Source organism: Litchfieldia sinesaloumensis (genome assembly GCF_900156865.1).
GTDB classification, from domain to species: domain Bacteria; phylum Bacillota; class Bacilli; order Bacillales; family Bacillaceae_L; genus Ferdinandcohnia; species Ferdinandcohnia sinesaloumensis.
Genome location: NZ_LT732529.1, coordinates 1,094,098 through 1,151,768 on the forward strand (window position 1 = coordinate 1,094,098; position 57,671 = coordinate 1,151,768).

Here is a 57,671-nt window from a genome sequence, read left to right on the forward strand (position 1 = left end):
GGACAAACAAAAGGTAAGCTAGGAACCAGTGAAGCACGATCTGCTGTTGATTCTGTTGTTTCTGAAAACTTAGCTTATTTTCTAGAGGAAAACCCAGATGTGAGTACTCTTCTTGTAAAAAAGGCAATTAAAGCTGCTCAAGCAAGAGAGGCTGCTCGAAAAGCGAGAGAAGAAGCGAGAAGTGGGAAAAAACGAAAGAAATCTGAGACATTATTGAGTGGTAAGCTAACCCCTGCTCAATCACGTAATCCTGAAAAAAATGAACTTTACTTAGTTGAGGGTGATTCTGCTGGAGGTTCAGCTAAACAAGGTCGTGACCGACGTTTCCAAGCTGTTCTTCCGTTAAGAGGAAAGGTCATTAATACAGAAAAAGCAAAGCTAAATGATATCTTTAAAAATGAAGAGATCAATACCATTATCCATACAATCGGTGGTGGTGTCGGAGCTGATTTTGCTTTAGAGGATATTAACTACGATAAAGTTGTAATCATGACAGATGCTGATACGGATGGAGCGCATATACAGGTCTTGCTTTTAACCTTCTTTTACCGCTATATGAAGCCATTAATTGAAGCGGGTAAGGTCTATATTGCCCTTCCACCACTTTACAAAGTTAGTAAAGGAACAGGCAAAAAGGAAGTCATCGAGTATGCTTGGGATGATAATGAGTTAAAGGGTGCAATCAGCAAAATTGGAAAAGGGTATATCATTCAACGCTACAAAGGTTTAGGCGAAATGAACGCAGATCAGCTTTGGGATACTACGATGAACCCCGACACGAGAACATTAATTCGAGTTCGAATCGATGATGTAGCAAGAGCCGAACGAAGAGTAACTACGCTAATGGGTGATAAGGTGGAACCACGACGTAAGTGGATTGAATCCAATGTTGCCTTTGGGCTAGATGATGATTCGAATATCTTGGACAATGAAAATTTATCGGTCGTAGAAGGGGAGTAACAATAAATGTCATTAACTGAGAAATACCGTGATTTGCCTCTTGAGGAAGTAATTGGAGATCGTTTCGGTAGATATAGTAAATATATTATTCAAGATCGTGCATTACCAGATGCAAGGGATGGTTTAAAACCCGTTCAAAGACGTATTCTTTACGCCATGCATGTCGAGGGAAATACAGCTGACAAAGGGTTCCGTAAATCAGCTAAAACAGTAGGTAACGTAATCGGTAACTATCATCCACATGGAGATACTTCAGTATACGATGCAATGGTCCGTCTAAGCCAAGACTGGAAAGTTCGTAATGTATTAATTGAAATGCATGGTAATAACGGTAGTAACGATGGAGACCCACCTGCCGCTATGCGTTATACAGAGGCACGTCTATCAAAACTTGCTTCTGAACTCTTACGTGATATTGAAAAGAATACGGTTGAATTCATACCAAACTTTGATGATACAAGTAACGAGCCACTCGTTTTACCAGCTAGTTTTCCAAATTTGCTCGTTAATGGTTCAACTGGGATCTCTGCAGGATATGCAACCGATATTCCGCCTCATCACCTTGGTGAGGTTATTGACGGAGTAATTAAGCGAATCGACCAACCTTATTCAACTGTCGATGATCTTATGCAAGTGATTAAAGGTCCTGATTTTCCAACAGGTGGAATCATTCAAGGGATTGAAGGCATTAAGAAAGCGTACGAAACTGGAAAAGGTAAAATAATTGTACGAGGAAAAGCGGAGATTGAAAATCTACGTGGTGGAAGACAACAGATTGTTGTTACAGAAATTCCATACGAAGTGAATAAAGCCAACATGGTTAAAAAGATTGACGAGATTCGTTTAGATCGAAAAGTAGAAGGGATTAGTGAAGTTCGTGATGAAACGGACCGTACTGGCTTAAGAATCGTCATCGAACTTAAGAAAGATGCCGATGCTAATGGGGTCTTACATTTCCTCTATAAAAATACTGATCTTCAAATAACCTATAACTTTAATATGGTTGCCATTTTAGACAGAAGACCAGTTTTGATGACTCTACCGAAAATCTTAGATGCATATATTAATCATCAAAAAGAAGTAATCACGAATCGCTCTCAATTTGAATTGGAAAAGGCTCGTGACCGACAGCATGTTGTTGAAGGGCTCATTAAGGCATTATCAATCTTGGATGAAGTAATCGCTACGATTCGTGCATCCAATGATAAGAAAGACGCAAAGAACAATTTAATCACAAAATTTGGTTTTACAGAACCACAGGCTGAAGCGATTGTTTCTTTACAATTATATCGCTTAACCAATACAGACATCACAGCACTACAGCAGGAATTCGATGAATTAAATCAGAAAATAAATGAACTAGTAGAAATTCTTCAAAATGAAAGCAAGCTTCTACAGGTCATAAAAACAGATTTAAAGCGTGTGAAAAAGACATATGCAGATAGTCGACGTTCAAAAATAGAGGATGAGATAGAAGAAATTAAGATTAATCTAGAGGTTATTATTCCGTCCGAGGATGTAATTGTTACAGTAACACAGGATGGATATGTAAAACGAACAAGCCCTCGCTCCTATGCCGCTTCAAATGGACTTGATTTCGGTATGAAGGACACGGATCGATTATTGAGAAAGTTTGAGATTAACACAACTGACACGTTATTGCTCTTTACAAACAAAGGGAACTATTTATATATTCCTGTGCATGAGCTACCAGACATCAGATGGAAAGATCTTGGTCAACACGTTGCCAATATTATCAGCATCGATCGTGATGAATCCATCATTGAGGCATACCCGGTTACGAATTTTGAGTTACCAGAATATCTCCTATTTGTAACGAAAAACGGTATGGTGAAAAAGTCTGAGCTTTCTTTATATAAAGCTCAACGATATTCAAAACCACTCGTCGCGATAAATCTGAAAAATGATGACGAGGTAGTTAATGTTCACATTACAAATGGAAATATGGATGTCTTTTTAGTTACTCATCTAGGATATGGGCTTTGGTTTGGAGAAGAAGAGGTAAATGTAGTAGGTGCGAGAGCAGCAGGGGTTAAAGGTATTAACCTTAAGGAAGGCGATCACGTTGCTGCTGGTTTTGTTGTTCCACCGTCGGAACCAGCGGAGTTCAGTATTGTTACACAACGTGGTGCAGTCAAGAAAATGAAGATTACAGAATTCGAAAAAGCAACAAGAGCTAAACGGGGATTGGTCATGCTTCGTGAGCTTAAGAATCATCCACATCGCATTGCAGGAGTCCATTTTGTTTCAGAATTAGATGAACTGTTCATAAAAACACAGAATGGAAAAGTCGAATCAATTGAAACAAAGTCGTTACGTCCAAATGATCGATACAGTAATGGTTCATTTGTGGTTGATACTGATGAAGCGGGTGAAGTCATCGATTCCTGGATTATCACAAATGAAGAAGCCAATAATCAACCAAAATAAAATGAAAAACAGCTACTTGTTGGTAGCTGTTTTTTTGTAATAAAAGTAATAATTGTCAACGTAAATGTCTTTATTTTGAAAAATATTTATATTTTAAATATGCCTACTTTCCTGTACAATAATTATATATATAATTGGATTTAGAAGAGAGTAGGTAATATATAGAAAATGGTAAAAAAATATATTAATAAAAGAAATATTCTCCTAGTTATTGCTGCAGGTGTTTTATTGTATTTATTACCAATGTCCATTTCGTTAATCTTAGCTTTTCTGACTGCTCTTTTATTAGAGCCAGTAGTTAATTTGTTAATTACAAAATACCGGTTTAAACGAATCTATTCAGTGACGGTTACATTTGTTGTTTTCATGGTTTTTGTGTTATTTTTGGCATATTTACTCATCAACGTGATAATCAATCAATTGATTACAATCGTTAAAAATATACCTTTCTACATATCAAGTATTGATACTGATCAAATCATGGAGACCTTCCAAAAATTCGAGACGTACTTCGAGGGATTACCAAAGGAAGTTATGGATTCGATCATGAATACCCTTTATTCCTTTCAGGACTTATTAATTGTTGCTGCAAGAAATATAACAGAAGGGACTTTTAGTTTTGTCTCGAGTCTTCCGGAGTTATTATTAGAGCTTATTGTGTACCTAGTAGCAGCCTTTCTTTTTATGAACGATTTTCCTGCTATTAAAAATAAGTTTAAAGCGATGCTACAGGATAGTTCTATTGAGAAGATGAAAATAGTAACCACTCAATTGAAAAAAATATTTGTTGGGTTTATTAAAGCTCAAATTGTTTTAAGTGGTGTGACTTTTGTAATTACGTATGTTGGGCTTTGGATATTAGATGTAAACTACCTGATAATAATATCGTTGCTCATTGTTCTTGTAGATTTACTACCTATTTTAGGTACAGGTTCATTTATCGTTCCTTGGGCCATTTTCGTATTAATTAATGGCAATACAAAGCTTGGAATAGGGTTACTGATACTATTTATACTAATTACCGTGATTCGTAAAATCATTGAACCAAAAGTGTATTCACAGAACTTTGGAATCAGTGCGCTTGCTGCATTAATCAGTATGTATTTAGGATTTAAGATTATAGGAATCATAGGCCTTTTACTCGGACCGCTACTTGTTATTCTTTATGACTCACTAACAAAAGCTGGTGTTATCAATTTGGGCCTTAAATCGAATAAAATATAAGAAAAAGCTACCTAACAAGGTAGCTTTTTCTTATAACGATTCTCTTACTGTTGTTTCTAAAAAATCTCTAAATGCTTCCATGTCTTTTGAGTTACTGAATGCTGCTTGAGCAGTAGTATTATTGCCTCCACCTTTGCCATTATAACTCTTTAATTCCTGTTTGAATAATTGACCACATTGTACTGGAAACGATCCACTATGTGAGATTAGAAGCTTATTCTCATGTGTCGTAGTAAAAATGACACATTGATTTGTTGCTTCGTGGATTTGTTTAGCGATTCCTTGAAGTTCTTTCAATGATTTATCCTCAAAAGATTTGCTAATAATGGATCCTTCATGTGTTTGAATAAGTTCCTGAGCAAGAAACTGATTAAGTTTCTCTTTTAACTCCTCAATTTCTTTCTGATAGTGTTTATTTTCAATTTCTATCTTTGCAATTTTTTCAGCGAGACCCTCACGGTTTGTGCTGTGTTGAGTTGCTAGGGATGTTAATATCGTATGTGTTGTTTGGTAATCCTTTAGAGCACGACCACCGAAGATAAAGGATACGCGTGTATTTCCTTTGCTTTTTTCCGTTTTCAATAGCTTCATTATCCCTAATTCACCTGTTCTTGATACGTGTGTACCAGCACATGCCGATGTATCAATCCCATCTATTTCAACAATTCTAATTTCATTCCCCTCAACTTCAGGCATTTTTCGCAAGGGAAGGGTTCCTGCTTGTTCTTTAGTAACAAAATATGTGTTGATGTCTCGGTTAGCAAATATTTCCTTATTTACCTGATTTTCGATATGTTTAAGCTGTTCGTCACTGAATTCTGGAACACTTAAATCAATAGTTACGTTATCCTTGCCTAAATGGAAGCTTGATGTATGTGCATCGTATTCATCAATACATATTGCCGATAGTAAGTGTTGCCCTGTATGTTGTTGCATATGATCATATCTTAGTTCCCAATCAATTTGACATTCTACCGTTTCTTTTTCTAGGGGATGAGGGAGTTTATGGTACACTTCTCCGTCCTTTTGAAAAACATCTAAAACCCGAATGGTATCAATTAATCCAGAATCCGAGGGTTGCCCGCCGCCTTCAGGATAAAAGGCTGTTTCTTTAAGCGTAACGAAGTAGAAGTTATCTTTTTCTATCGTTTTTGTAACCGTAGTTGTCCAATTTGTCAGGTATGGATTTTCATAATACAGCTTTTTTGTCATGTAGGTCTCGATCCTTTCGATATCTGATATTAAAAAACATACTAGAAAAGAAAGAAAGTTTCAATAAATATTACAGTCAGTGTAATAAATAGGAGGGAGGAGGAGCAATTTAATATTATGTAAGGAGGAAATTTTGATGGAAGAAAATAGATTAATCGTGGGAGAAATTGAAGAGGATTCATTTGTTTTAACGCAATTCAAGCATTTGAGTACACAGTCAGTAATCAGTAAGGAAAGCTTGAAGGAGATATGCAACTACCTAAATAAAGAAATCGAAAGTGGAGAGCAGGAGCATTATATAACCTTAAATGATCAGTTACCAGTCAGAGTTAGTCATGAAGAGTTAGAGGAGCTCTTGGGTGAATTAACGATAATTCATGAGTTATTAAAATAGGTCAGGATAAAACAAAAAACAAAAATGAAAGTTACCATAATTACATTATGTAAACTAGAGTGTAAAAAAAGAGGGAGGGCACATAGTAGAATTATTGATATTTTTTAATAATAAATTCCATGCCAATTTCAATTAATGTATTGGCGTGCGTATCGAGCTTACGAGCACGATCTTTTAGCAATTCGTATTGTGCATGACTAAATGTTGTACCCATTTGCATTCGATCCTTAGGTTTCACAGGGACTTTAAATTCTTTTGGTTTTTTAAAAGTTTCTAATACATAATCAATACCGTCAGCAATTAATTGATTAAATGGAACTTGCTTGTCATTTGCAATTTGTTTTATTTGTTGCAGCAAAGCGCGGCTAACTGTTGTGTTTTTTGTAACACGATCCGCATTATGTTGTCTAATTTTACTTTCATAAGGCATTATATATCAACTCCTGAACTAATTTTGCCGATACAACGCGTTCTGAAACTGATTCGTATGTATTGTGAAGTATGATGTTCTTGTTTAATTACGTATTCATTATAGCATATGTACGTTATAATTTTGCCATTTTAACTAAGTTCTGAGAATAGATATTATGTCTACTAGAAAATAAATGTAGACTCAATTAAGCGCTAACTAGTCCCACCACCTTTTCTTAGGCTAAAATATGTACTATATAAAAAACGCCAATTTGGCGTTTTTTTAGTGAGCTACTATTCAGGATTAATACCTTAGCTAAGTCGATTTGTTGATCACGAACAATATACTTTTACGATTAATCTGCTAATTGTTCAATTAATTTACTAAATTCATTATCAGTTTTCAGCCAATTCTGGTAGGTACTTTTTCTTATTCCGACTGCTTCACAAGCTTTATTTATAGATTTACTTGAGTCATATTCTTTTATAAAGGATAATTTTCTATTCCTAACAGCCTCTTTTGTATACTTTAATTTAGAATTTGTAAGGTTGTTAACGTTTTCATTTTTGTCTGGAAAATTATCATATTTTCTTTCTGAATATATATCAGCTTCCTTATATATCCAGTCGAAAAATTCTCTTATAGTTTTTCGGCCACTTATGTATAAGCGGTAGAAGCTTCCTTTAGTAATAACCCTGGGTTCGAAACCTTTAGCATCAAAAATCTCTTGTAAATCTTTCATGAAACTTAAAGAACCACCTACAAAACTTACAAGATATCCTCTAGTGTAAATATTCCCATCCCCATCAAAATAGCCCCTAACAAAATGATTTAGGTATTCATCTGGAACAAAGGGAAAATCTACCGTTAATGATTTGTTTTGTGTAATTCCGTGTATATTGATTAAATCTTCCTTTAAAATTTTGCTGTTGAGATTTAGAAGATATACCCCTGTCTTTTTATTTCGTTGTAATGGATAATTAGATCCTAGTTCAACTTTGATCTTTTCTAAAATCCCTGGTTCTTTTTGAGAAATTGTAACAGTTTGAGTTGCACCAGAAATACAACAATCCGCCAACATAAAACCTAGATATATGCCATATTATTCGACCATTCCTTAAAGTAATGTTCATTAAGGGAATATTGTCGTTTCCAACTACCAAATGGTCTCATGTCTACATTGTGTTCTGAAAGGATTTTACTTATGTATCTTGGTGTTACATTAGCAAGTTTTGCAATCTCAGAGGTTTCACAACCATTCTCATATAATTGAATAATCTCATGAAACTCTAAGGTTCTTTTTCTCTTTTCTCTCCTTTTATTCTCCTTCATTTTACCAACTCCTCCTGTAATCAGAACACTTGTTCCTTGCATTTATTATAAGAACAAGTGTTCCTTAAATCAATCAGGAAATTGTGAATGTTTCTTATCTTAATTCAGTCTCGATATTTTCACCAATAACTGAAAGTTCTTAAAAATTGACCGATAAATTAGTCGCTGTTATTATAAGGAAATACTACGTAGTGTACGGGTAGGATTTTTCTTATAACTGTACAGAAAGGCGCGAAAACTACATGAACAAACCTACAGGAACGAAACGTTTACAACTTGCATTGCTCTTAGGGTCACTTGGACTGCTAGGACCCTTCACAATTGATATGTATTTACCATCATTTCCTACAATTGTGGAGGATTATGGAACGACTGCATCACTCGTCCAAATCAGTTTAACGACATGTTTGCTAGGACTAGGAGTTGGGCAATTAATTATTGGCCCAATGAGTGATGTACTAGGTCGACGAAAGCCATTACTTATTTTTCTTATCATGTATTTGATTGCTTCCGTTATTTGCGCTTTTGCTCCATCTATTTATCTATTTATTACAGGTCGTTTTCTACAAGGATTTGCAGCAGCCGGTGGACTTGTAATTTCTAGAGCGATTGTTCGGGATCTATATAGCGGTAGGGAATTAACCAAGTTCTTTTCATTATTAATGTTGGTTGGTAACCTTGGCCCTATTGTCGCACCAATTGCTGGTGGCGGAGTACTTGCATTTACGGATTGGAAAGGTGTATTTATTGTTTTATCAGTTGTGGGCTTGCTACTGTTCCTTATCATTACCTTTAACCTTGAGGAAACATTGCCGGTTGAAAAACGCGTACCCAGTAATCTAGCACAAGTACTTAACAATTTTGGTTCTCTTTTTAAAGACCGAGAGTTCCTTGGTTATGCACTTACACAAGGTTTTATCGTTGCGGGTATTTTTGCATATGTATCTGGTATTCCTTTTGTCTATCAGAATATTTATGGGGTCTCACCTCAAGTATTTAGTTTGTTATTTGGAGTAAATGGTGTGGGTTTAATTATTGGTACGCAGTTAGTTGGCCGTTTAGCAGATATAATTCCAGAGAAGACCTTCTTGAAATTCGGATTATTTCTTTCCACTACAGCAGGAACTTGTTTATTAGTAGCTCTTTTGTTAAAGGCATCACTTATTGCTGTTGCGATTCCAATTTTCTTTTTAGTGTGTTCGATTAGTATTATCTCAACAACTTCCTTTGCATTAGCTATCGAAACGCAAGGTCATATTGCGGGAAGTGCTTCCGCGTTGTTAGGGCTACTACCATTTGTTCTAGGATCAATTACATCCCCCCTTGTTGGGGTGGCAGGAGAATATTCAGCCATACCGATGGGTGTTGTTATTTTATCGACTAGTTTACTAGCTCTCCTTTCCTACTTTGGATTAGTTCGAAGAGCATCTCTTCAAGTACCAACTGCGAAGAAGTATTCTGGTTGATTAATCATACCTCTCTTAGTACGAAAACCGCTTATGTTATAGAGCTCTCTCTATAGAACATAAGCGGTTTTTTATGTGCTTTTGGTATAGATATCCTTTAATTTATCACTCAAATTAAAGTCGGGAAATAATACAAGTATCACTAAATGCAGAAGTTATTCTGCAAAACTATATGTAACTATCGATATTTTTGTGATATAACATCGTCTTTTTCTACAATAACAAAGCATGAAATGCATTAATCCTAATGTATTTTTGATTCCTCTCCCCTTCCCTATAAAAGTAGAAAAAACCATAAAAAAGAACCCTACGCTTTGCGTAAGGTTCCAGTTTTGCCATTATTATTTATTTACCAAGTGAAGATAAGAATACATTTTGTGCGGCATTTACTCCTGCACCAGGTTCAAATCGGTAAGAAAAGTCTTGCAAGCCTGCTTCCATGAGTGAAACAGCTTGTAGGACGTCACTTGGGAAACAATAGCCCATATGACCAAATCTAAATATTTTCCCTTGCAGATTCCCTAGGCCACCGGCAAAATCAAGATGGTACTTCTTCTTAAGGTGTCCTAGATATTCTGCAAGATCCAAACCTTCCGGGGTACGGATTGCAGTTATAGTCGGTGAGGCGAATTCATCACTAGTTAATAGTTCAATAGAAAGGGCTCTCATGGATTCGCGAACCATGTTCTTCATTAGTTCATGTCGTTCTACCGTTTTTGCAAATCCCCCCTCCTCGTCAACTAAATCACATACAGCCGAAAGTCCCATTATAAGTGAAATAGCTGGGGTGTTTGGAGTCATTCCTTTTTCTGCCCACTCTCGATAACTTAATAGATTTAGATAATACGCACTAGAACGATTAGCCTCAATTATCATCCATGCTCTCTCACTAAGGGCTATAAGAGAAAGTCCTGGAGGAAGCATCATTGCTTTTTGTGAACCGGTTACTAATATATCAATTCCCCATTGGTCCATTTCAGCAGGTGCTCCGCCGATACAACTTACTCCATCGACAATAAAGAGAGCATCTGAATGGTTATGTACCACTTCTGCTAATTGCTCAATTGGATTTAATATTCCAGTAGATGTTTCATTATACGTAGCAAATACGGCTTTGATATTTGAAAGCGGCTTCAAAAATGCTTCTAAGTCTTCTTTCGTACACGCTTCGCCCCACTTTTTTTCAAGCTTATGTACTTGTAGGCCGTACTTTTCACAGATTGAAACGAAATAATCACCAAAAGCACCAACAGTGATGACGACTACTTCTTCTCCAGGAGCAACCGTATTAACCACAGCTGCTTCTAACGCTGCCGTCCCTCCTGATGGGAGAAGTAAAATATCTTGGTTTGTTCCGAAGAAAGGTTTTACACGTTCTGTAACGTCTCTGTACAGGTTTACAAATTCTTCTGTACGGTGGCTAAACATATCCTGGGACATAGCTAATTCCACTTTTTTAGGGATTGGAGTAGGTCCAGGATGTCTAAGAATAGTTGGATACATCATATTCCCTCGCTTTCGAATGGTTAACAAATTTTTTCAACATATCAATAATTTTTCTATCTTCCTCTTCCCTATCATATAATATGTAAGAGTTTTCAGCTAGTATTTGATGGTTTTTAGTCAACTTCCCTCCTTTTCTCGTAGAATTTATAAAAAGATCTCTATGTTAAATATTGTTAATCTATTATTATAGTAGTAAGATTCTTATTCACGGTTATCCATAAAAAAGAATGATTGTTATGACATATTAATTAGCTACTATTCCATTAACGAAATGAGGGTTTGTATGTATAAAATGTATTGCAGAAGCTATCAAGGTATCATGAGGATGTCTTCCCGATTTTTACCTTGGCGTGAGCCAGAATTAATAGAAGGTGAAAATAGTCTCTCTAAACTGCCTAAGGTAATCAAAAACCAAGGTGTTAATCGTACTTTAATTGTTACGGATAAGGGCATCATCGCAGTAGGACTAATGAATGACTTCCTTGAGAACTTACGCAGTGAAGAAATTGAGTTTGTGATCTACGATAAAACAGTTCCAAATCCTACGATAGATAATATTGATGAGGCTTTACAGCTCTATAAAACCAATGATTGTCAAGGTATTGTGGCCTTTGGTGGAGGATCACCGATTGATTGTGCTAAAGGTGTAGGCGCACGTCTGGCGAGACCGAAAAAAACCATTAACCAGATGAAAGGTGTATTGAAGGTTCTGAAAAAAATGCCGCCATTATTTGCGGTACCCACAACTGCTGGTACTGGTAGTGAAGCAACGCTTGCAGCAGTTATATCTGACAGCAGAACGCTTGAAAAATACGCAATTATGGATACATCACTTATCCCTCATTTTGCCGTTCTTGACCCTACTCTCACAGTTGGACTTCCGTCGCATATCACATCAACAACGGGAATCGATGCACTAACACATGCGGTTGAGTCGTATATTGGCAGAAGTAACACAAAAGAAACTAGACAATGGAGTGTTGATGCCGTTAAACTAATTTTCGATAACTTATATGAAGCTTATACAAACGGCGAAAATATGAATGCTCGTAAGAATATGCAAAAAGCAGCCTATTACGCGGGTATGGCTTTCACTCGTGCATATGTTGGATATGTACATGCAATCGCACATACATTGGGTGGTAGTTACGGTCTACCTCATGGACTCGCAAATGCTATTATATTACCTTATGTTCTTGAGTATTATGGGGAGTCTGTTCATAAACCTTTGGCAGAGTTAGCCGACGTAGTTGGCGTATGTGAACCATCTGATTCGACTAGTCAGAAGGCATCGAAGTTTATTAAAGCAATCAGGGATCTTAATGAACGAATGGAAATCCCTTCAAAGGTAAATTGTATTATTGAACGTGATATCCCATTATTAATTGAACGAGCTTTAAAAGAAGCGAATCCGCTCTACCCTGTTCCAAAGATTCTATATAAAGAGGATTTATTACATCTGATTAAAGCAATAAAGGCGTAATATGCAAGGGGGTTATACATTTGGAAAACTATCATTCACTTATCGAGAAACAAAAAGCGTTTTTTAGAACAGATAAGACGAAAAATATTGATTTTAGAATAGATGCTTTGCAGAAATTAAGAATGGCAATTATTAATCATGAAAAATTACTTGTGGAAGCATTACGTATTGATTTAAATAAAGCCGAGTTTGAAGCTTATACCGCTGAGATTGGATTTGTACTGGCGGAATTACGTTTTACCATTAGTCAATTGCGTTCATGGGCGAAACCCAAAAAAGTGAAAACGCCAATGACTCATATCGGTTCTACTAGTTATGTCTATTCAGAACCTTATGGGACAGCATTAATAATTGCTCCGTGGAATTATCCCTTTCAATTAGCAATCGCACCTTTAATAGGAGCCATTGCTGCCGGGAACTGTGCGGTAATTAAACCATCTGAATTGACACCAAAAACATCTGAACTTCTTGGTGACTTGCTTCATAATCTCTTTCCCGAAGAGTATATTGCGGTTGTTCAAGGTGGTGTTACGACAAGTCAAGCTCTCCTAAATGAAAAGTTTGATTACATCTTTTTCACTGGTAGTGTCCCGGTTGGTAAGATTGTTATGGAAGCAGCCACTAAAAATCTGACACCCATCACCCTGGAGTTAGGTGGAAAAAGTCCTTGTATTGTTCACGAGGATGCCAATATAAAGCTCGCTGCAAAACGAATTGCGTGGGGAAAGTTCACGAATGCTGGTCAGACTTGTATTGCCCCTGATTATCTTTATCTACATAAAAGCATTAAAGATAGATTTTTAAAACAGTTTAAAGAGACAATCACAGAATTATATGGAGAACAGCCGTTGCATAATCCTGATTTCACCCATATTGTGAGTGATAGACATTTTGAACGATTGAACTCCTTTTTAACGAATGGTGATATTTATATAGGCGGTAGTACAAATCGTGATGAATTGGTGATTGAACCAACAGTTTTAACGAATATCACATGGGATGATCCGGTAATGGAGGATGAAATTTTTGGACCGATACTCCCAGTGCTTGAGTATGACAATCTATCGGATGTCGTGAACGAAATTCACAGGAATCCGAAGCCTCTTGCGTTCTACATTTTTACAGAAGACCAATCCGTACAACAAAAGATGTTAAACAGTGTTTCCTTTGGCGGAGGTTGTATAAATGATACGGTCTATCATTTTGCTTCACCACATTTGCCTTTTGGAGGTGTTGGGATTAGCGGGATTGGATCCTATCATGGAAAAGGAAGTTTTGATACCTTTTCTCATAAAAAAAGTGTCTTAAAGCAAACAACACGATTTGATATTCCATTTAGATATCCTAATGTAAAGGATGGTCTTAAGAAAATTAAGATGTTTTTAAAATAAAGAATAGGTCCAATCCATATAATGTCATGGATTGGACCTATTCTTTTGATAACTGAATTATGGCTAAGTTAAAACCCTCTACCTCCGCCGCCAGATCTACCACCGCCACCGCCGGAAAAGGAGCCACCTCCACCACTATTTGTATTTCTTTGGATTTTTTGCTGGGTGACTCGCGTGTTGTAATGACGATCCATTTTATTGGTTACAGCAAATGTATTTGACTGTAGATAGGTATTCGCCGTTGTTGTAGAGCGACCTCGATTATACATTGCCATGACACCTACTGAAATAACGCCAATGGCTATCGCGATAGCCAAGTATAGTAGAAGTTCTTTCAGTAATTCACCATCCGATGAACTAGTTGCAGTAGAAGTATAACCATCAGAATGGGAATAGCCTCCAGAAGGTGAAGACCCTTCAAATTCAGACTCAGGAATTCCTGCTTCCATCGTTCGTTCTAAATCAACTAAGAACGCTTTTGCACTTTCACCAAATGCTTCATCTGTTAAATATGGATAGACGTGATCGAGGATTTGTTCGACAGTACTGTCTGGAAAATAGTCTACAATGCGGTCTCTCGTAAAGATATACACTTCGCGATTATCCATGTCGATTAGATATAAAATTCCATCAGCAGTTCCTTCATATCCGAACCCGTGTTGATCATAAAAATCACTAGCATACTGGCCAGCTGACTTACCTTCGCTGTCATTAGTCGTAACAATGCGGATATCCATTTGGTATTGTTCAATCAATCGACTAGCATGTTCCTGTAGTTCAACCTTTTCTGTTTCAGAAAATAAGCTAGCCTCGTCAAAAACCAATTCTGTGTTCGCAAATGCAAGTGTCGCAAAGCTAAGCAGGATGAGGAAGAATAAAGGTAATAAAAGGACTTTTTTCTTTACCATATGAATAAGCCCCCTAACGAAAGGACTGCAAAGACACTTGCTGAAATCATACCAAACCACTTACTTGCTCGACCGATGCTTATTGGCAAGTCTCCAGCAATTTTTCCGGTTTGACCATTCATCGCAAATATATAGGTCTTGCCTTTAAATTGATAGGTAAACATCCAAACAGGCAGTAACACATACTTCGCCTTGACATTCGATAGTTTTACGTTCGTATTGTGAATTGAAACCCCGCTATACCCATGAATGGTGCCCTGGAGTAAAGTACCTAAATTATCTCGAAGTACATTCGAAATTCTACCATAGACATCATTTTGGTTCATATCATATTTTTCAGCAAAGAAGCCTGATAAATATGACATTGAGAAGTCTGTCAAATCCTTATAATCATAGGGCTCAAGAATGGACATTAGTTTATCATCCATTTTTTTTGAACCATCTGCTGGTACATCGCGGAATATCGCTTTGCCCTCGCGCATGACTTTATAATATTTAGTTTCCGTATACCTCGTATCTCCTCTTGTATAGGTGCGAACTCTTCTCGCTTCTCCTTCAATCTTTCCAGCTGTGTTACTATCAAACAACCAAAATGGAACATAGATTCCTGATAGTTTTTCGAGCTGTGAATTTGAAGTGAAGAACTTTGGAAGTAAAGGTTTTCCTTTGCACCATTGGACGAATAATTCCTCTGCCCTTTTGCGGTCAAGTTTAAAAGGAATAACCATTTCAGGGCGGTACTCCCCCTCTAGTTGTCTAGGGATAATCGTTGGATTATGGCAATAATAACAAAATGTTGCAGCAGTCGTATCATCGGTAACAATTTCTGCTCCACAACTGCTACACGTGTAACCTGTTGCTTTTTCATTAAATTCTTGGTCTAGTTCTTTGGCATGATGCAGAGCCTCTTTACTTACCTCTGCTTCTTCCTCTGCCTTTTCATTGTTAATAAAATTCTTTACGTCTTCTTCTGTAAATTCACTTAAACAATAATCACAGGTCCAGTTTTGTGTGTCGGCCTTGAATGCAAGTGGTCCCCCGCAGTTTATGCATTTGTATACAACAACCCCCAACCCATATCACCTCTTATTCTTTCGTATATGGTTGCTTTTTTGAAAAGATGAACGTAAATATTAGTGTTCGAAACGTGTCCCACACTCTGGACAGAATTTTGCGTTTTGATCTGAAGGTTTAAATCCACAATTATTACACGTTAATTCCTCGGGCTTTTTATTTCCACAATTTGAACAAAACTTCCCGCTATTTTCTTGACCACATTGACATTTCCACGTATCTGTTTTAGCTTCCTGCTTTGGTGTCCCACATTCTGAACAAAAATTGCCAGTATTGGTATGTCCACAAGAGCATTTCCATTGATTTTGGTTTGCTACTTCTTGATTTTGCTGTTGCTTCTGTTGTTGTTCCGCTTGTTGTTGCATTTGCTTACGATTTGTTTCAGAAGCAGCGCCCATAAAACCAGTTGAACCTTGCATACCCATTCCCATGCCTAAAAACCCTTGCATTGAACCAGCCTCATTGGATCCCGCTGCTTCCAAACCACGTGCTATTGCGCCTTGTACATAGCCTTCACGAACAGATGCGTCTTGGAGCATCGCACCTTGGTTTCGCATGTTGATGAGTTTTTGTGATTCTGGATCATACGATATACTGTTGATACCCACCGATTCAATCTGCATTCCTCGCATACGTGTCCAATCCTCATCTAGGACTTCAGCCATATACTTAGCAAGTTCCATCCCTTTTGAAGAAACATGTGAAATTCTAATCCCATCTGCAGACATTTTATTGATGGCTGTCTGCAAGGCATTCATATATTCAGATAAATACTGGCTATTAATATCAGTGATATCGACATTTGACTTATTACGTGGGATGGCTTCCATGAAAAATTTAATTGGATCCGTAATTTTAATCGAATAACTTCCGTGAGCACGCAAAAATAACTCGGCATTATAAAAATTGTCAAAATAATTGATTGGATTACGAGTTCCAAATTTTATCCCTTTGATTTCTTGTAGGTTGATAAAATAGACTTTTTGAGAAGTTGAGGGTACACCGCCAAACTTAAAACGGTTAAACGTTTCATATAAAGCCTCTTCAAACTGGCCATTAAATAATGAAGGTTGTGAAGAGTTTACTACTTGGTAATAACCTTCTTCAGCTGTATAATCGACAATCTTTCCACCATCCACTAAAATCATAAACTGATTTGGATACACATGAATGATTGAACCATTCGAAATTGTCGAATCGGTCCCTTTAAAATTTTGATTACGACGATCTTTGGCACGTACCTTTACACCAACTGACATGACGGTAGTGTCACTCATCGCCTGTGGCTCGATAACCTCAAGCCATTGATCTCCTAAATTCCCTTTTACTGCACCGACTGCTGCTTTAATAATTCCCATAATGGCCCTCCTGTTCAATTTGAATCTATTATTTACCTTAAGAAGTATAAGATTCATCGTGGATATTTACATCATTATGATAAACTCTCATTAAAAAACATGTATGTAACGTAATACGAATAAACAAGGAAATAAGTTTCATTTAAAAGAGTTTTTCCTTATATTTACACTTGTGGCTATTGTTATAGAATCTTAAAATAGCTAGCCATCAGCTAACAAAGAAGCCCCGAGAATATTCTCGAAGCCGTAAAATCCAATTAATAAAGTAACGCGTCTGCCTCAATGATTTCAATACGTAAACAATCAAACGCAGCTAAATCAATTTCATATGGTGATATCGTTTGGTTCTCTTCATCCTTGATAATCCTAATTTCTGGTCGTCCCACTGCGCTATAATTATAATTTGATACGATTCCAGTTCGTCCGTCATTTAATTTTACGGTTATTCCCACTGGATAAATAGCTATGCCTTCTTTGAATAATCGAACTTGATGCGTATCGAATTGTGTCCCACTTCCACTATAAAGGAGTTCCATTGCTACATGGGGGAGAAGGGGTCTACGGTAGGTTCGTTGACTTGTAACAGCGTCAAATACATCTGCCACGCTGATGATTTTAGAGTATGGATGAATATTGTCTCCTTCTAAACCTCTTGGATATCCTTTACCGTCTATTCGTTCATGGTGTTGTAGTGCACAATGTGATACAAGTAACGGTATTTCATGTATTCTCCTTAATAGCTCAAATCCAGTAGTTGAGTGTGACTTTACAATCTCATATTCTTCATTTGTTAGTTTTCCTGGTTTATTAAGAATTTCAATCGGAACAGATAATTTTCCTACGTCATGTAAAATGGCACCTAGACCAATTTCTTCTACATTTTTTAGTGGTAAACCATTTGCTAAGGCCAGTTGACAGGCATATATGGCTACGTTCACACTATGCGTATACAAATAGTTATCATAGACTTTTGTAGAAGCTAATAAATTTAGTGCGGTTTTGTTCTCTTTTAACGTTTGTAAGATTTCTCGAAAAACCTTCTGAAAGCCTCTAATCGCATTACTAGAATTCATCATCTTTTGAAGTGTTGGTTTTTCAGACTGTAAATCAGCGATCGTATGGAGCCCTTCGGTAATGTTATTGATTGCTTCCACGCGTAACGCCTCAGGAAATGATTCAATAATGTCAATACCCTCTGATACACCGTCATCTATATATAGAGTATGAATATTATATTTTTGAAGCTTTTGTATGTAGATTTCTGTTAGTTCCGTCCCTTTAGCTAACAGAACAGTCCCTTTTTCGTTATAGATTGACTGCCCCAGTATAAGACCGGAATGGCAACTCTCAATATTTATTAAACGCATTGTGTAAGTCAGCCTCTCGTCACTTAAGGAAAATGATGTTTGTTTTCATTAGTTAATTATACCTATAATTAATGAAATACTAAACATCTTTTCAGGTCATAATTACCTAAAATCCTAAGGATAAATTCCTTCTTAACGAAACGCTCAAAACGAAGACAGTTGTTTTACTAATAATTATGTCTTATATTAACACTTCTTAGCAGTAACGTTTTTCACTTTCTATAACCCCTTTACCCATCTTCCTGCCATCTCAATCCAATTCACTACTTCTGGTTGAATATGGGAGTCTTTCCCTTTTGCCTGTGTTTCTTCTGTTCCAAGTGACAATCCATGTGCACCCTCTGGATAGATATGCAACTCCATTGGCACTTTGTTTTTTAATAGAGCTTGGGCAAATACCATGCTGTTTTCCACCGGGACGGATGCATCTGTACCCGTATGCCATAAAAATGTTGGTGGTGTTTCATGACTAACTTGTTTTTCGAGAGATACATATTCTAGTAGATCCGCTTGTTCATGTTGTTCACCTAAGAGAGCCTTGAAGCTTCCCTCATGTGCATGTTCTCCTGATGAAATAACAGGATAACTTAAAATTAATCCATTTGGTTTCATTTGTTCATTTGTATAAGGAAGCTGTTCTACCAGGAATTCATTGTTCCAGAATACTCCTAGGCTCGCTGATAAATGACCTCCAGCTGAAAAGCCCATTACAATGATTTTTTCAGAGTCGACATTCCATTTATCTGCATTTTCACGAATCATTCCTACTACACTTGCCAGTTGACAGAGTGACGTAGGAAAGACGGCAGGGGCAACACTGTAGCGTAGAATACAGGTATGGAATCCTTGACTTAGTAGTTGTATTGCCACAGGCTCCGCTTCTCTATCTGAAGTAAATTGATAGCCTCCTCCAGGACAAATGACAATCATTGGTCGTTTCCGTTCCGCATCGATACTCGGTGAGTTATCCAGTAGATAAGTATGTAATATAGCATTTTCATTGTTAAAGGGTATATCAAACTTTTCATGTATCATATTTCCACTCTCCTTATCCATGTGTTTTTACCAAGATACTTCTATTATACTTTCAAAAAACTAGAAAAAACAGGAAGGTTTGCCTCCCTGTTCAAAAATTTTATTCATACCTCAAAGCGTCAATTGGACTTAGTTTAGATGCCTTGTTTGCTGGAAGAATACCAAAAATAATTCCGATAAACGCTGAAAAACCAACACCGATTAATACAATCAATGGGCTTACCGTTGCAGATATCGGTGCGAACTCTGAAACGATGATTGTTCCTAACGTCGCTAATCCGATGCCAATCAATCCACCTAAAGACGTTAAGGTCATTGACTCGATTAGGAATTGAAGTAAAATTCGACCTCGAGTTGCCCCAAGTGCTTTACGAAGGCCAATTTCTCTTGTTCTTTCAGTGACAGAAACGAGCATAATGTTCATCACACCAATTCCGCCAACTAATAAGGAAATACCAGCAATACTACCGATGACTAAGGTCATAATGGTAATGACTGTATCAACTTCCTCCTCATAATCCGAGAAGTCATTAACTGTATACATACCATCTTCAAGTTTTTTTGCTGCTGTTAGTGCATCTGCAGCTGAACGTCCTATTTCAGAAATTCGTTCAGGGTCATCTGCGATAATAGCCAACCGTTCAATCTCCCTATTGCCGAACATCATTGAAATAACCCCTCGTGGCATGAGCATTTCTCCTGATTCATTATATCGGTATTGTTCAGGAATTGGAGATTCATAGACACCAACAAGCTTGTATGGATTTCCATTAAGATCCACTATCTCACCGATTATATCCTCTTTGTTTGAGAAGAATTTTTCACGTGCTACTGTATCAATCATGACAACACGGTTTCTTCCATCATTATCACGTGCGTTGATAGGACGTCCTTCAACGATTTGAATATCCCTTGCTGAAAAGAACTCAGGTCCAACTCCGGTAATTTCCATTTCACCCTGTTTATCATTGTACGTCATGGGTCCCCAACCTTGATTGGTAGCAATTACAGCTTTTACTCCAGCTACTGCAGAAAGGGTATCGACGTCTTCAGATGTAAGCTCGGGTTCCATCCAGAACATCTCGGATTCTTCTTCCCCTTCTTTAGGCATTGGTTGATACCAAATATCAACTGCATTTTTCTCGAGACTAAAAAGTTCTTCTGTCATTTTCGTTTTTGCGCCTTGGCCGATTGCAACAATAATGATAACAGCAGCAACACCTATGATAATCCCAAGCATCGTTAAAATAGAGCGAACTTTATGATTCCATATCGAGGATAATGCTACTTTAAAGCTTTCTAATAGACTCATAGACTTCTCCTCTGATCATCCGTTATCAAACCATCTTTTAATGTGATAACCCTATTTGCATATGCTGCCACTTCTTCCTCATGTGTAACAATGATGACAGTTCGGCCCTCTTTATTGAGATTGACCATGAGCTCCATTATTTGTTCACTCGTTTTGGAGTCAAGCGCACCAGTAGGTTCATCTGCTAAAACGATAGAAGGATTGTTTACGAGAGCTCTAGCAATCGCCACCCTTTGTTTCTGTCCTCCTGATAACTGATTCGGCAAATGCTTTACTCGGTCTGCAAGCCCTACCTTGTCCAACATTTGTTTCGCTCTTTCCGTACGTTCCCGCTTTGGTACTCCAGCATAAATTAATGGTGACTCGACATTTTTAAGTGCATTATGCCGAGGTAACAGAAAGAATTGCTGAAAAACGAAACCGACATGTTCATTACGTAATTTGGCTAGTTTATTATCTTTCGCTAGGCCGACTTTTTCCTCGTTTAATTCAAACGTCCCTGAAGTCGGTGTATCTAAAAATCCGATAATATTCATCAAGGTTGATTTTCCTGATCCAGATGGTCCCATGATAGCGATGAATTCTCCATCTTCAATTGTTAAATCAATACCGTGCAGAACAGGGACCTGCATAGCCCCATTCCCATATACCTTAGTAATCTTACTCAACTTCATCAAAGGAGGTCACTTCCATTCCGTCATACAAACCTTCATATGGTGCTATTACAACAAGTTCATCCTTTGAAATACCTTCAGATATTTGAATAAACTCATCGTTCATTGAACCTGTTTGAACTTCACGTCTTTGTAAGATTCCATCAGCTAAGACATACACAACGGCAACTCCACCTTCATCTAAAATAGCAGTGTGTGGCACAATTGGTAGGACTTCAGTCCCAGGTATACGTACTTCTAAAGAAACGTGAAAACCGTGGCGTAATTCAGTTGTATCATCTGTAATACCCACTTTGAAAGGATACATGGTAACATTTCCGCCACCCATACCATAAATATCACCTTCTCCTCCTCCACTCCCATCCGGGAATTGAGAAACTGATTCGACTACACCTTTCCATTCACGATCCTTGTACACTTTAGGACGAACAATGACTTCTTGTCCTTGTTGGATTTTAACTGCATCAAACTCGCTCATGGTACCAATGACTTTATACGGTTTGTTTGAAATGATATGTATAACAGGCTCTGAGGCACCCGCTTCAGTTGTTGCAATGTTTTTATTTATCTTGACAATGATTCCGTCAATTTTACTACTAATCGTCATGTCTTTTTTCTGATTGGTGATTTCAGTAATTCTTTCGTTTGCAGCGGTAATTTCAGATTTTGTATTTTCATACTGTAACTCCATCTGTACCTTTTCGCTTGTTAGCTGATTCACATCTTCTACAGGAACTTCTTCTACTACTACCTCTTCCGTTCCCTCTTCTGTTTCAACAGTTTCAGTTTTAGGCTTGTTCTTTTGTGCAGCCAAAGTCTTCTTCGCTTCCTCAATCCGTTTGCCTAGCGCCTTAATTTGACTTTGTTCGGTGTTTGCTCTGACCTGAATTAAGTCTCTTTCTCTAGTCGCACGGGCAAGCTCAGTATCTAATTTTGAAGAGTCGTAGACAAATAGTGGATCACCAGCTTTCACCGTCTGGTTTTCTTCTACCTTATATTCACTAATTTCCCCATACTCAGGGTTGATGAATACTTTTTGTTCTCCTTCCGGTACAATTTCACCCGTAACTAAAATGGTTTCAACTAACTCCTGTTCTTTTGCTTTTTGTACGGCTACGTTGACTTCTTCGATTTGTTCTCCAACGGATGCAACACTTTTTTCCTTCATGAAAAAGGCCACTGCACCAACAGTGAGGACTAACACACCTAAAATCGAGAATACCCAAATCAAAACCTTCTTTTTCTTCAACATACTTCCCCCTAGAGTTTTCATTTCATTGGGTTAATTTTGAATTTCTTAATCTATAAATCTATGGATTACAAATTACTATAAAAATGTAAAAAAATCCAAATTTATCCCTAAACAATAAGACGACGGTCTTAGCCAAAAGGTTTCATTTTTTTACAAAACTTTTTAAAAATTTACAAAAAGCGTTCTATTTGTGTAATGTGATTTTGCCATTGATATAAAATCTTGATTTTTATTGGACAAACAGTAATACGTTCAATAGTTTTTCATAAAATGTACAAGTTGTATCTTTATGTAATGGAGTGAGTGCATTTGAGTGTTACGATTTTGATAAGTTATATTATTTTGGGTTTGACCCTTGCAGCTCCTATTGGGCCAGTTAATTCAGCAAGATTGGATAAGGGAATTAAAAATGGATTTTGGCATGCTTGGGTAGTTGGTTTCGGCTCAATGATTGCAGATGCAATCTTTATGCTAGTTGTTTATTTAGGGTTGGTACACTTTCTTGAAATACCACCGGTACAAGTCTTTTTATGGTTATTCGGCGGCTTTATTCTTCTATATTCGGGTATTGAAAGTATGCTTGGAGCGAATTCACTTGAATTAGAATACAAACGCGAAAGAGAGTCACTCTTTAGATGCTTTCTGACAGGATTTATTATGTCGATAACGAGTCCTCTATCGATTTTATTTTGGCTTGGTATTTATGGCTCGATCTTGGCTAAAACTGCGCAAGAAAATGGCACGGGTGAATTGCTAATTTATAGTTCTATGATTTTCATTGGTCTGACCCTTTGGGATCTTTTTGTAGCAGCGCTTACGACTGTATTTCGAAAGTTTTTAAATAGTATTGTTCTCATTTGGATTTCCATTTTATCAGGTTTATCATTAGTTGGCTTTGGCTTGTACTTTGCCTATCAAGGCATTATGGCATTATTCCGATAACAATACTACATAAAAAAAGTAGCCCGAAAGCTACTCTTCTTTATATATCGTACATGCTCTTACGGTCTTCTCGGACGTTCGAAATAACACTCGTTGCAAATGGCGAATGAAAAGCCGATTGGTAGGTTCTTCCCGCAGCGCTTACATACTCGTTTGGCGGGATGGATTCCAGTCTTTAGTTGTTCATGGATTTTATCACTGATCTCCTCCCTTACCCTTTCCCAATAGTGTGCCTCTGTCTGTTTTCCAATTTTATAGAGAAATAATAAATGTAAACCGACTGCTTTATAGGAGAGTTCAAGCTCTTCTAATCCAGAATCTTTAAGAATCGGATCAGGAAGCGGGAATCCATCAACGATTGCTTCAAGCGTTTTTTTCCATTGAGCTCGTAGTGATGGTTCATTTGATGAAAAGGGTAAATGTAAAAAGCCATATAGGTCAGGTAATGAAAGTTTGGCTTCAATGATAGTATCTTCAACTAGTTCATACAGCAATCGTTCTTCATCAAGGCTTGCCTTTTTAGTACCTTCTGGACTTTTGAATTGATCCCAGAGGTAGAAAAACATCCTCATTTTCCGTGAGTATTTCTGAAAGCGTTCGAGAACCGCATTGGTTGGTGCAATGGCAAAGCCCTCGAGTGGGGCATCCTCTTGTTCCAAGAGACGGGTCATGGTTTTGATGTCACTCGTAAATGCAACCTTTCCTATATCATAAATTCCTCGTCTACCTGCCCGTCCTGCTATTTGCTTCACTTCCTGTGATGTTAGCAACCTTCTTCTCGTTCCGTCAAACTTATCATTTTCTAAAAACACGATTCGTCTTATAGGTAAATTAAGCCCCATACCAATTGCATCGGTCGCTACGATAACAGTCGTTTCTCCTTCATTAAAGCGTTGTATCTGTTTTTTTCGTGTCTCTGGTGGCATACTGCCGTAGATCATGCTGACCCGACGTCCACTCCTTTGCAGCTCGGATGCTGTTTCAAGCACTCTTCTTCTTGAGAAGCAAACAAGTGCATCCCCTTTTCGCGTTTGGTTTAGACGAAAAAGCTGTGGCTCTACCTCGAGTGGTATATCTCGATGATATTCGTGGACTTCTACATCCGAGTTACCTAGTAACTGTAAAATCATCAGTTTTGCATGGAAACTACAAATAATGTGAACCTCTTTTGAATTAGCAGAGGTAATGGCTTTATACCATGAAAAGCCTCGGTCTTTATCCGAAATCATCTGGGCTTCATCAATGACAACTACTTCGTAAAAATCCTTTTCTCGTAGCATTTCTACAGTAGCAGAAAGATGTCTCGCACCCTCTACCACTTTTTCTTCTTCCCCTGTTTTTAAGTTGCAAGCAATACCTTCTTCATTTAATGTTTCGTATATCTCAAGTGCTAATAAACGTAATGGAGCTAAATAGATCCCGCTACTAGCTTCTTTCATTCTCTGTATTGCTTGAAACGTTTTTCCAGTATTGGTTTCTCCAACATGAAGAACGTACTGAATGTTTCTTCCCGGTGATAAATGATAAGCACGTCCGAAAATATCCTCAATCATTCGCAGTTCTTCTTCTTTTTGACGCCTTAACTCCTCTTTTTCTTTTTCAGTCCGTTCTTTTCGCTCGGTAATATCTTTTTCCAATAAGGCTCGATGTGTTTCCAGGTCAAAAGGTATATCAATAAGCTTCACAAGGTCAGACACATACTCTTCTAATAGATCTTCAAATAAGTCCTCACGTATGTCTAAAAAATTCTCATATGCAACTTCCTGTAGAAATGTACTAGTTAATGGTTCTTGATAGCTCTTTTCACATTCATCGAACATATGTTTCGGAAGGTGAGACTTAAGCCAATTTGGCCCAAAATCCATAAGATTTTGCAATATAAGATCCTCATACTGCTCAATCAAGTCTTCTTGATAAAAATAACGATTATGGGCAAGTTCTGTTTCTTCATATAAATAGGAAGCAAAAGTTACATCATTAGAAGATAAAATCATTCCTTTTTTATCAATCTCAATCGCTAAATGACTTCCGAGCAAATAACGACACCTTAAATAGAGCTCCTCGTAATGATCTCCTAATATTTCGTTTAGATAAAAGTTCAGTCTTAGCAGGAATTTTCTTTTTGTTTCGCGTTCCTCCTGCTTCTTAATTCGCGTTTCATACTCATTCCTTGCTGTCTGATATTTTTGTTCCCATTCTTTCGGATGATTTGAGAATGTACCCTCAAGCCAACTCACTAAATCAAAGGGCTTAACGTGACGAATCTCTGATCGAAATTGTTTATTCAGAAGTTTTTTACTAACATCTTCTACTTCAAAACCATGCTGAACTAAATAAGCTTTTTTCTCGGAAATAGACGCATGGATGGCAGTGTTTAGCCAAGCATTTAGCCATATTTGCTCAATAAATTGACCTCGTTCACGCACATATCGTTCAAATGAAGGCATTGTCTCTTGTTGTTCGAGGTAATGATCAATGTCATCCATAATCATTTGTTTTGCTCGTTCTACTGCTTGATTAAAGTACTGCTCAAGTTGAATGCTCATACAATTACTCCTTATCAACATGACCTATTATAGTTAGTTTACTTATACCTGAAAAAAATATGTTGTATAAGGATGATATTACCACAACTATACGCACTATCTGTTTGATACAATTTGAAGATGATAATGAAATCAGGAGGACAACATCATGAAAAAACGATATATCTTCCTTACTGTATTAATAGTAGTGATATTCGTTGGTGGATTTATAACGGGTGCGTTGTTAACAAACCATAACCAAACTGATCAGGACATAAAAATAGCTAAAAAGTCACCTCCATCCTCAAAAGGGCTTGAACAAAAAGAAATGCCAAAATTGAGTGATGATCAGTCTAAGGCTTTAATTGGGTATGTCCAGGATTTTCGAGATCCAAATCAAATAGATTATTCAAATCTTACACATATTATTTTTTCCTTCGTTCATCCAACTAAGGATGGACAAGTACTGTTTACAGGTGAACATGCCACGCAGAACTTAAAAAAAATGGTTGCGAAAGCACATGAACAAAATACGAAAGTTATGCTTGCCGTAGGTGGTTGGTTTCATCTGAATGGCGGTGAAACGTATGATTATTTTTCGGCTGCACTATCAAACCAGGCTTCCCAAGAGAGACTTGTTAAAGAACTGGTTGCTATCGTTGAAAGGGAAAATGTAGATGGAATTGATATCGATTTTGAACATCCACGTACCGATGATGATGCACGTAACTTACATGTATTTATCGAGAAACTAAGTGAAGAATTACATTCTAGAAATAAGGAAGTATCCATCGCAGTTCATTCAAAAATCCACGGGCAAACCTTAACTGAACTAGCATATGTGAAGTATGAGACAGCCATGTTTCATAATGTAGATTATGTAAATATTATGGCCTATGATGGTCAATGGGATGGTGGGTATCAGGCGAAGAACTTATCGCCGTATCCATTTACTGAAAGCATCGTCCGCTATTGGGCAAATTTATTTGACTCACATAAGTTACCAAAGGAAAAGCTAGTCTTAGGTGTTCCATTTTATGCTCAGCCTGAAGACCCGAATAGTAAGCAATTATCGTATCAAACCATCATAAATAATAATGAACAAAACGCAGGGAAAGATGTCGTTACAATAAATGGCATGACGTATCATTACAACGGCCAAATGACGATGCTGAGAAAAACGGAGCTTGCACTGCAACATGGCTTTGGTGGTATGATGGTTTGGGAGCTTGGTCATGATGCAACAGGGGCTCACAGTTTAACCCATACATTGTCTGAAACCATTTCAGCTACAACTATAAAAAACTATTATACGCTGAAGAAATAAATTCTTGTCATGTAATTCATTTTTTCATCCATCCTACTTAAATGGAGGTGAAAAAACATGGCAGATCGTAATCCGGTTGAATTTTCAGGAAAAGTGTTAGATAAGAGGAATACATTAACTGGTCCAGATGACGCAGGAAAAAATGGACATCCAAAGCGTCCCCAAAATGTATCAATAAAAAAAGGTGAATAATGTGTGAAGTTAAAAAAGTGATTCAACTATGAATCACTTTTTTTAGGATGACATGATTTGCCCACCATTGACATGAATTGTTTGACCAGTGACGAAACGAGAATCATCCGAAGCTAGATATACATAGGCTGGGGCAAGCTCAAAGGGCTGTCCTTGTCGGTCCATTGGGTTTCCTGCCAGAACAACTTGGTCTGCAGAAAAACTTGATGGAATCAATGGTGTCCATACTTTCCCAGGGGCAACTGCATTGACTCGGATACCCTTTGTTACAAGATTATTCGCAAGTGCACGAGTGAAACCAACATTAGCTGCTTTCGTCGCCGAATAATCTATCAGTTGTTCATTTCCATAATAAGCCACAACAGATGCTGTATTAATAATTGAACTTCCCGCTTTTAGGTATCGTAGCGCAGCCCTCGTCGTATAAAAATGGGAGTAGACATTAACCTTAAAGGTATCATCAAATTGTTCGTCAGAAATATCAAGAAGACTAAGCTGCTGAAATTGAATGCCAACATGGTTTACAAGAATATCAAGCTTTCCATAGGCCTGCACCGTCTTTTCAACAATCTCGACACAATGTTCTTTCTCACGTAAATCACCGGGAAAGAGTAAGCAACGCTGACCTATCTCTTCAATTTTTGCTTTTGTTCGGTTTGCATCTTCATGCTCATCTAAATAGGATATCGCTACATCTGCACCTTCTTTAGCAAACGCTATGGCACATGCCGCGCCAATCCCGCTATCGCCACCAGTAATCAATGCAATCTTTCCTTTTAACTTTTCACTGCCTTTATAGTTTGGATTTTCAATTATTGGCTTCGGAACCATTAGACCTTCTACCCCTGGTTGTCGAAATTGACGTTGCTCAGGGACTGTTATCGCGACGTCTTTATATTCAGTGATTTTTCCATAATTCGGATACATCGGATAGCTTAGATTTTCATTTTTCTCTTTCTTTGAGCGAGACATGACAAACCTCCTGTTTAATTTAATCTGCTTTAGTCTATGTTTCATCTGGGCAACGGTGACTAATTCCCTTTTCACAGTACGGGCTCTTCTTAAGGTCGACATGAATAGACTAAGATGAAATCTCAAAAAGGAGGTTAAATCTATGCAATATTATTACAGTCCTGAAGTACACTTTTTGCTGCTTAATGAATCAAAAGAACGAGTGGAGGTTACGTATCTCGATCAAAGCTTTGAGTTACCTCAAATTGGGTTAAGGCCCCCCTACTATTACAACCCACGTTATGAACACCACTATCCATTGATTTGAAAATGATTCTTCTGGGGAACATACCTCTATAAGAGATTGGAGGAGTTTTTCATGAGTGAGAGTAACGAAGATAGTATAACTACCACAAATAACCCCATTCGAGAACGAATGAAAAAAAGAAATCCGGCTGACTTTAGCAGTTCGACTCTAAGACGGGTTGCATTTACACAGTTAAGTCGAAAACGATAAAAAACGTTAGGAAATATCCTAACGTTTATTTACGTATTTTATACCATTACCGTTTTTAGTCCTTCATACAAATTTAGATAGTCCTTTGAAGAAGCAGCCCAACTATAGTCGAGCTTTAACGCATTTTCAGAGAGCTCTCTCCATTTCTTTGGCTGGAAGCGGTAGAACCAAATCGCCCGTTCAATCGTATACAGCATGTCATGTGCATTGTAATTCGTAAAACTAAAACCAGTACCTTTTCCTGTAAATTCATTATACGGTTGGACTGTATCCTTTAGTCCACCCGTTTCTCTTACAAGTGGTAATGTTCCATAGCGGAAAGCAAGTAGTTGCCCGATTCCACAAGGCTCGAATTGTGATGGCATTAAAAACAAATCCGAACCTGCATAAATTTTACGAGATAAACCTTCGTCAAAATAGATACTCGCAGATACTTTTGTTGGATGTCGTTTTGCCAAATCACGAAAGGCATCTTCATAATGACTTTCTCCTGTTCCTAGCAGGACAAATTGCACATTTTGGTTAAGAATCTCTTCAATTACATGGAGAACAAGGTCAATCCCCTTTTGTTCAACCAATCTTGTAATCATGGAGATAACTGGAGTTTTATCGTTCACCGGAAGCCCAAGGTGCTCCTGTAGAGCACGCTTGTTTTCCAATTTCCCCTCATATGAATCAAAATGGGCGAAAATGGCTTTATCAGTAGCGGGATTATACTCTGAGTTATCAATTCCATTCACAATGCCTTGTAATTCTTGATTTCGTTTACGTAAAAAGCCATCTAATTGTTCGCCGAAATAAGCGGTTTGAATTTCATTTGCATAGGTTGGACTGACAGTTGTTATCGTGTCACTAAAGGAAAGTCCCGCCTTCAAATAACTAACATTCCCGAAAAACTCTACTCCATCTATATGAAAATAGCGATCACTCACATCGAGTAATTCACCTAATACAGATTTAGGAAAGACCCCTTGGTAACGTAGATTATGAATCGTAAATACGGTCTTTATTCCCTTGTAATTTGGATGGTTTGAATAATGAGCATCCAATAACAGGGGGATTGGTCCTGCTTGCCAGTCATGACAATGGATAATATCTGGTTTTTTTTCTAAAAACGGGATTGCTTCGAGAACAGCTCTTGAAAAGAATGCAAAGCGTTCACCATCATCATAAAAACCATAACTGCCATAGCGCTTGAAATAATATTCATTATCTAAAAAATAATAGCTAATTCCGTTATGGACCAGTTTCTCAATCCCACAATATTGTCTACGCCAGCCAAGTGGAACTTCAATTATTCGTTCTAATACAAGCTGTTCCTTGTATTCTTTTGCTAAATCACCATATTTCGGTAAAATGACATTTATATGCACGCCTTCCTGTTGTAATGCATGTGGAAGCGCGCCGATTACATCCCCTAGTCCGCCTGTTTTTATAAATGGAGCACATTCAGATGCTGCGAATAATACGTTCATACTTTTTCCTCTCCCCAATCAAATGCGCCTCTTGGCGTATTTGCGCCCAGATTTTTTAGGCCCACACGATGTGGGACACAAAGACGTTGCCACAGGAGCTGGCACTTTAAGTCTTTGATCTTTTGCTCGAAAATTTTCCTTAGAAAATCTGAGGCATCCGCCGGAGGCTTTTAACTTTATTCAGACAGAGCTAGAACTCAACCGAATTGTATAAGTTAATTGTAGTACCATCACTTTAATCGAAACTAGTGAATAAAGTTAAATGATATCAGCTTTTTTAATAACCTTTGGAGTATGTTCACCTATGATTATTTTTTCAGCAGTAATGTTTACTTGTTTATCTGTTATGACATTTTCAAGATATGTTCCTTCGTCAATAACACCCTTCTGCATGATAATACTATTTTTAACTGTGGCACCTTTTCGAATTTTGACGCCACGGAATATAATGCTATTTTCAACCGTCCCCTCAATATCACTACCATTAGCAATCAATGAATTACTAACGTTTGAGGTTGTCGAATATTTAACAGGTGGTTCATGCTTTGTCTTTGTATAAACCTCCCAGTTATCAAAGAAGAATTCCTTCGTAACTTGTGGGTTTAAGAATTCCATATTTGTTTTATAATAGCTTGCTATTGAATGAATAAATGGCATATAACCTTTAAAATGATAGCTGTTTACTTGTAAGTGAGATAGATTAGCCTTTACTATATCTCGGATAAAATCGTATTCACCGTTTTCATAGCATTTTGTAATAAGTTCAATGAGTAATTTCTTTGAAAACACAAATGTTTCCGTACAAACTGGGTCACCCTGCTGCGGAGATGTATAGAGTTCTAAGTTAGTAACTTGATCCTCAGCATTTAAAATGCATTTGTGATAGATTGGTTTATTAACAGGCTCACCATCATAATCCTTGTATACGATTGTGAGGTCTGCTCCACTTTCTCTGTGGCTCTTGATTACATCATTAAAATTTATTTTATACACATGATGTCCTGGAGAAAGAATTACAGTGTCTTCATGAGATCGCTTGAAGAATTCTAGATGATCATAAAATTGTTGAACGTCGCCGACTATACTTTTATCTGGATGGATTGGTGGTAAGATAAACAACCCTCCGTTTCTCCGATCCAGATCCCACTCCTTGCCAGAACCTAGATGATCCATGATGGAACGATATTTGTCTTTTGTAAAAATAGCCACCTTCTTGATTTGGGCGTTAATAAAATTGGACATTGTAAAGTCAATTAATCGATATCTGCCTCCGAAGGGTACTGCTGCTAGACATCGATGTTGAGTTAATTCTTTTAAATACTGTTTATCATTAACTAAATTTATTACACCAATTACTCGTTCCAATCTTATCGCTCCTCATAATATATTTATTTACTTATTGTTAATGGTCTAACAATGGTTTCGTCACCAACTAATGTAATGGCAGCATCAGGTGCATCTGACCCAATATGTGCCCCATCAGGGATACATAAGTCACTAGCAATGATTGCCTTGTGGATGGTCACATTTTTGCCGATTGTGACATTGGGCATGATGACAGAATCTTTTATGAGTGAATTCTCCCCTACCTTTACATTGTATGAGAGAACCGAGTGGTCAATTGCCCCATGTACAATACAGCCCTCATTAATCAATGATTGAGAAACCTTTGCGGCTGACGATATATATTGTGGTGGATGAGTCGCGATACCCGTAAAAAATGGCCAGCTAGGGTCGTGTAAATCGAAGCCTGGCGAATCAGCCAATAAATCCATATGTGCTTCCCACAGGCTTTCAATGGTTCCAACATCCTTCCAATAGCTATCAAATTGGTACGCATATAGTTGATTATTGTCTGCCAGTAATTTTGGGATTATATCTTTCCCAAAATCATTGGACGAGTGAATGTTACCTTCATCTTCGATTAAATATTCTTTTAGTAGTTTCCATTTAAATAAGTAAATCCCCATTGAGGCCAGATTGCTTTTTGGATTCGCCGGTTTTTCATCGAATTCAACAATTCTCTTCTCTTCGTTTGTATTCATAATCCCGAAGCGGCTTGCTTCTGCCCAAGGTACTTCGATAACAGCAATTGTTGCTGCAGCATCTTTTTCAAGATGAAAACGAAGCATCTTACTATAATCCATTTTGTAAATATGATCGCCTGAAAGAACTACAACATATTCTGGATCATATTGCTCAATATAATGGATATTTTGGTAGACTGCATTGGCAGTTCCTTTGTACCAATCCCCACCATTCTTACCTAGGTATGGCGGCAGGACTGTTACACCCCCGTTGTTCCGGTCTAAATCCCATGGACGTCCATTACTTACATAATTATTAAGTACATGTGGACGATATTGAGTAATTACACCAACTGTATCAATACCCGAATGAGTACAATTACTTAATGGAAAATCAATAATTCGGTATTTACCACCAAATGGAACCGCGGGTTTGGCAAGGGTAGTTGTTAATTCCCCCAATCTTGACCCTTGACCACCTGCTAATACAACTGCAATCCACTTCTTTGACCTCATTTTTTGACGACACCTCTTTTTCTCTTTTTTGTCTCTTTTCTAAAGATACTAATTGCTAAAGGTGGAACTTTAATTGTCATGCTGTATGGTTGATTATGTGCAGGCGTCTTATCAACTGATATAGCAGTTGCATTAATCTGACCAGAGCCTCCAAATTCCACTGAATCACTATTAAACAGTTCTATATAACTCCCTGTTGATGGGACGCCAATACGATAGTCTTCATAGACTTCTGTGGAAAAGTTACAAACGATGATTGAGTAATCACCTTTGCGCTTTCCATGTCTCATAAATGTAATTACTGATTGTTCGTGATTACTTGGGTCAATCCATTCAAAACCGTCTTGTTCATGATCCAGTCTCCAAAGGCTAGAGTTCATACGGTAAAAATGTTGAAGCTCTTTAAAGTAGGTTTGGAGCCCTTTGTGAGAATCATAGTTAAGAAGCATCCAATCGAGTTCCTCAAGTTCCTTCCATTCGGAAAATTGACCGAACTCTCCACCCATAAAAAGAAGCTTTTTTCCAGGATGGGTCATCATATAACCATATAACAATCGCAAGTTTGCGAATTTTTGCCAGTAGTCCCCAGGCATTTTATCTAATAGGGATTTCTTCCCATGGACAACATCATCGTGTGAAAAAGGTAATACAAAATTTTCTGAAAATGCATAGAAGAAAGAAAAAGTTAATAAATTATGATTATAGCGTCTATCAGAGGGGTGGAGTCGCATGTATTTTAGGACGTCATTCACCCAGCCCATATTCCATTTATAATTGAAGCCTAAGCCACCTTCTGTTGTAGGTGCCGTTACAAGAGGATAATCGGTTGCCTCTTCTGCAATCATTAACACTCCCGGATATCTATGGAAGATAGCTTCATTTGCCTTCTTAATAAACTCAATTGCTTCAAGGTTCTCTTCGCCGCCAAATTGATTATAAAGCTTTTCTTGTTGTGGGTTATCGTGGTTGAGGTAAACTAATGATGATACTGCGTCAATTCGAAAGCCATCAATATGATATATATCCATCCAAAACGCAAGATTTGAAAGTAAGAAACTATGAACCTCTAATTTTGTGAAATCAAAACTATATGTCCCCCAGAGAGGTCGGTCTGCTCGTTTTGAATCTGTGGGTTCATAAAGTGGAGTCCCATCAAATCTGCCTAAACCATGTTCGTCACGGCAAAAGTGTACTGGAACCCAGTCGAGTATGACGCCAAGGCCCTTTTGATGACATTGGTCCACAAAGTACATAAAATCCAATGGACTACCATGTCTACTGGTTACTGAATAGAAACCAGTAATTTGGTACCCCCAGGATAAATCGAACGGATGCTCCATAATAGGCATTAGCTCGATATGTGTAAAGCCTTGGTCAACTACATAGTCAATAACTTCGTCGGCAAGCTCCCGATATGTATAAAAGCAACCATCCTCTTTCTTCTTCCATGAACCAGTATGTAGTTCATAAATTAACATTGGATTATGGTACGATTCGGCTTTATCCCTAGCTGTTATCCATTTTTTATCATTCCATTTATACTGGTCGAGTCGTGAAACAACTGACGCAGTATTTGGTCTTACTTCGGAAGAGAATGCGAACGGATCTGCTTTTAATTTCTTTTCGCCATTTGCGGTGATAATTTCATATTTATACAGATCACCTTCTTTTAATCCTGGGATAAAACCAATCCATACTCCTGAGTTAGGAATCTTATTGAGGGTATGTTCATTGCCCAACCAATGATTGAAATCCCCAACAACGGACACTGCTTTTGCGTGTGGTGCCCATACCGAAAAGCGAACACCATCTTCTCCTTTATAGGACATGATGTGTGCGCCAAGCATGTTATAGGCCTCTAATAATGTCCCTTCATGAAATAAATACAAATCAAATTCACTTGGGAAAAGTTCAATCTCTTTTTCGGCGATTGAATTCATCATGGTATCCTCCTTTTGATATATGTAAAGAGAACGTTTGTAATACCAACAACTTACAACAATTGTATGAAGTTATATAAAACCAAAGTTTTGTATTACTTATTCACTTTATTATATTAATTCGGCCTGAAGCAGAAATATTCCTTTGGCGAATAATGTTTTTTATTGTCGTATACGGTAGAAAGGCAAAAAAAATATTATTTTAGTTATTGTAAATTATTTAGGAGGTTTGTAATCGCTTACAGATTATGGTTGATATAAGAGGTTTTTTCACATGATTTTAGTATCCGAAATTATATTTAGATAATATTATAATCATTGTTGTTATTGTGGAGTTTATTATTTTAATATAATAATGGTCGTAACACTTTTGAATAAATAAAAAAAGCTGCTTTCGCAGCTTTTTAAGATATTTTTTGTTGAGCAAGGTCTTCGATTTTTGTAAGGAATATATAGGACATTGCGACTGACCATGCTAATGGTGTATTTCCATTGGGTCTGTTTGTTCCACCAACGTAAAGCTCAGGAACTTCCCAATTGTCTGGTACTATCCTTTTGGTTTTTTCTATATATTCGCTTGCTTTGTTAAATTGACCTAGTTCAAGATAGCATAGCCCTAGCCAAGGGAAACCAAAGCACCACTCTGCTTCGCTTCCTTCGTTATAATATTGATCATTTTCATAACGGATGACTCCATGTGTGCGTTCTAATTTAGAGGAAACGGTTTCAACAATTTTAATTGCCGTGTCACGATCGACAACTCGATATGGGAATACAAGGGATAGAAGTGCTAAATCAGTATCCTTTGTTTCACTTTCTCGAGGTAAAAGGTTTCGGAGAGCCTCCTCACCTTTTTTAATCAAATCCTCTTTTACATTTACAAGAATTTTTACGGCGTTTAGCCCAGCTACACATGCCCCTAAACTTGAAGCATGAACTTCCATATTTTCTTCCCACATACCATTATCCTTTGCTTGCCAGTATTGAAGGCACTCTAGATAATCAACAAGCTTTTGAACAATTTCAATATCCTTTTTATCACGAATTACTTTTTGCCCCAAGCGGTAACCCTCACCTACTCCCCATAGGAACGCACCAATCGCATCATTTTGGGCATGCCCCCATTCGACTGGCATTTCTCTAAGGTCTGTTGAGTACCGTGAATGGATATATTCAAATAAATAAATCGGTTTCTTTTTCCGATGGATATCAATTTTCCACTCATACGTTCTAAACATATCAAATAAAGCATGATAGGCATTCGCATATCTCTCAGATGGTTCATTAATAAAAGGTAGTACTGTATATACTATATCTCGAATCCATACATAATTATAATCATTAGATACACTTGCTGTGTAAGCACCATTTGATAAACGCATACGGTCAAGAACCTGAATTGCTTTATTGGTATACATTTCGTATCACCCCATTAGCTTATTTAATATACATTCATTCTTGACATAAATCATATTTATAAAACACATCCAAGGAATTTTAAGGCTATTTCACATATTCAATTTTGGAGTTTAGCTTTACTCTATAATATGTAAGCAAAACCAAAATGATAACAATTGTCTCCTTTTTGTGAGAATTGCCTACATTTTGTGCTTGTCACTGCTCGAATTTTCTTGTTTCACAAAACGTTTCACAAAAAAAGACCAATCTTTTTTGTGATTGGTCTTTTTTGTGAATTTATCTTTTCTTGAAAATAATTGAAATAATCTCGTCGGTTGTCATATCACTATTTATTTCAAAGCTGCCAAGCTTCAAATATTTAGCAACCCCTTTTTTCTCAACAAGGTTAGCGAAGTCCCAAGCATCCCCACTGATAATATTTGCTGAGATAAGTGCTTTTCCGACCTCATAGCTAGTCATACCTTCTGAAACTGTGATAACTGTTTTATGAACAACAGGCTCTGCAGGTTCTTCTTTCTCTTCTTTTACTTCTTCCTTCTTCTCTGCCTCAGTTTCTTCTACTTTTGGTTCTTCTTTAGGTACTTCCACTGAATTCTTGGCTTCAGCAATAGCGTTGTTCCACTCATCTTCCGTTTGAACAACATACCCTTCGGCACTTAAAAGACTTTTCAGCTCTTCGACAGATGGTTTTTCCTCTGCCTTTGTACTCGTTGCTTGTTCTGGTCCAAAGAAATATACGACTGCACATACAGTTGCTGAAAGTAAGAGCCCAGAAGCAAAGCTAGTCAATGTTTTTGCATTCATTGGGCTACCTTTCTCCCTTCTGTTTGTTTTGTAAATGGAGAAAGCAATGATTGTACTTCAATTTCACTTAGTTCCTTCTCGTTTGCAATGCTTGTAACTGAGTAACCTCTTTTAAATAAGTCAAGAATATCACGAAGCAATTCGCGCTGCTCTCGATCAGTAGTATCAATCCCCGCTTGGTTAGCTATAATCTCATTATCTAGCTCAAGGTTTCTCATTTGTTGTTGTAGCTTGTTAATTTCTTCCATAAAACTAATTGAATATAGTTCAAGCTCTCGCTGTTCTGCCTTTTTTGCCTTTTTCGTAAGGGTATAGGATAAAATGAGCAAACCTGCTGCAACCCCAAATAATATGACTAACGCCCATTCCATCATTGGACATCATCCTTTCAATGCTTTTTGTCTTACAACAGATAATTATACAATGAAATAAGACAAATTTCGATTGAATTCGATAAAATACTTCTATAGTCTTTGGGATTGGAAGAAATTAACGAACAGGTATAGTAGTTTCACACCTTTGGACCTATGTACAATGTACATTTGGTAAATGCTTGAAAGCTTGAATAACCAATAATTACTACTGATAAAAAATAAAAAAGATGCCTCTCTTACATAGAGACATCCTTAACTTTAGGGTTTATTCTTTCGTAAATTCCTTTGTGCTTCTAATGGTATCAATAGGGCGAACGTATGATTCTATAGATTTTCGCTTTGGTTCTAAAAATGGTGGTAATGAAAGTTTTTCCCCCAATGTTTCGTAGGGTTCGTCTCCCATAAAACCAGGACCGTCAGTAGCAAATTCAAAAAGAATACCAGGTGCCACTCTTGAATAAAGTGATCCAAAGAAGAAACGATCTACAAATCCTGAGGTTTGGAAACCGAATCCACGTAAATGTTTATCCCACTCGTCAAGAACAGATTTATCATCGACACGAAAAGCGGCATGATGTACTGTACCAAATCCTTGCTGTGCTGGCGGGAGAACGGTGTTATTCTCAACGACAACTTGAGCTCCATTTCCACCTTCACCAACTTCAAACAGGTGGAAAGAACCTTCTTGTCCAATTTCTTTAAATTGTAGCACCTTTTCAAGCATTTCTTTAAAAAAGTCAAAATGTGCGGTACGAACAAATAATGGTCCTAAACCAGTAATCGCGTATTCTAATGGAATAGGCCCTTTTTGCCATGGAGTTCCAGCAGCTACGCCTTTATTATTTTCATCAGAGACCAATTGGTATTGTTGGTCATCGAAATCAACGAAAGATACTGTTTTTACCCCAAATTGTTCCTTGACGCCAAAGTGTTTAATATTCAATCGATCAAAACGTTTGACCCAATAATCGATAGCTTCATCAGTAGGAACTCGAAAAGATGTTTTTGAAATTTCGTTTGTTCCATGTACTCCTTTCGGAATTCCTGGAAAATCGAAGAAAGTCATATCTGTTCCTGGACTACCTGTATCATCTGCAAAGAATAAGTGATGGGTTTGAATATCATCTTGGTTCACTGTTTTCTTTACTAATCTCATCCCTAATGTATAAGTAAAAAACTCATAGTTCTTTTCCGCACTGCTCGTAATCGCAGTGACATGGTGTATTCCCTTTAAACCGTTCATGTAATAATTCCTCCAATTTTGCTCTCTTTTATAAGTGTCCCCTAGGAACTAATAAACTAGTATAGTAAAAAATCTCTTTGGTTAAAATATCTTAAATTCAAGATAATTATACTGCTTAAAAAATTTAGTGTCAATAAACAAAACTCATATTCTTATTGATAAAAAAATGTCCCCACATTCCTGTGAGGACAACTGAATGGGTTATTCTCCGATAATAACTCGAAGAACATTCGGACGATCTTTAAACGTTTTGGTACCAGCACCATAGCCAATTGATGCAACCTTCATTGTAGGAAGAGTACAAAATTCATCAGTTAGCACGGAGATGATTCCTGCTCCTGTTGGAGTCGTGAGCTCAAAACGAACATCACTTTGTTCGATTGGCACTCCTTTTAGAATTTCGAGTGTTGCAGGTGCTGGAACTGGGTATATCCCATGATCGATATGTATTTTTCCTGTACCAACAGGAACGGAAGATGATTTAATCGATGAAATCTCAAGCTGCTGTAGTAAAATCGCTACGCCGACGATATCAATAATGGAGTCGACAGCACCCACTTCATGAAAATGGACTTTTTCTAACGGAAGTCCATGAATAAGCCCTTCCGCTTCACCTATTTTCTTGAAAATTCGAAGTGACATATCTTTAACCTCGGGTGCTAGTTCAGAATCGTTAATCATTTTTACGATATCTTTATAGGCACGATGGTCATGGTGGTGATGATGTCCATGGTCATGATGGTGCGAGTGTGAATGTTCATGATGATGATCATGGTCATGGTCGCGCGAATGAGAATGTTCATGATGATGATCATGGTCATGGTCGTGCGAATGAGAATGTTCATGATGATGATCATGGTCATGGTCGTGCGAATGAGAATGTTCATGATGGTGGTCATGGTCATGGTTGTGCGAATGTGTATGTTCATGATGATGGGAGTCATTTTTTAAGATAACATCAAATTTTGTTGAAGTTATTCCATTTTTTACGACTTTTTGCCATTTTAATTCGTATTCATCGTGAAAATGCAGCTTTTTCAATTCAGTTACAAGATGATGAGGATCTGCACCTGCATCTAGTAGTGCTCCAATCACCATATCTCCGCTTATGCCGGAAAAACAGTCAAAATATAAGGTCTTCATTTTTATTTTTGTTCTCCTTTTCGTGCTAGTTGGTCAATCAAGACCGCATTGTATGCACCACCGAAACCATTGTCGATATTAACTACACTGATTCCGGATGCACAAGAATTAAGCATTGTCAGGAGGGCTGATAGGCCATTAAAGTTCGCTCCATATCCAATACTTGTTGGAACTGCAATGATTGGGTGGGATACAAGGCCACCTACTACACTCGGTAGAGCGCCCTCCATTCCGGCAACCACAACGGATACATTTGCTTGTTGAATTTCTTCTATATTATCAAATAAACGGTGGATACCTGCCACACCTACATCGTAAAAGCGACGAACTTGACTACCTAGTACCTCTGCGGTAATGGCTGCCTCTTCTGCTACCCTTAGATCAGAAGTTCCCGCACATACAATTGCAATATAGTCTGTGCTTCCTGTAACTACAGATGATTTGTCTTTCCAATAAAGAATTTGTGCGGTTTCATTGTAAACATATTCTGGGTTTGATTGTAAAACAAAGTCTGCTTTTTCCTGAGTAATACGGGTTACAAGTACGTTGTCCCCGCGTCCTTTGATTACATTAACAATTGATAAAATTTGTTCCTTTGTTTTTCCTTCACCAAACACAATTTCAGGAAAGCCCTGTCTGTTTTTTCGATGATGGTCAATTTTTGCAAACCCCAAATTTTCATAGGTTGCAAGTTGTAGCTTTGCATCCTCGATACTCAATGTTCCCTGCTTTACTTGCTCTAAAATTTCTTCTACCATAGTTCACACACCTTAATCGATAAAAATCGATGTATACCTTGAAGCGTCAGCAAATACTGACGCCTCATTAGTTAAAAATGTTTGATGATATCTTTCTCAATTGCTACATATTTCTCGAAAATAGCTTTATATTGTTCATGGTTTACCATATTCGGTATCACAGGTTCACCCATTGGAATGTTGTCTTTGATTTCTTCAAAGGAGTTCACCTTTCCAATGCCAACCAATGCAGTCCAAGCCGCTCCCCATGCTGCACTATGATGAGTTTCTGGGACATATACCTCTTTCCCAAATACATCAGCAAGCATTTGAAGCCACAGTGAAGAACGCGCCATTCCACCGTTAACATAAAGCTTATCCGTTTCACCGGCCTGATTTTCAAGTGCCTTTCCAATTTGATATAGGTTAAACGTAATTCCCTCTAGTACAGCTCGAACAAAATGTTCCGTTTTATGTGTAACTGACATTCCAAAGAAATTTCCTCGCGCCTGTTGATTCCATAGTGGTGCTCGTTCCCCATTAATATATGGATGGAAGAATAAACCGTCAGCACCAGGTCCAACCTTAGCAGCTTCGGCTGTAAAATGGTCAAAGCTTTCCTGATAATTAAGAGTCTCTTTTAACCATTGGAGTGCGATTCCACCATTATTTGTTGGTCCGCCGACAATAAAATAGTCTTCAGAAAAAGCATAGCAGAAGGTTTCATGTTTTTTATTTGATTGGAATCCCTTTGTAAATTGACGAATTGCCCCACTTGTACCAACTGTTACAGCAACTTCGCCTGGAGAGATTGCGCCAATTCCTAAATTGGCGAATTGACCATCAGCGGCTCCGATGATAAACGGCATATCCTTTGATATCCCCATTTCTTCAGCAATCGTAGGATTAATTTCAGTTAATTGATAGGTAGGCGGCACAATTTTTGATAGCATGTCCTCAGTGATACCAGCTTTTTTAAGGACATCAGTATCCCATTGAAAGGTATTTCCGTTAAACATACCTGTTGCAGATGCCATGGAATAATCGATAACTCGTTGATTAAACCATTTTAATAACAAATATTCTTTAATCGATAAGAAATAGCTTGATTGCTTATATGGAATATAATCAAGTTCTTTCATCCAAATGAGTTTTGCCAAAGGAGACATCGGATGAATCGGCATACCTGTTTTTGAGAAAATTTCAAGACCGTCAGATTCCATCAGTTCATCTGCCTGTTTTGTACTTCTACCGTCAGCCCAAATCAGTGCTTGGGAAAGGGCTTCTCCGTCCTCCCTCATACAAATGATGGAATGCATAGCAGCCGATATGCCTAAGCTAATAATTTCTTCTTTATTAACATTTGCTTGCTGAATGGCCATATTAATCGCCTTTACAGCGGAACGCTCAATTTCATCAGGGTCTTGCTCGACCCAGCCTTGTTTAGGGTAGTAAGAGGTAACTAAATCCTCTGCTTCTGCAACTACTTTACCATCAAGCGTAAAGATTACTGCTTTTGCACTGGTAGTCCCTAAATCGAGACCAATGACGTATTCATGTGACATACCTACATCTTCCTTTACACGTTCTATCGTAATATCATTAGTTTGTGATTTCATGTTACCATATTATTCTTTCCAATGAAAAAGCTTTGGAATCTTATCTTTCCAAAGCTTTTTTCTACTTAAGAAAGTACTTTATTCATACTTCCACTCTTGTAACCTACTAAATCTAGGGTTATATATTTATAGCCAATTACATTTAGCTCTTTAGTTATAGCTTCATGATTTTCTAAAACAATCTTCATATCACTAGGTTCAACTTCAATTCTTGCAATATCTTGGTGAGTACGGACACGAACCTGACGAATCTGGAGTGATTTTAGATATTCCTCAGCTCTTTCAACTTTTGTGAGTTTTTCAATTGTGATTTTTTCACCGTATGCAATCCGCGAAGACAGACATGCAAAAGATGGTTTATTCCACGTTGGCAAATCAAACTCACGGGATAATTCACGAATTTCATCCTTGAAAAGATTTGCCTCTTGTAGTGGACCACGGATGCCTTTTTCCTTAGCTGCTTTCATTCCTGGACGGAACTCATTCATATCATCTGCTATGACACCATACACAACATTGTGATAGCCTTCACGTTCCATAACAGGTATGAGGTGATCAAACAAACTGCTTTTACAGAAATAGCAACGATTGCGGTCGTTCTCTGTATAACCCGGAATGGCCAGCTCCGATGTTTCAATTACGCGATGATTGGCACCAATACGCTCTGCAAGAACTTGAGCTTCTTTTAGCTCAGTTGAGGGATATGTTTCCGAATCAGCAGTAACCGCTAGTACATGTTCTTTTCCAAGTGTGTCAACAGCTACCTTTAGTAAGAAGGTGCTGTCAACACCACCGGAAAATGCAACGACAACAGATTCCATCTCTCGGAGAATTGACACAAGCTTTTGATACTTTTCATCAATCATTTGTCTTCTCCCCTTTTCTCCCGTTGTAAAATTAAGTTACCTCTTCTATTTATATTGTTTTATGTCTATAAAAGAAGTATGAATTAGATAGTCATACTTCCAAATCCACCGTCAACACGAAGGAATGTACCAGTTACGAAGCTAGAAGCGTTCTCTGATGCTAGGAAAACAGCAGCGCCTTTTAACTCATCAGGGTTACCGAAACGATTCATTGGAGTGTGACCCATGATGGATGCAACACGCTCTTCACTCAAAATCTTACGGTTTTGTTCAGCTGGGAAGAAACCAGGAATGATTCCATTTACACGAATGCCGTGCGGTGCAAATTCTCTAGCTAGGAACTGAGTCATGCTGTTCACACCTGCTTTAGATACTGAGTAAGTAAATACTTTAGATAGTGGTGTTGTAGATGACACAGAAGAAATATTAATAATGCTTCCTTTAGTTCCTTGATCAATCATTCTCTTAGCAAAAATTTGAGTGGCAACGATATATCCTTTAAGGTTAACGTCCATGATTTTGTCATACTCGTCCATATCTAGCTCAAAGAATGGAGTTGGGCTGTTCATACCTGGTGCATTAAGAAGGATGTCAATGCTACCTGACCAAGCTTCGATTTCTTTCGCAACATTTTCAAGTGATTCGCGAGAAAGTACATCTGCAGTGAATCCTTTTGCTACTCCACCTTCTGCTTCAATTTCTTTTACAACTGCCTCTGTTTTTTCAAGATTACGCCCAACAATCGCTACTTTTGCGCCATGTTCAGCAAAACCTTTACAAATTGAAGATCCTAGTACACTATTACCACCGATTGCTACTGCTGTTTTACCCGTTAAATCAAATAATTTAGACATGTTATTTCCCCTTTTCTTTTATGTAATCAGTACTTAGTAATGTTTATCGGGGAAATACCCCCCGATAAACGATTAAAATAAGTTTCCGTTTTCGTCGAAGCCAAATTCATATAAGTCAGAAGCCTGTTCCATATTAGGATGTTTTTGAATGTAGTCAAGTAGGGCTTCAGATACTTCGATTTCACTAACATGTAAAGTGTCTTTAATACGAACCATTTTGACCTTGGTAAAATCTAAGATATTACATGTTTTTATTGCTGCTTGAATCGCTTCTTTGTCATTTGGGAGTGTTGTTGCAATTTTAGTAGGTGCAACAACGGTTGATGTCAATCCATTTGCATATGTGAATTCAAGGTCCATTTTGTCAACCAAACGCTGTGTTGTGAAATCAGCAGTACCAACCCCGTTTGCATTACCCTCTGTTTCAGGAGTAAGATCAAGTACAACCATTTTGTTCACTTCTGGACCACCGTGTGCATATGGAGTTGGATAACGACCCGTAATATTAGGGTCCATTCCGTCTCCACTAATGTTTTTACCAATCTGATCGATGATAAGCACATCTATTTGATCAAAGAATAACTTTGGAAGTAGCTGTTTGGCTTGAGCTTGCAGCTCAGGTTCTTTTTCAACAATTTCATTTGGTAGCATGACTTCGATTCGTGCTACTCTGTCAAATGCATTTTCTACCGTAGCTATGCCGAAAAGGATAGGTGTCTTTTCCATAATCATCTGAGCCATTGCCGGAACGTTCTCGGCCATATATTTAAACCCGAGTTGATGACATGCTTCCGCACCTTTTTGTTTACCAAGGCCGATACTAATCATTTTTTGTATACCACTCTCAACAGTTCCTCGGAATGCTGTGTGTGGTTTTACACGGTTAATAACAACAATGCCGTCAGCCTCAGAAGCAAATTTATCTACATAAACAGGTAGGCCATTTGGTAATTCACCTAGCTTAATTACTTCCATAGAAGATCGAATTTCACAGCCAACACTTTCTTCAGTTACACCAAGGTGTTTTAACACTTCGCGTTGACCTTCGCCTGTAGCTCCACCGTGGCTTCCCATACTTGGAACGATAAACGGTTTACCGCCTTGCTCTTTTATGAACTGAACAGTTGTTCTTGTGATAGCAACTAAACTGTCAATTCCACGACTTCCTACAGCAATCGCAATTTCCATACCTGGTTTAATGGTTTGCTTAACTTCTCCTCGTTGCAGCTTAGTTGTTAAATCCTCTTCAAGATTTTCAACTTTTGAATCATCAAAATGCTGCATAATTTTAAGCATCTTTGGAACGGGAATATCCTTTAATAATTCTTGGAGAATACCCATGTGACTCCCTCCTTATACATTGAACTGTAAATAGTGTACGCACTTTTTAATACAATGTCTCTAATAAAGAACATGTAGAGTTCTAATTATGTAATCCCTTACATCGGGAGATATCATTTTTACAAACAAAAGGCGGGGTTTCAATATTGAAACCCCAACAATGTTTTTCCCCACATTAACTGGCAGTAAGATCCCAGCTTCAAGACTTCAGGGGAAAATATCACAGGAGTATTATTGAGGGATCAACTGCCAGTAAAAGCCCAAGAAGTACAAAGACTAAGATCGTCACGTCCTGTGTCAACGTCTTTGTGACCCACGTCATGTGGGACTCAACTAACATTCAGTGGGAGAGGAAGCTCTCCTACTGAATGAAGTTTCACTTTATTCCATCCAGTTTGTATGGAAAGTACCTTCTTTATCAACACGTTGGTAAGTGTGAGCACCAAAGTAGTCACGTTGTGCTTGTAAAAGGTTTGCAGGTAATGTTTCAGTACGGTAGCTATCATAGTATGCAACTGCACTTGCAAAACTTGGAACAGGAATTCCATTTTCAATTGCAAGAGAGATAACTTTACGTAATGAAGCTTGGTATCCTTCTGCAATTTCCTTGAAGTATGGGTCTAATAATAGGTTTGCTAACTGGCCGTCACGGTCATAAGCTTCTTTGATTTTTTGTAGGAATTGTGCACGAATGATACATCCACCACGGAAGATCATTGCGATTTCTCCGTAATTTAAATTCCAATCATATTCTTCAGATGCGGCACGCATTTGAGCGAACCCTTGTGCATATGAAATGATTTTACTTAAGTAAAGAGCTTTACGTACAGCTTCAATTAATTCTTGCTTATCTCCACTGAACGGTTGTACAGATGGACCAGTAAGAACTTGGCTTGCTTTTACACGCTCATCTTTCATAGCTGAGATGAAACGAGAGAATACAGATTCAGTAATGATTGGTAGAGGAACACCTAAATCAAGTGCATTTTGGCTAGTCCATTTACCAGTACCTTTTTGACCTGCAGTATCAAGGATTAGATCAACAAGTGGTTTACCTGTTTCTTCATCTTTTTTAGTGAAAATATCAGCAGTAATTTCAATTAAGTAGCTGTCTAGTTCACCTTTATTCCATTCAGCAAATACTTCATGAAGTTCGTCTGTGCTTAATCCTAGAACATTCTTTAAGATGAAATATGCTTCACAGATTAATTGCATGTCTCCATATTCAATACCGTTGTGTACCATTTTTACATAGTGACCAGCACCGTTTGGTCCGATATAAGTACAACATGCATCACCAGATACCTTTGCAGAAATTGCTGTTAGGATTGGTTCAACAAGCTCATAAGCTTCTTTTTGACCACCAGGCATGATAGAAGGACCCTTTAGTGCTCCCTCTTCCCCACCAGAAACACCAGTTCCGATGAAATGAATACCTGTTGATTCTAATTCTTTGTTACGACGAATTGTATCTTGGAAGAATGTATTTCCACCATCAATTAGAATATCATTTTCCTCTAAATATGGTTTTAAAGAATCAATTGTTGCATCTGTTGCAGGTCCAGCTTTAACCATTAATAAAATTTTACGTGGTTTCTCTAGGGAATTAACAAATTCCTCGATCGTTTTTGCACCAACAAAGTTTTTTCCTGCTGCTTCATTTTGTAGGAACTCTTCTGTTTTTTCATATGAACGGTTAAAAACAGCAACAGAGTATCCTCTGCTCTCTATGTTTAACGCTAAGTTTTTACCCATTACAGCCAATCCAACTACACCAATTTGTTGCTTAGACATAAAATCAAACCTTTCTAATTATGTAATGATAGAAAACAAATCATGAGGTTATTTTGCGTATCTTTTAAATAGATTATGACAATTTAATTTAAAAGATTATGTATCAGTCATATAATTAATTTGTTTCCTAAACTAACTATTTATATATAGAAGAATATACTGTTTAGGTCAATTCGTCAACCATTGAAATTGATAGATTTGTTGAATTAATGAAGCTATTAATTTTAAAATCTTATAAAAACAACAAAATTTAATAATTGATTATCTAAAAAATAGTGTTACAATGAGTAATAATTTAAATTTTTTGATTTTACTTTATTCATCAAAAAAGCATAATCTTTTGTCGAATAAACGTAATTATATATTGGAGGTAACTATTATGTCTGAACAACAACGTAGTAATATGATTAAATCAGGAATTGATCGAGCGCCACACCGAAGTTTACTTCGTGCTGCAGGTGTTAAGGAAGAAGATTTTAACAAACCATTTATCGCAGTCGTAAACTCATATATTGATATTGTACCAGGTCATATTCATTTACAAGAGTTTGGTAAAATTGTAAAAGATGCAATTCGAGAAGCTGGTGGAGTTCCATTTGAAATGAACACAATTGGTGTTGATGATGGTATTGCTATGGGTCATATCGGAATGAGATATTCCCTGCCAAGCCGTGAGATCATCGCTGATTCAATTGAAACAGTTGTTGCCGCTCACTGGTTCGACGGTATGGTTTGTATTCCCAACTGTGATAAAATCACACCAGGAATGATGATGGCTGCAATGCGTCTAAATATCCCGACTATCTTTGTTAGTGGTGGACCGATGGCAGCTGGACGTGATGCTGCTGGAAATCCACTTAACCTAAACTCAGTATTTGAAGGCGTTGGTGCTTATCAATCTGGAAAAATTGATGAAGCGAGATTAACAGAACTCGAGCAATTTGCTTGTCCTACCTGCGGTTCATGTTCTGGTATGTTTACTGCGAATTCTATGAACTGTTTAGCAGAAGGTCTTGGATTAGCCCTCCCAGGAAACGGTACAATCTTAGCGGTTGCTGAAGAAAGAAAAGAATTTGTTAAAAAATCTGCGAAACAATTAATGAATTTAATTGAAAAAGATATTAAACCACGTGATATCGTTACGATTGAAACAATCGATAATGCATTCGCATTAGATATGGCAATGGGTGGATCTACGAATACTGTACTTCACACTCTTGCAATTGCTCAAGAAGCTGAAATTGAGTATTCACTAGAACGTATCAATGAAATTGCAGCACGTGTTCCACACTTAGCGAAAATTGCTCCTGCATCTGATCATCATATTGAGGATGTGCATAATGCGGGTGGCGTTAGCGCAATTATCAATGAATTGCTTAAAAAGCCAGGTGCAATTGATGGAGATCGTATAACTGTTAGTGGTAAAACATTACGTGAAAATGTAGAAGGCTGTGAAATTACAGATCATAACGTCATCCGTCCACTTGAAAACCCTCACTCTGAAAAAGGCGGACTAGCTATCCTATTTGGTAACTTAGCTCCTGAGGGTGCTGTCGTTAAGGTTGGTGCGGTTGACCCTGAAGTTGGTGGATATCATAGAGGTCCAGCAGTGTGCTTCGATTCTCAAGAAGATGCCCTATCAGCAATCATTGTAGGTAAAGTTAAGGAAGGCGACGTAGTCGTTATTCGTTATGAAGGTCCTAAAGGTGGTCCAGGTATGCCGGAAATGCTTGCACCAACCTCTCAAATCGTTGGTCGCGGTCTTGGAGCAAAAGTCGGCTTAATTACTGACGGACGTTTCTCTGGTGCATCAAGAGGTATCTCAATCGGACATATTTCTCCTGAAGCTGCTGAAGGTGGTCCAATTGCATTTGTTGAAGATGGCGACTTCATTGAGCTTGATTTAAATAATCGTACAATCAAATTAGAAGTCTCTGATGAAGAATTCGAAAAACGCAAGGCTAATTGGAAAGGCTTTGAGCCAAAAGTGAAAAAAGGCTACCTAGCTCGCTATTCAAAATTAGTTACAAATGCAAGTTCTGGTGGAGTAATGAAATACTAGGCTGTTCAGAGTGTAGACAAAGTCAATCTTGACTTTGTCTACACTCATTTTTCAAACAATACTAGTATGAATTACTTTCCCAGACTGTCTTGAAAACGCTTGTCATACAAGGCGCGCAGCCGATCGAAGACGCGAATAGAAGTTGCCTTCATGAGCGGACGAGAGAGGCAAGCAACGAAGTATGCGAGCGTTTGTCAACAGTCTGANAGGTCAATTCGTCAACCATTGAAATTGATAGATTTGTTGAATTAATGAAGCTATTAATTTTAAAATCTTATAAAAACAACAAAATTTAATAATTGATTATCTAAAAAATAGTGTTACAATGAGTAATAATTTAAATTTTTTGATTTTACTTTATTCATCAAAAAAGCATAATCTTTTGTCGAATAAACGTAATTATATATTGGAGGTAACTATTATGTCTGAACAACAACGTAGTAATATGATTAAATCAGGAATTGATCGAGCGCCACACCGAAGTTTACTTCGTGCTGCAGGTGTTAAGGAAGAAGATTTTAACAAACCATTTATCGCAGTCGTAAACTCATATATTGATATTGTACCAGGTCATATTCATTTACAAGAGTTTGGTAAAATTGTAAAAGATGCAATTCGAGAAGCTGGTGGAGTTCCATTTGAAATGAACACAATTGGTGTTGATGATGGTATTGCTATGGGTCATATCGGAATGAGATATTCCCTGCCAAGCCGTGAGATCATCGCTGATTCAATTGAAACAGTTGTTGCCGCTCACTGGTTCGACGGTATGGTTTGTATTCCCAACTGTGATAAAATCACACCAGGAATGATGATGGCTGCAATGCGTCTAAATATCCCGACTATCTTTGTTAGTGGTGGACCGATGGCAGCTGGACGTGATGCTGCTGGAAATCCACTTAACCTAAACTCAGTATTTGAAGGCGTTGGTGCTTATCAATCTGGAAAAATTGATGAAGCGAGATTAACAGAACTCGAGCAATTTGCTTGTCCTACCTGCGGTTCATGTTCTGGTATGTTTACTGCGAATTCTATGAACTGTTTAGCAGAAGGTCTTGGATTAGCCCTCCCAGGAAACGGTACAATCTTAGCGGTTGCTGAAGAAAGAAAAGAATTTGTTAAAAAATCTGCGAAACAATTAATGAATTTAATTGAAAAAGATATTAAACCACGTGATATCGTTACGATTGAAACAATCGATAATGCATTCGCATTAGATATGGCAATGGGTGGATCTACGAATACTGTACTTCACACTCTTGCAATTGCTCAAGAAGCTGAAATTGAGTATTCACTAGAACGTATCAATGAAATTGCAGCACGTGTTCCACACTTAGCGAAAATTGCTCCTGCATCTGATCATCATATTGAGGATGTGCATAATGCGGGTGGCGTTAGCGCAATTATCAATGAATTGCTTAAAAAGCCAGGTGCAATTGATGGAGATCGTATAACTGTTAGTGGTAAAACATTACGTGAAAATGTAGAAGGCTGTGAAATTACAGATCATAACGTCATCCGTCCACTTGAAAACCCTCACTCTGAAAAAGGCGGACTAGCTATCCTATTTGGTAACTTAGCTCCTGAGGGTGCTGTCGTTAAGGTTGGTGCGGTTGACCCTGAAGTTGGTGGATATCATAGAGGTCCAGCAGTGTGCTTCGATTCTCAAGAAGATGCCCTATCAGCAATCATTGTAGGTAAAGTTAAGGAAGGCGACGTAGTCGTTATTCGTTATGAAGGTCCTAAAGGTGGTCCAGGTATGCCGGAAATGCTTGCACCAACCTCTCAAATCGTTGGTCGCGGTCTTGGAGCAAAAGTCGGCTTAATTACTGACGGACGTTTCTCTGGTGCATCAAGAGGTATCTCAATCGGACATATTTCTCCTGAAGCTGCTGAAGGTGGTCCAATTGCATTTGTTGAAGATGGCGACTTCATTGAGCTTGATTTAAATAATCGTACAATCAAATTAGAAGTCTCTGATGAAGAATTCGAAAAACGCAAGGCTAATTGGAAAGGCTTTGAGCCAAAAGTGAAAAAAGGCTACCTAGCTCGCTATTCAAAATTAGTTACAAATGCAAGTTCTGGTGGAGTAATGAAATACTAGGCTGTTCAGAGTGTAGACAAAGTCAATCTTGACTTTGTCTACACTCATTTTTCAAACAATACTAGTATGAATTACTTTCCCAGACTGTCTTGAAAACGCTTGTCATACAAGGCGCGCAGCCGATCGAAGACGCGAATAGAAGTTGCCTTCATGAGCGGACGAGAGAGGCAAGCAACGAAGTATGCGAGCGTTTGTCAACAGTCTGAACAGCCTGATATGATTCAGGCTGTTTTTTCGTAGTTATGCCCTTTGGAGCATTCTATTGAGTGCAAATATTGCATATTGAGCAATCTCATCAGGGACCTTAATATGTTGGGTCAGCTCTCTTCTCTCAATCATCTCTAAAGACCAAGTTAAATGTGGTAAATCAATTCGATTCATCGTTAAACAAGCACATAGATGTGGATTAAGTGAAATGATTTCTTTATCAGGATGTTGTGTGATGATTCGTTGAACAAGATTCATCTCGGTTCCGATAGCCCATTTGCTACCTGATGGTGCCTTTTCAATCATTTCAATAATATAAGCAGTAGAACCTGCATAGTCCGCAAGAGCCACCGTTTCATAGGGGCACTCTGGATGAACGATAATATTCATTTCTGGTTTTGTTTTTCGGATATTCTCAACATTTGTTGGAGTGAAATTTTCATGGACGGAGCAATGTCCTTTCCAAAGAATGATTTTGATATCCTCTACTTTGCCTTTGTATCCTAAGGTATGATGAATTGGATCCCAAACAGCCATCTTATCTAGTGGAATTCCTAGCGTTTGTGCTGTGTTTCTTCCTAAATGCTGGTCAGGTAGGAATAAGATTCTTTCTTTTTGTGTAAACGCCCATTGGAGCATTTTCTTCGCGTTTGAAGATGTAACAGTTGCTCCCCCGTTTTTTCCGACGAATGCTTTAATCGCAGCGGTTGAATTAACATAAGTCAAAGGTAATATCGTATCACCGAAAATCTCTTGTAATTCGCTCCAGCACGTTTGTGTTTGGTTAATATCCGCCATATCGGCCATTGAACACCCGGCTCTCATATCAGGTAAAAAAACTTTTTGTGACTCTGTCGTTAAAATGTCGGCTGTTTCTGCCATAAAGTGAACCCCACAAAAAACAATAAACTCCGCATCTGTATTTTCAGCAGATAGTTGTGCAAGCTTTAAAGAATCTCCGGTTGCGTCTGCGAACTTTATCACTTCATCCTTTTGATAATGATGACCCGGTATGAAAAGCCGCTTTCCTAAACGAGCCTTTATTTCAGAAACCCGTTCTTCCATTTCCTTTACGGATAAAGATTTATATTGTTCTGGAATGGTTGCTCCTGCTATATTCGTTTTCATCATTTCTAAAATGTTCATAAACATTCTCCTCCTTATAAAGATGGATGTTCCATTGTACACACCTATATTTCTGGCATTATGAATAAACGATAGTTTCAAAGGTTTTCCCTTGAATAATCTCTTTTTTGTACCATGAATGATTGTCTTCTGCTGGATAGTCCTCACGGAAGTGACCACCCCTACTTTCAGTCCTCATGATTGCAGACCTTGCGATTAACCATCCCACAGTAATCATGTTTACTAACTCGAGCTGTTCAAGTGATAAGTGAATAGGTGCAATGCCTTCAAATTCCTGTTTGTACGTTTCGAACCATTCGATTGCATATTGAAGACGCGCATGATTCCGCACAATTCCAACATTGTCCATCATCATTTCTTGAATTTGTGCTTTTGAAGGTAGTTTAAGAGTATCGTATCTGATATGTACTGAATTGCTTACGGAATTGTGAAACGAGCTATTTGGTGAATAATCTTTAAGAATATCTCTAGCAACAATATTCCCAAATACAATTCCTTCAAGTAATGAGTTGCTAGCTAGCCGGTTGGCTCCATGTACGCCGGTACATGCGACTTCACCGACAGCATACAAACTAGGTATGGATGTAAGTCCTTTCACATCAGTTTTAACTCCTCCCATTGAAAAATGGGCTCCTGGTACTACTGGTAACAGGGCTCTCTCCAGTGGAATCTCATTTTCGATACAAAGATTGGTGATCGTTGGAAAGCGTACTGTAAAATCATCTATCATGGAGATGTCTAAATAGACTTTATTACCACGACTGTTTTCATTGAAAATGGCACGAGCAACAACATCTCTTGGCGCTAAATCCAATAAGGGATGGATACCACTCATGATGGGTTTACAATCTTGATCTACAAGGATTGCCCCCTCTCCCCTTACTGCCTCTGAAACAAGTCCACAGGTTTTACCTTCTTTGTGTAATAAGGTCGGATGAAATTGAATAAATTCCAAATCATATAACTTAGCGCCGGCTCGATAGGCCATTGCGAGACCATCCCCACAAATCGTTTTGTCATTCGAGGTAGACGAGTATAGGCCGCCACATCCCCCGGTTGCTAGAATTGTATAATCTGCAATATATTCCTCAATCGTATGGTCAGATGCTAATGCTTTAACTCCAATACAGCGGTTATTTTCAATCATAAAATCAATCGCTGTTCGATCCTCTATAATTTGCACCCGCTCCTTGACCTTGCCTACCATATACATAACCAAGGCTTTCCCTGTAGCGTCACCCCCTGCATGGAGGATTCGTCTTGTCGAATGAGCCCCTTCTTTGCCCAACAAAAGATTTTCGTCCTCGTCTTTATCAAATTCCATTCCATTATTTATCAGATCGATTAGATAATCTGGCCCCTTCTTAACTAAAATGTCAACTGCAGTTTCATCGTTGTGATAGCAACCAGCCGAAACAGTATCCTTAAAATGAGATTGCCAAGAATCATCTTTTCCGATGCTTGTAGCGACACCGCCTTGAGCCAAAATGGAGTTACTATTTGTCACTTTTGACTTTGTGATTATAATCACATTCTTATCCGCACTTAATTGGTAAGCAGCGGTCAATGCTGATATTCCACTGCCAATAATAATGATGTTGCTTCTTGGCATTCGATAAGCCTCCCTAAACACCATTTTTTAAGGTTTTTTCAACAAATGATGGATTGTTAATATACATCTGTCTTGACACCTATATTTACACAAATGTAGACTAATGACAAGATATTTTTTAATCAAATCACATCAATTTTGGTGGAAATATATAAAGTTATATTTGATAGTTTCATATACTTTTCTAGAGAGTTTGAAAGGATGGTAAAGACTATGATTTATTTAGATTATGCAGCTACGACCCCAATCCGCGAAGAAGTACTTCATGCTTATAATGAGGTGTCAAAAAATTATTATGGAAATCCAAGTAGTTTACATGACGTTGGCTCAAATGCGAAGCAATTGCTAGAATTGTGTCGTAAGGAGCTTGCTGATAAAATAAATGGAGATTCAGATGGCGTATTTTTTACTAGCGGAGGCACTGAATCAAATCAATTAGCGATTCGCTCACTTCTAGATGCACATAAAACAAAAGGAAACCATTTGATTACAAGTTCTACCGAACATTCATCCATTCATAATCTATGTAAGCAACTTGAAACAGAAGGATTTGATGTCACATACCTCCCCGCTGACCAATATGGGCAGGTTCGTTTGGAGGATTTACAATCGGTGGTTACGGATCAAACGATTTTAGTGTCGATTCAGTTTGCAAATCCTGAAATTGGTACAATCCAGCCAATTAAAGAAATCGGTGAATTCCTTCATGACCATAATATTCTGTTCCACAGTGATTGTGTACAGGCTTTTGGTAAGGTTCCAATTAATGTGAAGCAGCTACATATCGATAGCTTGTCAATTTCTAGCCATAAGATAAATGGACCAAAGGGTGTTGGTGCTTCCTATATAAGTCCTTCTGTGAGGTGGGTACAACAAATACCTGGAACCTCACATGAAAACGGATTTCGTCCTGGAACGGTGAATGTACCTGGAATCGCATCCTTCATTACTGCTGTACAGCTTATATGTAGCGAAATGGAAGTGAATACTGTCAAGTATCAAGAATTGCGAAAGCGGCTTGTTACGGGGATTGAAACGATAGGACACCCTATTCTAGTTGAAGGGCATGCAATAGACCAGCTTCCACATATTGTTGGTTTGTCCGTTGCAGGATTGCAAGGCCAATATGTCATGCTTGAATTCAACCGTCGTGGAATTGCAATTTCCACTGGGAGCGCGTGTCAAATTGGTTCTCAATCCCCTTCTAAGACGATGCTGGCAATCGGTAAATCAAAAGATGAAGCAAAACAGCTAATTCGTCTATCCTTTGGACATATGACAAAGGAAGATGACATTGATAAAGCAGTAGACGTTTTAGGAAACATTACACAACAGCTTTATGTGTAATATTGGAGGGAAAAAAATGAGTGGAGATAAAAAACTATTAGGGGAAAAACGAAGAGAAACAATCGTAAAATGGTTAAAAGACAGCCCCCACCCCATAATTGGAGAGGAACTGTCAAAACGCGCAAATGTCAGTCGGCAGGTCATTGTGCAGGATATCTCATTATTAAAAGCTAAAAATGAACCAATTGTTGCAACCAGCCAGGGCTATATCTATTTAGGGGAACAATCAAAGCAGGAAAATTATTCACGGATTATAGCGTGTAAGCATTCATCAGAGGAAACGGAAAAAGAACTCAATATTCTAGTTGATAATGGTGTAATTGTTCGAGATGTAATTGTAGAGCACCCTGTATATGGTGATCTTGCGGGTTCATTGATGATTAAAAATCGGTTTGAGGTAAAACGTTTTATTGAAAGAGTTTCAGAAACGAACGCCTCCCTCCTATCGTTATTAACGAATGGTGTGCATCTACATACCATTGAAGCAGATTCAGTTGAAAAAATAGATGCAGCCTGTAAGGCTCTACGTGAAGTGAATATTTTATTAAGTGATCAATAAAAAGAGAGCAACAGCTACGATTTGGCTGTTGCTCTTTTGAGATTTTTCATTATTGGCTATCATCCAAAAATGGAAACACAAAATTATCAAACCATAATTTTACAAATATCATTTGTAAATTCAACAGGATCTTGAATTGGTAATCCTTCAATAAGCAGTGCTTGATTATACAATAGATGAGTGTATAAATCTAATTTTGTTTTATCATTTTCAAATGCATTTTTTAAAGAATGGAAAACTTCATGATTTATGTTAATCTCCAATACTTTATCAGCCTTAATGTTTTGATTATCAGGCATTGCATTTAACACTTTTTCCATTTCAATCGAAATCTCGCCATCTGTTGATAAACAAACGGGATGTGTTTTTAGTCGTTTTGAAATTCTAACATCTTTTACCTTACCATCGAGTGTATTTTTCATATAATCAAAGAGTTCTTTGTTTTCGTTTTGTTCAGCTTCTGTCGACTTCTCATCTTCGTTTGGCTCAAAGCCTAGATCACTACTAGATACGGATTTGAATTCTTTTTCCTTATAACTCATAATCATTTTAATTGCAAACTCATCGATATCCTCAGTGAAATACAGAATTTCATAGCCTTTATCAGCCACAAGTTCAGTTTGAGGCAGTTTGCTGATACGTTCAACAGAATCACCGGTAGCATAATAAATATACTTCTGTTCTTCCGGCATTCTAGCTACATATTCATCTAGTGTAACAAGCGTATCCTCTTTGGAAGAATGGAAAAGTAATAAATCTTGTAAAGTCTCTTTATTGCTTCCAAAATCACTATACACACCAAATTTAAGTTGACGCCCAAAGCTATTATAGAACTTTTCATATGTTTCACGATCATTTTTTAACATGCTTTGAAGTTCGCTTTTGATCTTTTTATTGATGTTTTTCGCAATTAGCTTTAATTGACGGTCCTGTTGAAGAATCTCACGTGAAATATTCAGGGATAAATCTTCTGAATCCACTAAACCTTTTACAAAGCTAAAATAATCCGGTAGCAAATCTGCGCATTTATTCATAATTAAAACGCCGTTTGAATAGAGCTCCAGCCCTTTTTCATATTCCTTTGAGTAATAATCAAATGGGATATTCTCAGGGATATATAGAATTGCATTGTAGCGAATAGTTCCATCAACACTAATGTGAATATGCTTTAACGGCTTGTCAAAACCATAGTGCTTTTCATTATAGAATTTTTCATA

At 37.7% G+C, this 57,671-nt stretch carries 49 protein-coding genes (2 of these 49 only partly in view); 16 read left to right on the forward strand and 33 right to left on the reverse strand.

Going from position 1 to position 57,671, the window contains the following annotated elements; genetic code table 11:
- The 3 genes from parE to ytvI form a co-directional block, all read left to right on the forward strand.
- Window positions 1–960, forward strand: the 3' end of a protein-coding gene (gene parE, locus CZ490_RS05410; RefSeq protein WP_200801547.1) for a DNA topoisomerase IV subunit B. The gene continues 1,023 nt to the left of window position 1, outside the view; 960 of the gene's 1,983 nt are visible here — the last part of the coding sequence; its start codon lies beyond the left edge, outside the window; the stop codon is at window positions 958–960.
- Window positions 961–966: 6 nt separating this feature from the next.
- On the forward strand, window positions 967–3,411 hold the full coding sequence (parC, locus tag CZ490_RS05415) for a DNA topoisomerase IV subunit A (protein WP_077617941.1): 2,445 nt from the start codon (window positions 967–969) through the stop codon (window positions 3,409–3,411).
- Between the two features lie 168 nt (window positions 3,412–3,579).
- The gene (gene ytvI, locus CZ490_RS05420; protein ID WP_077617942.1) at window positions 3,580–4,635 is read left to right on the forward strand and encodes a sporulation integral membrane protein YtvI; all 1,056 of its coding nucleotides are present in this window, start codon (window positions 3,580–3,582) and stop codon (window positions 4,633–4,635) included.
- A gap of 30 nt (window positions 4,636–4,665) precedes the next feature.
- On the opposite strand, the gene CZ490_RS05425 is transcribed toward ytvI, so the two are convergent.
- Window positions 4,666–5,847, reverse strand: coding sequence for an alanyl-tRNA editing protein (locus tag CZ490_RS05425; protein WP_077617943.1), 1,182 nt, complete (start codon window positions 5,845–5,847; stop codon window positions 4,666–4,668).
- A 136-nt stretch (window positions 5,848–5,983) separates the two neighbouring features.
- On the opposite strand from CZ490_RS05425, the gene CZ490_RS05430 reads away from it, so the two are divergent.
- Window positions 5,984–6,241 (forward strand): hypothetical protein, encoded by a 258-nt coding sequence (locus CZ490_RS05430; protein WP_077617944.1) that lies wholly within the window; start codon window positions 5,984–5,986, stop codon window positions 6,239–6,241.
- A gap of 91 nt (window positions 6,242–6,332) precedes the next feature.
- On the opposite strand, the gene CZ490_RS05435 is transcribed toward CZ490_RS05430, so the two are convergent.
- The 3 genes from CZ490_RS05435 to CZ490_RS23045 all read right to left on the reverse strand — a co-directional run bounded on the left by CZ490_RS05435 (window position 6,333) and on the right by CZ490_RS23045 (window position 7,985).
- Window positions 6,333–6,671: a hypothetical protein gene (locus CZ490_RS05435; RefSeq protein ID WP_077617945.1), complete on the reverse strand. Its 339-nt coding sequence runs from the start codon at window positions 6,669–6,671 to the stop codon at window positions 6,333–6,335.
- Window positions 6,672–7,008: 337 nt separating this feature from the next.
- On the reverse strand, window positions 7,009–7,734 hold the full coding sequence (locus CZ490_RS05440; protein ID WP_327078399.1) for an LAGLIDADG family homing endonuclease: 726 nt from the start codon (window positions 7,732–7,734) through the stop codon (window positions 7,009–7,011).
- Window positions 7,735–7,739: 5 nt separating this feature from the next.
- Complete coding sequence (locus CZ490_RS23045) at window positions 7,740–7,985, reverse strand: hypothetical protein (protein ID WP_327078400.1); 246 nt, start codon at window positions 7,983–7,985, stop codon at window positions 7,740–7,742.
- A 242-nt stretch (window positions 7,986–8,227) separates the two neighbouring features.
- Here CZ490_RS23045 and CZ490_RS05445 point away from each other — a divergent pair, with 242 nt between their 5' ends.
- Window positions 8,228–9,451 carry a Bcr/CflA family multidrug efflux MFS transporter gene (locus CZ490_RS05445; RefSeq protein WP_077617946.1) on the forward strand — a complete coding sequence of 408 codons (1,224 nt, stop codon included), beginning with the start codon at window positions 8,228–8,230 and terminating at the stop codon, window positions 9,449–9,451.
- Window positions 9,452–9,796: 345 nt separating this feature from the next.
- Here CZ490_RS05445 and CZ490_RS05450 read toward each other — a convergent pair whose 3' ends face one another.
- Entirely contained in the window at window positions 9,797–10,954 is a 1,158-nt protein-coding gene (locus CZ490_RS05450) for a pyridoxal-phosphate-dependent aminotransferase family protein (protein ID WP_077617947.1), read from the reverse strand.
- A 286-nt stretch (window positions 10,955–11,240) separates the two neighbouring features.
- On the opposite strand from CZ490_RS05450, the gene CZ490_RS05455 reads away from it, so the two are divergent.
- Complete coding sequence (locus CZ490_RS05455; RefSeq protein WP_077617948.1) at window positions 11,241–12,440, forward strand: iron-containing alcohol dehydrogenase; 1,200 nt, start codon at window positions 11,241–11,243, stop codon at window positions 12,438–12,440.
- A gap of 20 nt (window positions 12,441–12,460) precedes the next feature.
- Window positions 12,461–13,831: an aldehyde dehydrogenase gene (locus CZ490_RS05460; protein ID WP_077617949.1), complete on the forward strand. Its 1,371-nt coding sequence runs from the start codon at window positions 12,461–12,463 to the stop codon at window positions 13,829–13,831.
- 68 nt (window positions 13,832–13,899) lie between these two features.
- On the opposite strand, the gene CZ490_RS05465 is transcribed toward CZ490_RS05460, so the two are convergent.
- The 8 genes from CZ490_RS05465 to CZ490_RS05500 form a co-directional block, all read right to left on the reverse strand.
- Window positions 13,900–14,739, reverse strand: a complete 840-nt coding sequence (locus tag CZ490_RS05465; RefSeq protein ID WP_077617950.1) for a TPM domain-containing protein — start codon at window positions 14,737–14,739, stop codon at window positions 13,900–13,902.
- Window positions 14,733–15,812 carry a TFIIB-type zinc ribbon-containing protein gene (locus CZ490_RS05470; RefSeq protein ID WP_077617951.1) on the reverse strand — a complete coding sequence of 360 codons (1,080 nt, stop codon included), beginning with the start codon at window positions 15,810–15,812 and terminating at the stop codon, window positions 14,733–14,735. Before CZ490_RS05470 ends, CZ490_RS05465 begins: the two co-directional genes overlap by 7 nt.
- Before the next feature lie 60 nt (window positions 15,813–15,872).
- The gene (locus CZ490_RS05475; protein ID WP_077617952.1) at window positions 15,873–17,171 is read right to left on the reverse strand and encodes an SPFH domain-containing protein; all 1,299 of its coding nucleotides are present in this window, start codon (window positions 17,169–17,171) and stop codon (window positions 15,873–15,875) included.
- A 257-nt stretch (window positions 17,172–17,428) separates the two neighbouring features.
- Complete coding sequence (locus CZ490_RS05480) at window positions 17,429–18,538, reverse strand: HD-GYP domain-containing protein (protein ID WP_077617953.1); 1,110 nt, start codon at window positions 18,536–18,538, stop codon at window positions 17,429–17,431.
- Window positions 18,539–18,757: 219 nt separating this feature from the next.
- Window positions 18,758–19,573, reverse strand: a complete 816-nt coding sequence (locus CZ490_RS05485; RefSeq protein WP_077617954.1) for an alpha/beta hydrolase — start codon at window positions 19,571–19,573, stop codon at window positions 18,758–18,760.
- A gap of 100 nt (window positions 19,574–19,673) precedes the next feature.
- Window positions 19,674–20,885 (reverse strand): ABC transporter permease, encoded by a 1,212-nt coding sequence (locus CZ490_RS05490; protein ID WP_077617955.1) that lies wholly within the window; start codon window positions 20,883–20,885, stop codon window positions 19,674–19,676.
- Window positions 20,882–21,562 (reverse strand): ABC transporter ATP-binding protein, encoded by a 681-nt coding sequence (locus CZ490_RS05495; protein WP_200801548.1) that lies wholly within the window; start codon window positions 21,560–21,562, stop codon window positions 20,882–20,884. Before CZ490_RS05495 ends, CZ490_RS05490 begins: the two co-directional genes overlap by 4 nt.
- Window positions 21,546–22,808 carry an efflux RND transporter periplasmic adaptor subunit gene (locus tag CZ490_RS05500; protein WP_077617956.1) on the reverse strand — a complete coding sequence of 421 codons (1,263 nt, stop codon included), beginning with the start codon at window positions 22,806–22,808 and terminating at the stop codon, window positions 21,546–21,548. The genes CZ490_RS05495 and CZ490_RS05500 overlap by 17 nt, the downstream gene beginning before the upstream one ends.
- A 312-nt stretch (window positions 22,809–23,120) precedes the next feature.
- Here CZ490_RS05500 and CZ490_RS05505 point away from each other — a divergent pair, with 312 nt between their 5' ends.
- Window positions 23,121–23,753, forward strand: a complete 633-nt coding sequence (locus CZ490_RS05505) for a LysE family transporter (RefSeq protein WP_077617957.1) — start codon at window positions 23,121–23,123, stop codon at window positions 23,751–23,753.
- A 59-nt stretch (window positions 23,754–23,812) separates the two neighbouring features.
- Here CZ490_RS05505 and CZ490_RS05510 read toward each other — a convergent pair whose 3' ends face one another.
- Entirely contained in the window at window positions 23,813–26,299 is a 2,487-nt protein-coding gene (locus CZ490_RS05510; protein ID WP_077617958.1) for a DEAD/DEAH box helicase, read from the reverse strand.
- A 148-nt stretch (window positions 26,300–26,447) separates the two neighbouring features.
- Between CZ490_RS05510 and CZ490_RS05515 the strand changes: the two genes are divergently transcribed.
- Together CZ490_RS05515 and CZ490_RS22765 are read left to right on the forward strand one after the other, a co-directional pair.
- Window positions 26,448–27,605, forward strand: a complete 1,158-nt coding sequence (locus tag CZ490_RS05515; RefSeq protein ID WP_077617959.1) for a glycosyl hydrolase family 18 protein — start codon at window positions 26,448–26,450, stop codon at window positions 27,603–27,605.
- Between the two features lie 57 nt (window positions 27,606–27,662).
- A complete protein-coding gene (locus CZ490_RS22765; protein WP_268762015.1) occupies window positions 27,663–27,797 on the forward strand; it encodes a hypothetical protein in 135 nt (44 codons plus the stop codon).
- 42 nt (window positions 27,798–27,839) lie between these two features.
- On the opposite strand, the gene CZ490_RS05520 is transcribed toward CZ490_RS22765, so the two are convergent.
- On the reverse strand, window positions 27,840–28,769 hold the full coding sequence (locus CZ490_RS05520; protein WP_077617960.1) for an SDR family oxidoreductase: 930 nt from the start codon (window positions 28,767–28,769) through the stop codon (window positions 27,840–27,842).
- A gap of 142 nt (window positions 28,770–28,911) precedes the next feature.
- Between CZ490_RS05520 and CZ490_RS22465 the strand changes: the two genes are divergently transcribed.
- Complete coding sequence (locus CZ490_RS22465; RefSeq protein WP_200801549.1) at window positions 28,912–29,076, forward strand: hypothetical protein; 165 nt, start codon at window positions 28,912–28,914, stop codon at window positions 29,074–29,076.
- Between the two features lie 51 nt (window positions 29,077–29,127).
- Window positions 29,128–29,265 carry a hypothetical protein gene (locus tag CZ490_RS22275; RefSeq protein WP_159439912.1) on the forward strand — a complete coding sequence of 46 codons (138 nt, stop codon included), beginning with the start codon at window positions 29,128–29,130 and terminating at the stop codon, window positions 29,263–29,265.
- Between the two features lie 38 nt (window positions 29,266–29,303).
- Here CZ490_RS22275 and glgA read toward each other — a convergent pair whose 3' ends face one another.
- The 15 genes from glgA to gndA form a co-directional block, all read right to left on the reverse strand.
- Window positions 29,304–30,740: a glycogen synthase GlgA gene (glgA, locus tag CZ490_RS05525; protein WP_077620948.1), complete on the reverse strand. Its 1,437-nt coding sequence runs from the start codon at window positions 30,738–30,740 to the stop codon at window positions 29,304–29,306.
- A 258-nt stretch (window positions 30,741–30,998) separates the two neighbouring features.
- Complete coding sequence (glgD, locus tag CZ490_RS05530; protein ID WP_077617961.1) at window positions 30,999–32,105, reverse strand: glucose-1-phosphate adenylyltransferase subunit GlgD; 1,107 nt, start codon at window positions 32,103–32,105, stop codon at window positions 30,999–31,001.
- Window positions 32,106–32,128: 23 nt separating this feature from the next.
- On the reverse strand, window positions 32,129–33,283 hold the full coding sequence (locus CZ490_RS05535; protein WP_077617962.1) for a glucose-1-phosphate adenylyltransferase: 1,155 nt from the start codon (window positions 33,281–33,283) through the stop codon (window positions 32,129–32,131).
- A complete protein-coding gene (glgB, locus tag CZ490_RS05540; protein WP_077617963.1) occupies window positions 33,280–35,223 on the reverse strand; it encodes a 1,4-alpha-glucan branching protein GlgB in 1,944 nt (647 codons plus the stop codon). Before glgB ends, CZ490_RS05535 begins: the two co-directional genes overlap by 4 nt.
- A gap of 404 nt (window positions 35,224–35,627) precedes the next feature.
- Window positions 35,628–36,641 (reverse strand): glycoside hydrolase family 15 protein, encoded by a 1,014-nt coding sequence (locus tag CZ490_RS05545; protein WP_077617964.1) that lies wholly within the window; start codon window positions 36,639–36,641, stop codon window positions 35,628–35,630.
- Between the two features lie 277 nt (window positions 36,642–36,918).
- A complete protein-coding gene (locus tag CZ490_RS05550; RefSeq protein ID WP_077617965.1) occupies window positions 36,919–37,446 on the reverse strand; it encodes a hypothetical protein in 528 nt (175 codons plus the stop codon).
- Window positions 37,443–37,820, reverse strand: a complete 378-nt coding sequence (locus tag CZ490_RS05555; RefSeq protein WP_077617966.1) for a hypothetical protein — start codon at window positions 37,818–37,820, stop codon at window positions 37,443–37,445. The genes CZ490_RS05550 and CZ490_RS05555 overlap by 4 nt, the downstream gene beginning before the upstream one ends.
- A gap of 265 nt (window positions 37,821–38,085) precedes the next feature.
- Window positions 38,086–39,063: a ring-cleaving dioxygenase gene (locus CZ490_RS05560; RefSeq protein ID WP_077617967.1), complete on the reverse strand. Its 978-nt coding sequence runs from the start codon at window positions 39,061–39,063 to the stop codon at window positions 38,086–38,088.
- A gap of 201 nt (window positions 39,064–39,264) precedes the next feature.
- A complete protein-coding gene (gene larC, locus CZ490_RS05565) occupies window positions 39,265–40,206 on the reverse strand; it encodes a nickel pincer cofactor biosynthesis protein LarC (protein WP_077617968.1) in 942 nt (313 codons plus the stop codon).
- A 2-nt stretch (window positions 40,207–40,208) separates the two neighbouring features.
- Window positions 40,209–40,964: a nickel pincer cofactor biosynthesis protein LarB gene (gene larB, locus CZ490_RS05570; RefSeq protein ID WP_077617969.1), complete on the reverse strand. Its 756-nt coding sequence runs from the start codon at window positions 40,962–40,964 to the stop codon at window positions 40,209–40,211.
- Window positions 40,965–41,035: 71 nt separating this feature from the next.
- Window positions 41,036–42,562, reverse strand: coding sequence for a gluconokinase (locus tag CZ490_RS05575; RefSeq protein ID WP_234987172.1), 1,527 nt, complete (start codon window positions 42,560–42,562; stop codon window positions 41,036–41,038).
- 65 nt (window positions 42,563–42,627) lie between these two features.
- Window positions 42,628–43,428, reverse strand: a complete 801-nt coding sequence (gene larE, locus CZ490_RS05580) for an ATP-dependent sacrificial sulfur transferase LarE (RefSeq protein WP_077617971.1) — start codon at window positions 43,426–43,428, stop codon at window positions 42,628–42,630.
- Window positions 43,429–43,511: 83 nt separating this feature from the next.
- Window positions 43,512–44,282 carry an SDR family oxidoreductase gene (locus tag CZ490_RS05585; RefSeq protein ID WP_077617972.1) on the reverse strand — a complete coding sequence of 257 codons (771 nt, stop codon included), beginning with the start codon at window positions 44,280–44,282 and terminating at the stop codon, window positions 43,512–43,514.
- A 72-nt stretch (window positions 44,283–44,354) separates the two neighbouring features.
- Window positions 44,355–45,623: a nickel pincer cofactor-dependent isomerase, group 22 gene (locus tag CZ490_RS05590; protein WP_077617973.1), complete on the reverse strand. Its 1,269-nt coding sequence runs from the start codon at window positions 45,621–45,623 to the stop codon at window positions 44,355–44,357.
- 381 nt (window positions 45,624–46,004) lie between these two features.
- A complete protein-coding gene (gene gndA / locus CZ490_RS05595) occupies window positions 46,005–47,417 on the reverse strand; it encodes an NADP-dependent phosphogluconate dehydrogenase (RefSeq protein ID WP_077617974.1) in 1,413 nt (470 codons plus the stop codon).
- 379 nt (window positions 47,418–47,796) lie between these two features.
- On the opposite strand from gndA, the gene ilvD (CZ490_RS05600) reads away from it, so the two are divergent.
- Together ilvD (CZ490_RS05600) and ilvD (CZ490_RS05605) are read left to right on the forward strand one after the other, a co-directional pair.
- Window positions 47,797–49,479 (forward strand): dihydroxy-acid dehydratase, encoded by a 1,683-nt coding sequence (gene ilvD, locus CZ490_RS05600; RefSeq protein WP_077617975.1) that lies wholly within the window; start codon window positions 47,797–47,799, stop codon window positions 49,477–49,479.
- A 421-nt stretch (window positions 49,480–49,900) separates the two neighbouring features.
- Window positions 49,901–51,583, forward strand: a complete 1,683-nt coding sequence (ilvD, locus tag CZ490_RS05605) for a dihydroxy-acid dehydratase (RefSeq protein WP_077617975.1) — start codon at window positions 49,901–49,903, stop codon at window positions 51,581–51,583.
- Between the two features lie 240 nt (window positions 51,584–51,823).
- Here the strand turns inward: ilvD (CZ490_RS05605) and nadA are convergent, their stop codons facing one another.
- Window positions 51,824–52,936: a quinolinate synthase NadA gene (gene nadA / locus CZ490_RS05610; protein ID WP_077617976.1), complete on the reverse strand. Its 1,113-nt coding sequence runs from the start codon at window positions 52,934–52,936 to the stop codon at window positions 51,824–51,826.
- A gap of 58 nt (window positions 52,937–52,994) precedes the next feature.
- Complete coding sequence (nadB, locus tag CZ490_RS05615) at window positions 52,995–54,548, reverse strand: L-aspartate oxidase (protein ID WP_077617977.1); 1,554 nt, start codon at window positions 54,546–54,548, stop codon at window positions 52,995–52,997.
- Between the two features lie 213 nt (window positions 54,549–54,761).
- Between nadB and CZ490_RS05620 the strand changes: the two genes are divergently transcribed.
- Window positions 54,762–55,895: an IscS subfamily cysteine desulfurase gene (locus CZ490_RS05620; protein ID WP_077617978.1), complete on the forward strand. Its 1,134-nt coding sequence runs from the start codon at window positions 54,762–54,764 to the stop codon at window positions 55,893–55,895.
- A gap of 16 nt (window positions 55,896–55,911) precedes the next feature.
- Window positions 55,912–56,454, forward strand: a complete 543-nt coding sequence (locus CZ490_RS05625) for a transcription repressor NadR (RefSeq protein WP_077617979.1) — start codon at window positions 55,912–55,914, stop codon at window positions 56,452–56,454.
- 86 nt (window positions 56,455–56,540) lie between these two features.
- On the opposite strand, the gene htpG is transcribed toward CZ490_RS05625, so the two are convergent.
- On the reverse strand, window positions 56,541–57,671 hold the 3' portion of the coding sequence (htpG, locus tag CZ490_RS05630) for a molecular chaperone HtpG (protein WP_077617980.1). It continues 750 nt past the right edge of the window; the window shows 1,131 of its 1,881 coding nt (coding positions 751–1,881); its start codon lies off the right edge, out of view; it ends in the stop codon at window positions 56,541–56,543.

What these genes read in the sequence shown, in the direction of transcription:
- parC (WP_077617941.1), top strand. Translation starts at nt 967, where the DNA reads ATGTCATTAACTGAGAAATACCGTGATTTGCCTCTTGAGGAAGTAATT.
- ytvI (WP_077617942.1), top strand. Translation starts at nt 3,580, where the DNA reads ATGGTAAAAAAATATATTAATAAAAGAAATATTCTCCTAGTTATTGCT.
- CZ490_RS05425 (WP_077617943.1), bottom strand. Translation starts at nt 5,847, where the DNA reads ATGACAAAAAAGCTGTATTATGAAAATCCATACCTGACAAATTGGACA.
- CZ490_RS05430 (WP_077617944.1), top strand. Translation starts at nt 5,984, where the DNA reads ATGGAAGAAAATAGATTAATCGTGGGAGAAATTGAAGAGGATTCATTT.
- CZ490_RS05435 (WP_077617945.1), bottom strand. Translation starts at nt 6,671, where the DNA reads ATGCCTTATGAAAGTAAAATTAGACAACATAATGCGGATCGTGTTACA.
- CZ490_RS05440 (WP_327078399.1), bottom strand. Translation starts at nt 7,734, where the DNA reads ATGTTGGCGGATTGTTGTATTTCTGGTGCAACTCAAACTGTTACAATT.
- CZ490_RS23045 (WP_327078400.1), bottom strand. Translation starts at nt 7,985, where the DNA reads ATGAAGGAGAATAAAAGGAGAGAAAAGAGAAAAAGAACCTTAGAGTTT.
- CZ490_RS05445 (WP_077617946.1), top strand. Translation starts at nt 8,228, where the DNA reads ATGAACAAACCTACAGGAACGAAACGTTTACAACTTGCATTGCTCTTA.
- CZ490_RS05450 (WP_077617947.1), bottom strand. Translation starts at nt 10,954, where the DNA reads ATGTATCCAACTATTCTTAGACATCCTGGACCTACTCCAATCCCTAAA.
- CZ490_RS05455 (WP_077617948.1), top strand. Translation starts at nt 11,241, where the DNA reads ATGTATAAAATGTATTGCAGAAGCTATCAAGGTATCATGAGGATGTCT.
- CZ490_RS05465 (WP_077617950.1), bottom strand. Translation starts at nt 14,739, where the DNA reads ATGGTAAAGAAAAAAGTCCTTTTATTACCTTTATTCTTCCTCATCCTG.
- CZ490_RS05475 (WP_077617952.1), bottom strand. Translation starts at nt 17,171, where the DNA reads ATGGGAATTATTAAAGCAGCAGTCGGTGCAGTAAAAGGGAATTTAGGA.
- CZ490_RS05480 (WP_077617953.1), bottom strand. Translation starts at nt 18,538, where the DNA reads ATGCGTTTAATAAATATTGAGAGTTGCCATTCCGGTCTTATACTGGGG.
- CZ490_RS05485 (WP_077617954.1), bottom strand. Translation starts at nt 19,573, where the DNA reads ATGATACATGAAAAGTTTGATATACCCTTTAACAATGAAAATGCTATA.
- CZ490_RS05490 (WP_077617955.1), bottom strand. Translation starts at nt 20,885, where the DNA reads ATGAGTCTATTAGAAAGCTTTAAAGTAGCATTATCCTCGATATGGAAT.
- CZ490_RS05510 (WP_077617958.1), bottom strand. Translation starts at nt 26,299, where the DNA reads ATGAGCATTCAACTTGAGCAGTACTTTAATCAAGCAGTAGAACGAGCA.
- CZ490_RS05515 (WP_077617959.1), top strand. Translation starts at nt 26,448, where the DNA reads ATGAAAAAACGATATATCTTCCTTACTGTATTAATAGTAGTGATATTC.
- CZ490_RS22765 (WP_268762015.1), top strand. Translation starts at nt 27,663, where the DNA reads ATGGCAGATCGTAATCCGGTTGAATTTTCAGGAAAAGTGTTAGATAAG.
- CZ490_RS05520 (WP_077617960.1), bottom strand. Translation starts at nt 28,769, where the DNA reads ATGTCTCGCTCAAAGAAAGAGAAAAATGAAAATCTAAGCTATCCGATG.
- CZ490_RS22465 (WP_200801549.1), top strand. Translation starts at nt 28,912, where the DNA reads ATGCAATATTATTACAGTCCTGAAGTACACTTTTTGCTGCTTAATGAA.
- CZ490_RS22275 (WP_159439912.1), top strand. Translation starts at nt 29,128, where the DNA reads ATGAGTGAGAGTAACGAAGATAGTATAACTACCACAAATAACCCCATT.
- glgA (WP_077620948.1), bottom strand. Translation starts at nt 30,740, where the DNA reads ATGAACGTATTATTCGCAGCATCTGAATGTGCTCCATTTATAAAAACA.
- CZ490_RS05535 (WP_077617962.1), bottom strand. Translation starts at nt 33,283, where the DNA reads ATGAGGTCAAAGAAGTGGATTGCAGTTGTATTAGCAGGTGGTCAAGGG.
- glgB (WP_077617963.1), bottom strand. Translation starts at nt 35,223, where the DNA reads ATGAATTCAATCGCCGAAAAAGAGATTGAACTTTTCCCAAGTGAATTT.
- CZ490_RS05545 (WP_077617964.1), bottom strand. Translation starts at nt 36,641, where the DNA reads ATGTATACCAATAAAGCAATTCAGGTTCTTGACCGTATGCGTTTATCA.
- CZ490_RS05550 (WP_077617965.1), bottom strand. Translation starts at nt 37,446, where the DNA reads ATGAATGCAAAAACATTGACTAGCTTTGCTTCTGGGCTCTTACTTTCA.
- CZ490_RS05555 (WP_077617966.1), bottom strand. Translation starts at nt 37,820, where the DNA reads ATGATGGAATGGGCGTTAGTCATATTATTTGGGGTTGCAGCAGGTTTG.
- CZ490_RS05560 (WP_077617967.1), bottom strand. Translation starts at nt 39,063, where the DNA reads ATGAACGGTTTAAAGGGAATACACCATGTCACTGCGATTACGAGCAGT.
- larC (WP_077617968.1), bottom strand. Translation starts at nt 40,206, where the DNA reads ATGAAGACCTTATATTTTGACTGTTTTTCCGGCATAAGCGGAGATATG.
- larB (WP_077617969.1), bottom strand. Translation starts at nt 40,964, where the DNA reads ATGGTAGAAGAAATTTTAGAGCAAGTAAAGCAGGGAACATTGAGTATC.
- CZ490_RS05575 (WP_234987172.1), bottom strand. Translation starts at nt 42,562, where the DNA reads ATGAAATCACAAACTAATGATATTACGATAGAACGTGTAAAGGAAGAT.
- larE (WP_077617971.1), bottom strand. Translation starts at nt 43,428, where the DNA reads ATGATTGATGAAAAGTATCAAAAGCTTGTGTCAATTCTCCGAGAGATG.
- CZ490_RS05585 (WP_077617972.1), bottom strand. Translation starts at nt 44,282, where the DNA reads ATGTCTAAATTATTTGATTTAACGGGTAAAACAGCAGTAGCAATCGGT.
- CZ490_RS05590 (WP_077617973.1), bottom strand. Translation starts at nt 45,623, where the DNA reads ATGGGTATTCTCCAAGAATTATTAAAGGATATTCCCGTTCCAAAGATG.
- gndA (WP_077617974.1), bottom strand. Translation starts at nt 47,417, where the DNA reads ATGTCTAAGCAACAAATTGGTGTAGTTGGATTGGCTGTAATGGGTAAA.
- ilvD (WP_077617975.1), top strand. Translation starts at nt 47,797, where the DNA reads ATGTCTGAACAACAACGTAGTAATATGATTAAATCAGGAATTGATCGA.
- ilvD (WP_077617975.1), top strand. Translation starts at nt 49,901, where the DNA reads ATGTCTGAACAACAACGTAGTAATATGATTAAATCAGGAATTGATCGA.
- nadA (WP_077617976.1), bottom strand. Translation starts at nt 52,936, where the DNA reads ATGAACATTTTAGAAATGATGAAAACGAATATAGCAGGAGCAACCATT.
- nadB (WP_077617977.1), bottom strand. Translation starts at nt 54,548, where the DNA reads ATGCCAAGAAGCAACATCATTATTATTGGCAGTGGAATATCAGCATTG.
- CZ490_RS05620 (WP_077617978.1), top strand. Translation starts at nt 54,762, where the DNA reads ATGATTTATTTAGATTATGCAGCTACGACCCCAATCCGCGAAGAAGTA.
- CZ490_RS05625 (WP_077617979.1), top strand. Translation starts at nt 55,912, where the DNA reads ATGAGTGGAGATAAAAAACTATTAGGGGAAAAACGAAGAGAAACAATC.